Source organism: Aliiroseovarius sp. S2029 (assembly GCF_023195575.1).
GTDB lineage: Bacteria > Pseudomonadota > Alphaproteobacteria > Rhodobacterales > Rhodobacteraceae > Aliiroseovarius > Aliiroseovarius zhejiangensis.
Genome location: NZ_JALPQE010000001.1, coordinates 849,462 through 904,288 on the forward strand (window position 1 = coordinate 849,462; position 54,827 = coordinate 904,288).

Here is a 54,827-nt window from a genome sequence, read left to right on the forward strand (position 1 = left end):
GCGCGGTTTTCAGGATCTCGCGGATCATCCCGGGTGCGAATTTGATGGTCCATCGTGCCGGGTCAAGTTGCGTGACCTCTCCCCCGGCGCGACGAAACATCTCGACCGTGTCCGGGTCATCGCGAAACTCGATCCCGATCTCGGCCATGATGCGGTCAGCGGTGGCGTCGATCCTGTCCAGCGCCTCGTCCCCCAGAATGTCATATGTGGGAATGGCGCGCGTGATGTACGGGCGTTCAAGGTGCGGGTTTTGCCCCGGCGAGCCGTCCCGCGCCTGACGCCTGCCGCGCCCGCGCCGGAGGGCCGGTCCTGTATCGCTCATCGCATCCTCCCAGTTACGAGTCGCTTTTGACATAGATGTCAGCACATTTGACAGTTGTGTCAAGTTTATTAGAATGGCCGTATGAATGAAATGACGCCCCCCCGCCCCCGTGCCTCGGAACAGATGTGGCTGGATGAGGCCATGGCATTGCTGATCGAAGCAGGTGTGGATGCCGTGAAAGTCATGCCGCTGGCCAAACGACTTGGCCTGACACGCACCGGGTTCTATCACCATTTTCGTGACCGGGACGCGTTGCTCAGCGCGATGATCGCGCGGTGGGAAGACAAGAACACCGGCAATCTGGTGGCGCGTTGCGAAGCCTATGCCGAAACCATCTGCGAAGCGATGTTCAACCTGCAGGATTGCTGGTTCAACCCGTCGCTGTTTGATGCGCCGCTTGACAATGCGATCCGCCATTGGGCGCGGCAGGATCCGGCGTTGAAGCAGCGACTTGATGATGCGGATGCGCGACGCAAACAGGCCGTGTCGGACATGTTCCGCCGTTTCGACTATGCCGAGGATGACGCCGAGGTCCGGACCATGGCGATCCTTTACACGCAGGTCGGCTATATTTCGATGAAGATCGAGGAAGACCCCGTGGCTCGGATCGAACGTGTGCCGGCCTATGTGGCGCTGTTTACGGGCCAGTCCCCGACGGCGGCCGAGATCGAAAGGTTCCGCGCCAGAAACGGATATTGAATCCAATATGGGCTGGCGCCGTCTTTCCGTCCATGCTCAAGTGATTCCATTGCGAACAGAACGATGTGGCAGGGGAACGCGGGCATGGTGCCAAACATCCTTTTCATCATGTATGATCAGTTGCGGTTCGATTACCTCAGCTGTGCCGGGCACCCGACCCTCGACACCCCAAATTTCGACCGTGTGGCTGCGCGCGGCGTTCGGTTTGACCGCGCCTATTGCCAGTCGCCTGTCTGCGGCGCCAGCCGGATGAGCACCTATACCGGGCGCTATGTCTCGTCGCATGGGGCATCGTTCAATAATTTCCCGCTGAAAGTCGGCGAAATGACCATGGGCGACCATCTGCGCAAGGCGGGGATGGATTGTTGGCTGATCGGCAAGACCCATATGAAGGCCGATGCCGAAGGGATGGCGCGGCTGGGCCTGTCACCGGACAGCGTGATCGGCGCACGTGTTGAAGAATGCGGATTTGATGTCTGGGTCCGTGACGATGGGCTGTGGGCTGAAGGACCGGATGGGTTTTATGACCGGAAGCGTTCGCCCTATAACGAATACCTGAAATCCAGGGGCTATCCGTCTGACAACCCGTGGCATGACAATGCCAATGCGGGCGTCACGGATGCGGGCGACATCGCCTCCGGCTTTCTGATGATGCACGCGGACAAGCCCGCCAATATCCGCGAAGAAGACAGCGAGACCCCCTGGCTGACGCGGCACACGATTGATTTCATCGAGGCGCAGAAATGCAAGGGGCCGTGGTGCGCCCATGTCAGTTTCATCAAGCCGCATTGGCCCTATATCGTGCCCGCGCCGTATCACGATATGTATGGCGTGGATGACATCAAACCCGTGATCCGATCCAACGCCGAACGCCGCGACCCGCACCCGGTTTACGGTGCTTACATGGATGGCGGCATTGGCACGGCCTTTTCGCGCGACGAAGTGCGCGAGACCGTGATCCCCGCCTATATGGGGCTGATCAAGCAATGTGACGACCAGTTGGGGCGGCTTCTGGATTACCTTGAGGACAGCGGGCAAGCCGACAACACGGTGATCGTTCTGACCTCAGACCACGGTGACTATCTGGGCGACCATTGGATGGGCGAAAAGGACCTGTTCCACGATCCGTCGGTGCGGGTGCCGCTGATCATCGCCGACCCGCGCCCGACCGCCGATGCCACGCGCGGCACGGTCTGCGACAAGCTGGTGGAACAGATCGACCTGGCCGCCACCTTTGTCGATATGGCCGGGGGCGAGGTGCCACGACACATTCTGGAAGGCCGGTCACTGGTGCCTGTTCTGGAAGGGAAAGACACCGCGTGGCGCGAGTTTGCGATCAGCGAATATGACTATTCGACCTCGGGGGCGGCGATCCGGTTGGGGCTGGACCCAAAGGATTGCCGCCTTTTCATGGTCGTGACCGATCGCTGGAAGATGATGCATGCCGAAGGCGGCTTCCGACCGATGCTGTTTGACTTGCAAAACGACGCCGACGAGCTGGTCGATCTGGGCGCATCGGACGATCATGCCGACATCATCGCGGCGCTATATGACAAGCTGTTTGAATGGGCGCGGCGGCAATCCCAGCGCACCACGATATCGGACGCGCAGATCAAAGCACGGCGCCAGGGCGGGGCGGGACGTGTCGGGGTATTGCTGGGGCTTTACGGGGACGAGGATATCCCACCAGAGTATCTGACCGCCTATTCCGGCAAAGCCACGCCCGCGGACACGGGTTGAGCGTGCGGCTGTTTTCCACCAGGAACCGCCCGGTGCATCTGGGGCCTTATCCGCTTGAATGGTTGACGCGCCAAACCGTGGCTCAGGATTTGAACGACCTGCCTCCGTTGACCCCGGTGCGTTTTGACCGTGCCGAACAACCGGACAGCATCGTGAATGCAATGGCCCCGTATCAGGCGGCCCTGGACGCGATACGGGACGGCGAGGTGAACCCGGCGCGGGCCACCATCCCCGATGATCCCACCGCACGCGCCGAGCATCTGAAAGCGTTTGGTTATTTCTCGGACGCGTCCATGGTGGGCATCGCGGATCTGCAGGCCGGTGATTTTCTCGGCGAGCCTATCGTGAACCCGGACACTGAGGCGCTTGTCACATCGCTCCACAACCGCGAAGTGCGCACTTTGGCGGCGGGGATTGACGCGTTGATGGCAGAGTTGCGTGACAGCCTTGGGGCATCGCCGCGTAAGATCGGCAGCCACCGGCACGCTTTGGTATTTCTCTATGAGCATCACCGTGACCCCAGACCGGATGAGCCGGGGGCTACTTGGATCATGAAGGCGCAGGCACAGCGGGCCTGCCTACTGGCGGCCGAGACGGCCATCGTCATCGCCAACTACCTGCGCCTTCTGGGGTTCGACGCCAAGGCGCATACCGGGGCGGCGACGGATGTTGATTTGAACCGTCTGGCGGTGACGACCGGGCTGGCAACTGTCGAGGGCGGCGAACTGGCTGCGCCGTGGATCGGCCCACGGTTTGGGTTGGCCGCCGTGACGACGGACATGGAGTTGACGCCCGACAAGCCCCTTGCCCCCCTTTCAAAACAACCATGGCACCAGATCAACGGTCCGGCGTGGTGGTTGGGAACAAAGTCGGCGAAATCGACGCTGAACCGCGATCCTTATGCCAAACGCGACTATGCGATGGGCGCTCATCCGTTCGAGCGTCTGAGGCGGGTCGAGACCCCGACAACCTATATCGACGAACCCAATGTCGCCCGCGTGCCAAAACGTGCAGACATGTTCGCCCGCGCGCAGTTCGGTGACATGGGCCAACACCTTCAGGACTGTTCGACCGGCGGCATGTATGTGCGCAAAGCAGCCCCCAGCTATGCCCAGCGCCGCGCATTGGGGGTGTTGACCCCGTTACAGGACGGCCCCGTCGCGGATCAGGCCAACCGCCCTGACGACCCGATTGAAAACGCCAGCGCCTTGAAAGCGGCCAGTTATTTCCTTGGCATCGACGCGGTGGGCACCAGTCGCTGCCCCGCGTGGACGTGGTACAGCCACGACGCCACGGGGGCTGAAATCGTCCCGCCCCATGATCAGGCGATCTCGATGATCGTCGATCAGGGGTATGAGACGATGGAAGGCGCGTCGGGCGATGACTGGATCGCGGTCAGCCAGTCGATGCGCGCCTATCTGCGGTTTTCCCTGATCGGTGGCGTGATCGCGCAACACATTCGCAACCTTGGCTATTCCGCCAAGGCGCACACCGTGATGGACGGGACCGTGCTGCAACCTCCCTTATTGCTGCTGGCGGGCCTGGGCGAGGTCAGCCGGATCGGCGAGGTCATCCTGAACCCCTATCTTGGCCCGCGCCTGAAGTCGGGCGTGGTGACGACCGACATGCCCATTGCGCATGACAAACCCATCGACTTCGGCCTGCAACGGTTTTGCGAAGCCTGCAACAAATGCGCGCGGGAATGCCCGTCGGGCGCGATCACAGCCGGGCCGAAACTGATGTTCAACGGGTACGAGATCTGGAAGTCCGACAGCCAGAAATGCACAACCTATCGCGTGGCCCAACCCGGCGGGGCAATGTGCGGACGTTGCATGAAAACCTGCCCCTGGAACCTTGAGGGTCTGTTTGCGCAGGCTCCGTTCCGCTGGGCAGCGTCGAACCTGCCGGGTGCGGCCCCGGTCTTGGCCCGGCTGGATGACGCGGTCGGCAACGGGGGTCTGAACGACACCAAGAAATGGTGGTGGGATCTGAAGCTTGGAGAGGATGGCGGCTATCACCCGACCGACGACCCGGTGAACCGTCGCGGCCTCAGCCGTGATCTGGATTTGCGCTACGAGGATCAGACGCTGGCGGTGTATCCGGCCCCTCTTGCGCCACCACCTTATCCCTATCCGTTCCCGATGGACCGCGAAGCGGGCATCGCTGCCTATCAGGCGATGATCTCGGCCAGCGAGTATCGGGCGCGGCTGGCGTCCGGGGATATGACGATGATCCACCGCTATACCGTTCCCGACGACGCCCCGGTGCTGCAACTGGTGGTGAACCGTGTCGAACCGATGGCAGAGGGCGTCACAAAGTATGAGCTTGCATCGCTTGACGGTACGCCGCTGCCGGAATGGACGGCGGGCGCGCATCTGGATGTGCTGGTTTCGCCCGAATACCTGCGCCAATATTCGCTGTCCGGCGACCCGGCGGACCGCATGACGTATCAGATCGGCGTGTTGCGCGAACCGGACGGGCGTGGCGGGTCGGCTTTGCTGCATCGGATATTTGCCGAAGGGCGCAAGGTCTTTGTCGCAAAGCCAATCAACCACTTTGAACTGGACGAAAGTGCCACCAAGACCTTCCTGATGGGCGGGGGGATCGGCATCACGCCCATGATTGCCTTTGCCCACCGCCTGCATGCCATCGGTGCCGATTTCGCGCTGCACTATTCGGTCAGCCGCCGTTCGGCCGCAGGGTTTCTGGATGACCTTGCCGCGATGCCATGGGCGGATCGTGTGCGCCTGCATATCTCGGACGAAGGCACAAGGGCGGATTTCGACGCGATCCTGTCAGATGCTCCCGACGGCACTCACGTCTATTGCTGCGGCGCCGAACGATACATGAGCGCAGTGATGGACGCCGCCGAGCGTCAGGGCATTCCCGAACCCGCCCGGCATCTTGAATACTTCACCCCGCCTGAACAGCCGGAGTATGAAAACCATCCGTTTACCCTCAAACTGAAAGATGGGCGCCGGATCGAGGTCCCTGAGGACCAAACTGCCGCCGAGGCGCTGAACGCAACGGGCATTCATGTGGACGTGAAATGCTCTGACGGGATCTGTGGCGTCTGCAAATGCGGCGTGATCGCAGGCAAAGTGGAGCATCGCGACTTTGTCCTGTCCAACGCCCAGCGCGCGGGCAGCATGATCCTGTGCCAAAGTCGCGCCGCCGATCCGGGTGGCGAGATCGAAATCGACCTATAGACCTATAGAAAGACACGAACCAGAAGGGGATATGCGGTGGAAACACGACGGGCGGTGATGGAAGATGCGGCAGACATCAGCATCTTCCTGAAAGAACTGGCAGACCTTGGGAAACGAAGCCGACCGTGGGACGAAGCGTTCGTTCGTGATTACTACATCAACAATCCCGATGGCATTCGATGCAGCGTGGCAGTGGACGACGATGGTACGATCCTTGGGATGCAGGCCCTGTCGCTTGCGGTGCCTGACAACATCTATGGGGTGACGCCCGGTTGGGGCATCATCGGCACGCATGTCAATCCAAGTGCTGCCCGGCGAGGTGTCGGAAAAGCCCTGCTCGCCGCGACAATCAAGGCGGCTCGGGATGCAGGCCTCATGCATATCGACGCGACCATCGGGGCCACAAATGCCGAAGGGCTGGGGTATTATGAGGCGATGGGGTTTCGCACTTACAGGACGAAGGACGGTGCAGTCTGCAAAAGGTTTCGTGTCCCTCAGGGCGCTGACTGATCCAGCCCGGCGCTAATCGGCATGGGCGACTTCTTTCGGCAAAGTCAGAAGGAACGTGGTGCCGTCAGGGCCGGTCTTCTCCAACGCCAATGTGCCCCCGTGTCCGCGCGCCAGTTCGGCGGCGATGGCAAGACCAAGGCCTGATCCGCCACGGCGGTTGGTGCCGGCAAAGGGTTGGAACAGATGGTCCTGCGTGGGCTTGGGCAGGCCCGGCCCGGTATCGGCAACCCGGATTTTCCAGTCGACATCCGTTTCGGTCGCCTGCACAGCAATCTCGCCGGGCCGTCCGGTGGCAACAATGGCCTGACGCGCGTTGCGTACAAGGTTAGACAGGATCCGGTAAAGCTGTTCAGAGTCGGCGCGCAGGGTCATGCCGGTCGGTATATCCTCGGCAAATGACACGTCATGATCGCCCGCCGCCAGACGTTCGCTGTCAAAGATGTCGCCTGCAAGATCCGCCAGAACCACCCATCCCAGCGATGGCGCAGGCTCTTCCGCCTTGCCGAAGGTCAGGGTGTTTTCACAGAGGCTGACTGCGCGGTGGATCGAGTTCACGAGCTTCGGCCCCACCCGTTTCACCATCGGATCCTTGCTGCTTTCCATGCGGTCCGCAAACAGTTGGGCGGTGGTCAGGATGTTGCGCAAATCGTGACTGATCCGGGCAACCGCCCCGCCAAGCTGCGCCAGCCGTTCCTTTTGCTTCAGCGCCCCGGTCAGGTCGGTTTGCAGGCTTTTCAGGGCCAACTCGGCTTCGCGCAGCTCGGTCACACTGGTGCTGGGCTGAATGATCCGGCGCGCGTCTTCGGGGTCGATGGCATAGTCCTTCATGTTCCCCACAACGCGTTTGATCGGCCGCACCATCAGCGAACGCACCGCGACAAACAACAGCCCCGCCGTGATCACCGAAATGACCGCCGACAGATAGAAGATGTTCAGGCCATACTCCAGCATCGCGCTGCGCAGCTTGCCTGTCATCATCGTGATCTCGATCACCAAGCCGCCTTCGCGCACCGGGTCGCCGATCACGCGGATCACCTCGGGTTCCGGGGTGAACATGCGCGCCATGGCGTCTCGGATCAGGGAAAAGGGTGTCGACTGGCGCAGATCAAAACTTTTGTCGACCGGTTGCGGCATGGGCGAGGCCAACATCAACTCGCGCACCTCATCGCGGCGCAGAACGACGTTGTAGACCTCGGCGTTTTCCAAGAGCTCGGCCTCCAACTCGGGGGCGATCATGTCATCGGCCAACAGCACAAGCGATGCGATCTGCGCGCGCTCCAGCCGGGTGCGCAGGTAGTCTTCGCGAAACCGCGCCACCGACGGCACGAAGATCAGCACTTCGGCCAGCATGACGAACAGGGTCGTCAAGATCAGGAAACGGCCAGACAGGGTGTTGAACACGACGTGCGCTCCGCTGTTTTCACATCACGGTACGACCCATTGCACCAGACCGACAATCCGCTTGATCCAAGGGTTATCAAACAGTCGCGGCGAGAAATAGGCCCCCGCTGCACGTTTGCTGACTTCCGCCATCGTGGGATAGGGCGCAACCATGGCGGCGATCTGGCTCATTTTCAGGTTATTCGCCAGCGCCAGCGCCCAAAGATTGATCATCTCGCCTGCGTCCGGCCCGACGATGGATACGCCCACCGGGCGGCCCTTGACCACCATCACCTTGATCAGACCGTTGGTTTGCTGGGTCGCAATGGCGCGATCATTGCCTGTGAAATCGAACCGGGCGACCTCAACCTTGTCGTCATGTTTTTCGCGCGCTTCGGCTTCGGTCAGACCGATTTGCGCCAGTTCGGGTGATGTGTACGTCGCCCACGGGATGTGGTCCGTGCGTTGCTTGGATGGCAGCCCGAACAGCATCGACCGGATGATGACCCCCGCGTGATATCCCGCCACATGGGTGAATTGCAGCCCGCCCGCCACATCGCCGATGGCATAGATCTTGCGATTGCTTGTGCGAAGACTGTCATCCACCTTGATACCAGCGCGCGTGGGTTCAACACCTGCGGCTGCTAGGTTCAGCTTGTCGGTGTTGGCTTTTCGCCCCACCGCCACCAGAAGGTGCGAGCCTTTGAAGACGCGACCGTCCTCCACCTCGACCTCGATCGCGCCAGCCTTGCCGCGAACTTCGGCGGCCATCGCCTCTTCCTCGATGGCGATGCCCTCATCTCGCAGGGCATCCAACACCTGTGCAGCCATTTCCGGGTCGTCTTTGCCCAGCGCCGTCGCGCCTTCGATCACCGTCACGTCACAGCCCAGCCTCCGATGGGCCTGCGCCATTTCAAGCCCTATGGGCCCGCCGCCGATGATCAGCAGGTGTTTGGGCTGTTCCTTAAGGTCAAAAAGCGTTTCGTTGGTCAGATATGGCACCTTGTCCAGCCCCGGAATCGGCGGCACCAAAGGCGATGATCCGGTGGCGATCACGAAGCGGCGTGCTTCGATGATGTGGTCGCCTGCCTCGACCTCGGTTTCTGATGTAAACCGCCCGTACTCCTGAATGACACGCACACCCAGCCCTTCGAACCTCTCGACCGAATCGTGCGGCTCGATGGTGGCGATGGTTCGGCGCACATGGGCGTGGGCATCGTCCCACCCCATCCCGACCTTTGCCGCGTGCAGCAGTGCCTTTGACGGCACACAGCCATAGTTCAGGCAGTCCCCGCCCATCTTGTGGCCTTCCAGAAGCACCACCGACGCCCCCATCTGAACCGCGCCAGAGGCCACCGACAATCCGCCAGACCCGCCGCCGATGACACAAACATCTGTTTTGATCCGTTCTGCCATGTCAGGTTCCCTTCCGGAATTGCTTCAGCACCATGGGCAGCGCAGCCAGTGCCGCCAGACCCAGCATGGGCAACAGAATGTGAGGTTCAAAGATGATGCCCAGGTCGGGCGTTTCTCCTCGGGCGAACACCTCACTCAGACCTGCGCCGACCGAGGTATAGACCAAGCCACCGGGGATGATGCCCAGAAAGGTCGAAATCACGAAACGATGCAGCGGCACGCCGACGAGAGCCGGGATCAGATTGGCCACGAAAAAGGGAACTGCCGGGACCAGCCGGATCAGGAACAGAACGGACCACTGGTTCTCGTCGATGCCATCCTTGATTGCTTTCACCTTCCCTTCGCTGGTCTCCATCCGCGCAGCGAGTTTTTCGCCCAGTCCCCAACGAGCCGCCAGAAAGATGATCGTGGCCCCGATCGTGGCAGCCGTAACGTTGAACAGGACGCCGGGAAAGGTCGCGAAAAGGAAGCCGCCGGTCAGCGTGGCAATGGTTGCGCCGGGCAGCGAGAAGCCGACGATCACGACGTAAGCCAGGATAAAGACAAGCACCGTCATCAGGTAATTGGAATCCCGAAACGCCAGCAGCGCCTCGCGGTTTTGAGCCAGAGTCTCAAAGCTCAGGTAGTCGCGCAGAGTGAATGCCCCGACAAGCGCCACGATGGCGATGGCGATCAGCGGCAGGCGGCGCAGCATGGGATGCTGGGCCTGTTTCCGCGTGTGGGAGTTCGGTTGGGTCATCATCATATGCGTTTCCGCGGCAAGGGCGGCAAGACGCCGCGTTGATCTGATCAGAGGATGGGGGGAAAGCCGCCCCTTGCCCACCCCCATCACGCGTGGTTGAACGGGGCTGACAAAATCGTTCCCGCCTGTAACAAAGGCTGAAAATTTCTGTCATCTGGCATTTGACTTGCCCGTCAATGCCCCCTATAGACCGGACTTCGAATGACACACGCTCCGAATCCACCGGGATTGGGGGCATATGACGGAGACGGGCGATGAAACGCACCTACCAACCTTCGAACCTGGTTCGCAAACGCCGCCACGGCTTCCGTGCGCGTATGGCAACGAAAGCCGGTCGCAAGATTCTGAACGCACGTCGCGCACGTGGCCGGAAGTCGCTGAGCGCATAAGCGCTCGGGCCGCAGGCATGTCTGCGCCCAAAGCTGACACAACGAAGACCGCCGAGGCCGAAGGGCCTGCGGCGGTTTCCGTTTGTGCGGACGGTCCGGATCTGGTCACCCTGACCCAGCGGCGCGACTTTCTGGCCGCCGCGCGGGCCAGACGGGCACCCGCCCCCGCCTTTCTGCTGCAAGCCCGCAAGCGCCGGGACACGGAGCCCGTGCCGCCTGCGCAAATCCGCGTTGGCTTCACCTGTTCAAAAAAAGTCGGCAATGCCGTTGCCCGGAACCGCGCCAAGCGCCGTTTGCGCGCCATTGCCCGCGACATTCTACCGACACACGGTCAGCCCGGATGGGATTACGTGCTGATCGGTCGCGCTGAAAAAACGGCCAGTCGTGATTATACTGATCTGAAAGCTGACCTCGTCCGCGCCATCAACCAGATCCACGCTCCGCGCCCGAAATCATGACCCCTGCCGCTTATCTTCTGTCCCTGCCCATCCGAGCCTATCGTCTGGTGCTGAGCCCATGGATCGGCTGGAGCTGTCGCTATCAACCCACTTGCAGCGCCTATGCGCTTGAGGCGCTGCAAAGGCACGGCGCGATAAAGGGGGGCTGGATGGCCGCCAAACGGATCGCACGCTGCAATCCGTGGGGGTCGTGCGGTTATGACCCGGTGCCGGGCACGGATTGCGATCACAACCGACCCGACTGAACAGGATGTTGCCGGATCGCCACAGGCTGCGGCTTTGTGAACACAGTTCTTGAAGTCTACGGTCACGGCACTAAAACGACACCACCTGAAACGCTCGCAACAGAAGGAGGCGTTACATGACCAGCACCAGCGCACGTCCTTTCGCCTGCCGCGTTACGGGTCTGTGGGGCATATCCGCCTCGTAATCCCCGGATTGCGCGCCTAACGGCCCCGCAAAACCGCCCGAACGGGCTTGCCGACATTTCTGACACCCGACCTGACCCGACGCCCTGGCTGTGTCCGCGGCAGGCTGCGGTATCGGCGTGTCCTTCCAACCATAATTCCAAACACGAGGGCCGGTATGCCTACCGGTAACCAACCCATGATGGACTCCAACTTCCAATCCGAGCCTTTGCGGCTCAACGATCTGATCGACGACCTGGTCGCGCGGCATGGCATGTGGCGTGTCGTCCGCGTCCTGATTGCACGACTTGCAAGCCCGCGCGCCCGGCGACCGCTGACGGACAGCCTGTCCGATCACCTGCGGCGGGACATCGGGCTTCCGCCCAGCCACCCTCCGCCAAGGGTGCCTGACCCGCGATTCTGATCAATCAGCCCCGCAGTTCCGGCTGCGGGGCAGCGTTGAGAAAATACTTGATCTCAAGTCAGCTTGAGGTCTGACAAGACATAAACATCGCAACAGGAGATCGAAAATGACCGACACATTGTCCCTACCGCCCCGCCCTCGAAAAACATCTTTTCGGCTTGAGGCGACACTGGTCGGCCTGATCCGCAGGCATGGCCGGTGGCGGGTGATCCGAGCTGCCCTGTTCGCCCGGCCTCGCCGGTCGCTGTTTCTGGATGATCTGCCTCCCGGCTTGCGCCGCGACATGGGGCTTCCCGCGGACGGACGCGCCAAGGCTCATCCCTGGCTTGACCTGCGCTAGGCAGCGCGCTTCGGCGCGCAGCCAAACGTCTGAACGCTTGCCAGAGGCCCCCAAAATGCTTAGACGCCCGCTCATGACCGATCTCATGCAAGACCAATTGGACGACATTCATCCGCTGTTTCACGGCGCGCCTTCGACCACCGAGTTCAAGAAGTTACGCAAGCGTATCATACGCAATGTGCGCGAGGCGCTGGACCAATACGGGATGGTCGAGCGCGGGGCGAAATGGCTGGTCTGTCTGTCTGGTGGCAAGGACAGCTACACGATGCTGGCCGCCCTGCATGAGCTGCAATGGCGCGGTGTCTTGCCGGTCGAGTTGTTGGCCTGCAATCTCGATCAGGGCCAACCGGGCTTTCCCGCGACCGTCCTGCCCGAGTTTCTGGAAAGGATGCAGGTGCCACACCGGATCGAATACGAAGACACCTATTCCATCGTGATGGATAAAATACCGCAAGGCCGCACCTTCTGTTCGCTCTGCTCGCGTCTGCGCCGGGGAAACCTTTATCGGATCGCGCGTGAAGAAGGCTGTTCCGCCGTGGTGTTGGGCCATCACCGCGATGATATTCTGGAGACTTTCTTCATGAACCTGTTTCACGGCGGACGGCTGGCTACAATGCCGCCGAAACTCGTGAACGAAGAAGGCGACCTGTTCGTCTATCGCCCCCTTGCCCATGTGGCCGAGGAGGATTGCGAAAGATTCGCGACCCAGATGAACTATCCCATCATTCCCTGCGACCTGTGCGGCTCACAGGACGGATTGCAGCGTCAGCAGGTGAAAAAGATCCTCGACGGGTGGGAGGCCAACTTTCCCGGTCGTCGCCAGATCATGTTCAAGGCCCTGATGAACACGCGCCCCAGCCACCTTCTTGATCCGCAACTGTTTGATTTCAAAGACCTGACGCTGGCGACAGCGCAGGATGCGGACAGCGATACAAACAATTCGCGGTAATATTCCGTCGTTCATTAACCTCTGATTGACCACACGTTCCTACTTTGTCCCAAGGCAAGGGGTGCCGACGCGTTGCCGCCTTGCACGTATGACGCGCGACAAAAGGAACCTGTCATGGCGATCGTTCAGGGTGCTGAGCAAGTAAAAACAAGTATTCGCGCGGTGTTGAAGGCTCCGCATCTGGCGGCATTCCTGCCCGCCACGATGATCTTTGCATACTGGTATGGTGGCGAATCCCTGATGGTGTTGGTCGCCATCCTGTTCCCGGGGCTTTTGGCCATTGGCGGCGCGGTGACCCGGCCAGCGACCGCTTCGCCGCGAAAGATCGACACGGTCACAGGGCTGCCCAAACGGGACAAACTTCTGGAACATCTGGATCGCGGGTTTGCACCTGAGGCGGCATTCGAAAAATCCTGTCTGGTTCTGGAAATTGATGATTTCGAGAAGCTGTCGCAGCAGCTCGGGCGTGCGGGAATCGAACATATCTGCCGCGCTGTCTCAGACCGGCTGCGGTCCGCGCTGCGCGAATCCGACCTGATCTGTTCGCTTGGGGCAGGCAGGTTTGGCCTGTCGATCGACAAACGCCAACGCGCGGATCTGGAAGCCACGTTGCAACTGGCCGCCCGCCTTCAAGCCACGGTCAGCGAACCGATTTCGCTGGACCAGACGCGCGTCCTGCTGTCGTCCTGCATCGGCTTTGCATTGCCCGGACGCGCACCCGAGGCAAGCGGCGATGCGCTTCTGGCCGCTGCCGAAAGCGCGCTGTCTGTCGCAACGCAGGCCGGGCCAGGATCGATTCGCGCCTATTCCAACGGCATGGTGCCACGTGTCGGGCGCGTCGAACACAATCGCGAAGCGTTGCTTCGCGCTTTGGATGAAGGTCAGATAGCACCCTGGTTTCAGCCCCAGGTCTGCGTGAAGACCGGTCGCCTTACCGGGTGCGAAGCGCTGGCTCGCTGGCAGCACCCGACCATGGGATTGATCGCCCCCGGTGCATTTCTGCCAGCGATCGCCAAGGCGGGTCTTTTGGAGCGACTGGGTGAAGTCGTACTGTACGGCGCGCTGTCCGCCCTGCGCGACTGGGATCGTGAAGGGTTGACCGTTCCAACCGTGGCAATCAATGTCTCGGCCGAAGAACTGAACAATCCCTGCCTGAGCGACAAGATCAGGTGGGAACTTGATCGATTCGACATCGCCCCATCGCGACTGGTGGTCGAGATTCTCGAGGATGTGATTACCCAAACCAAAGACGATATCGCCATCCACAACGTCAACGCCCTGGCCGAGATTGGATGCAAGATTGACCTCGACGATTTTGGCACCGGCAACGCCGCCATCGCCAGCATCGCCCGATTCAACGTGCACCGGATCAAGGTCGACCGTTCGTTCGTGACCCATATCGACAGCGATGCTGACCAGCAGAACATGTTTTCGGCCATCCTGACCATTGCGAACCAATTGAAAGTCGGCACGGTGGCCGAAGGCGTCGAAACACATGCCGAGCACGCGATGTTGGTCAAATTGGGGTGCGATCACGCGCAGGGTTATTCGATTGCCAAGCCGATGCCGGCCGCTGCCATTCCGGATTGGGCACTTGGAAGGGACCAAAACCAGGCGACAAGACAGGACATCTCCAAACTTGCCTGAGGCAGCGATCCTCAAGATTGCGCGCGCCCTGCGCCCTAAAACTGCTTGACCTTTTGCGCCCTGCCCTGTTGAACCACTCTGACCGAAATTGATGAGTGGTAGGCCCCGATGGACGACCAGAACAAGAACCTGATCCTCGCAACAGTGCTGAGTTTTCTCGTCATCACTGGATGGATGATCATGTTTCCCCCGGCGGATCCCATCGAAAGCCCTGCACCGACCGAACAAACATCCGCCGAAGGTCAGGTCGTCCCGACACTGCCCGACAGCGACGGCGCATCCACCCCGGCGGCAACCACCGCTGATGTTTCTGCCGAACAGGCCAATGTCGGTCGTGTCGAGATTGACACGCCCGAACTGTCCGGGTCGATTTCGCTTCTGGGGGGGCGACTGGATGATCTGAAGCTGAAAGATTACCACGTCGAACTGTCGAAAGAGAGCGATATCGTCAAACTGCTGCGCCCCACCGGCGAGGCGGAAGCCTATTATGCACTTTATGGCTGGACGCCCGGCGGACAGACCGCTTTGGAAGACGTGCCGGGTCCGACGACCGTCTGGTCGGTTGAAACCGGCAAAACGCTGACCCCCGAAACGCCGGTGACCCTGCGCTGGGACAATGGAAAAGGTCTGATCTTCCGCCGCACCATCTCGGTTGACGAGAGCTTCATGTTCACCATCAACCAGTCAGTCGAAAATACAAGCTCCACCCCCCACCGCATGGCCCCTTATGGCGTGCTTGCGCGTCATGGCGAACCCTCGAACCTCAAGGGGTTCTTCATCCTGCACGAAGGCGTGATACGCCAGGTCGACAAAGAGCTTGAGGAAACCGACTATTCCGACGTCGCCGACCTGTCCTTCGACGAGCGCGAAGGCGCAAAAGCCGATGTGGCACAGGTGGAGGAAAACGGCTGGATCGGGTTTACCGACCATTACTGGATGACCACGCTGATCCCCGAACCCGGCCAAGGGTTCACATCGGTCGTGCGCTATGCCGAGAAATCGGACATCTATCAGACCCAGATCAGGATGCCGACACAGGATGTTGCCCCCGGCGCCACAGCCAGCGTCGAAACCCGGCTGTTTGCCGGTGCCAAGGAATGGGAAACCATTCGCGCCTATCAGAACGAGGATGGCATCCATCGCTTCATCGACTCGATCGACTGGGGCTGGTTCTTCTTCCTGACCAAACCGATTTTCGCGGTGCTGCATTGGCTGAACGCCGTGATCGGCAACATGGGCTGGGCCATCATCGGCCTGACCCTCGTGATCAAGGCGATCCTGTTCCCGCTGGCTTACAAATCCTATGTCTCGATGGCGAAGATGAAAGAACTTCAGCCCGAGATGGAAAAACTGAAGGAACGTGCCGGTGACGACCGCGCCAAGCTTCAGCAGGAAATGATGGAGCTTTACAAGAAGGAAAAGGTCAACCCGGCCTCGGGCTGTCTGCCGATCCTGCTGCAAATCCCGATCTTCTTCTCGCTCTACAAAGTTATTTTTGTCACGCTGGAACTGCGGCACGCACCCTGGATCGGCTGGATCAAGGATTTGTCGGCGCCCGATCCAAGCTCGATCCTGAACCTGTTCGGCCTGTTGCCCTATGCCGCGCCCAGCCCCGACAGCCTGCTGGCCATCGTGTCACTGGGTGTGTTGCCGATCATCCTGGGTATCTCGATGTGGCTGCAACAGAAGCTGAACCCGGCGCCCACCGATCCGACGCAGGCGATGATCTTTGCATGGATGCCATGGGTGTTCATGTTCATGCTGGGCCAGTTTGCCTCGGGTCTGGTGATCTACTGGATTGCGAACAACACGATCACCTTCGTGCAGCAATACACGATCATGCGCAGCCACGGTCACAAACCCGATGTGCTGGGCAATGTGCTGAAAACCTTCAAGCGCAAGCCGAAGGACGCAGGCTAATGGCGCATGTCGCCGAAATCTGGCGGCATCCGATCAAGTCGCACGGGCGTGAGGCGCTGTTGAATGTGACCCTAAGGGCAGGCGAATGCCTGCCCTTTGATCGTCACTGGGCTGTCGCCCATGATGCCGCACGGATCGAAGACCCCGACCAATGGGCACCCTGTTCAAATTTCTCGCGCGGTGCAAAAGCACCGTTGCTGATGGCACTTGACGCACAGTTTGACCGCGCCAGCAACACGATCACGCTGACCCACCCGGCCAAACCGGGCATCACCTTCAACCCAGACCGCTTGGAAGACCACCCGCGCTTTATCGAGTGGATCACACCGCTTTGTCCGTCAAATCGCGCCGCACCCGCGCGCATCGTTAAGGCCGACCGGGGGATGACGGATACCGATTTTCCGTCGGTATCGTTGATCAATCTGGCCTCGCACGCTGCCGTTGAGGCCCAGATTGGGCAATCATTGTCGCCGCTGCGTTGGCGCGGAAACCTGTTTCTTTCCGGGTTGAGCGCATGGGACGAGAAAGGCTGGATCGGCAAACGCATCCGCGTGGGCGACACCGAAATGGACATCCGCGAGGAAATCACCCGCTGTCTTGCCACCACCACCAATCCGAACACCGGGGCGCGTGATGCTGATACACTGGGTGCGCTCAAACAAGGCTGGGGCCACCAGGAGTTTGGCGTTTACGGTTACGTGACCAAGCCGGGTGCCATTCACATCGACAGCCCGGTTGAGGTTATCACATGAACCAACTTCCCTTTCCCCTTGCAGAAGAACCTGATCCGCAGGAACGCGAGGCCGGGCGCCTGCTGTTCGCCGCGGAAACCGATTTTCTGAAAGGCGTCGTGGCGATGGATGGGTTGCCCGCGCCCGACCGGGTCGAGGTTTGCTTTGCTGGTCGGTCAAATGTCGGTAAATCCAGTTTGATCAATGCCTTGACCGGGCGAAAAGGGTTGGCGCGCGCGTCCAACACCCCGGGCCGCACGCAAGAGATCAACTTTTTCACCACCACCAACGGACCCTATCTTGTGGACCTTCCGGGCTATGGCTATGCCAACGCGCCAGTGAAGGTGGTCGAGAAGTGGCAGCGGCTTCTGAAATCCTATCTGTCCGGTCGCCAGAACCTGCGCCGCGCCTTCGTTCTGATCGACGCGCGGCATGGCGTCAAAGCCGTGGACGAAGACATCATGACCCTGCTGGACAAGTCCGCCGTGACCTTCCAGGCGGTGCTGACCAAGGCAGACAAGGTGAAAGAGAAAGACCGCGAAAAGGTGCTGGCGCAGGTGCGCAAGGCCTTGTCGAAGCACCCGGCCGCCTTTCCCGAACTTGTGCTGACCTCGTCTGAAAAAGGCGATGGGATCGAAACCTTGCGGGCGATTATCGCAACGCTGGACTGACGCGAAGGTCAGACGTGTTGCGCGCCGTTCACCTCGATCTCGGCGCCCGAAATATACGAGCTTTCCGGAGAGCACAGGAAATAGATCGCGGCGGCAACCTCTTCCGGTTGGCCAAGGCGCTGCAGCGGCAGTTTGCGCACAATTTTATCGGTGCCGGGTGACAGGATCGAGGTTTCGACTTCACCGGGCGCAATCGCGTTCACCCGCACGCCCATTGGGCCGAAATCATGCGCCATCTCGCGGGTCAGGGCCGCCAGCGCCGCTTTGGATGTGGCATAGGCCGCGCCGGCAAAAGGGTGCACCCGCGACCCCGCGATCGAGGTGACATTGACCACCGCCCCTTTCGCCGCCGCCAGTTCGTCTTTCAGGCCCCGGGCCAACACGACCGAGGCGAAGAAATTCACATGGAAGACTTTGCCCCAATCCATCAGGTCGGTGTTCAACGTGTTCAGACGTGATCCGTTCGGCCCTTTGGGGGACACACCCGCATTGTTGACCAGCGCATCCAGCTTTCCATCCAGCTTTTCTTGAATGACCCCAACCGCGTTGATCGTATCGGCAGGGTCGGACAGGTCCAGCTGCACATGATCCTTGCCGGTTCCGCCCCAGGGGCATTCTTCGGGGATGGCATGGCGTGAACAGGTGATGACCCGCCAACCTTCGCGGTTGAACCGGCGCACAGTGGCGTGGCCGATGCCCCGGCTGGCCCCGGTCAGCAAAAGGGTTTTTTGTCGCTCGGCCATGGTGGGTATCCCGTTGATTGGTTTCGCCGCAACCCTATCAGCCCACGGGCAGCGTGCAATGGGCCTTGGCATGGGATGGGCAACACTCTAACACGGTGGGGCACGAGGAACTTGGAATGAAGACCCAGAACATGAACCGCGATTGGATCGCCACCGCCCGCACTCTGTCCCAGGCTCTGCCCTATTTGCAGCGCTATACAGGCGCGACCGTTGTCATCAAGTTCGGCGGCAATGCCATGGGTGATGACGAAGAGATGGCCAGTTTCGCCCGCGACATCGTGCTGATGCGACAGGTGGGTGTGAAGCCCGTGGTGGTGCATGGCGGCGGGCCGATGATCAACAAGATGCTGGATCGTCTGCAGATCAAAAGCGAGTTCGTGAACGGCAAGCGCGTGACGGATGCAGCCACTGTCGAAGTGGTTGAAATGGTCCTGTCCGGTGCCGTCAACAAGCGGATCGTCCAGGCCATCAATGCTGAGGGCGGCAAGGCCGTTGGTCTGTCCGGCAAAGACGCCCGGCTAGTCACATGCGACCAGACTAACCCAGACCTCGGGTTCGTCGGAACCCCTGCCGAGGTCGACGTATCCATTCTGCATGACCTGGCGGCGACGGAAACCATCCCGGTGATCGCCCCCTTGGGTGTGGGCCGCAACGGCGAGACCTATAACATCAACGGCGACACAATGGCGGGCGCCATCGCCGCTGGCCTGAAGGCGGATCGCCTGCTTCTGCTGACGGATGTCGAAGGGGTGAAAAACGCCGATGGTGCGGTTTTGACCCAGCTCACACCGACGCAAATTCGCGAGATGACCGCTTCGGGCGTGATCGCGGGCGGGATGATCCCGAAAACCGAGACCGCTCTGGCAGCGATCGAGGGCGGCGTGCGCGCCGTGGTCATTCTGGACGGGCGCGCACCCAATGCCTGTTTGCTGGAGCTTTACACAGATCACGGTGCCGGATCGTTGATCCGCGCCTGAACGCGGATCCGTGGCGTGGGGCCATGTCGCGCGAATGTGTCTTGCGCTTGGCCGGACAGACCATAAATTCACCGCATGGAATACGAACTTCTTCTTCGACTGGGCAGTTTTCTGGGCCTGTTTGCCCTGTTCGCAATCATCGAGGCCAAAGCGCCCCGTCGCGCCCGCACCCAGCCCCGCCAGACCCGCTGGTTCACCAACCTGTCGATCATCGTGATCGACAGCCTGACCCTGCGCCTGATGGCGCTGGTGATGCCGCTGCTGGCCGTTGGCGCCGCACTGGACGCCGAGGCGCAGGGTTGGGGCTGGTTCAACAATGTTGACCTGCCCGTCTGGGTCGAGGTGGTCGCCGCCATCCTGATCCTTGATCTGGCGATCTGGGCGCAGCATGTGATGTTTCACAAGGTGCCCATCCTGTGGCGCCTGCACCGGGTGCATCATGCTGACCGTGATTTCGACGTGACCACCGCGCTCAGGTTTCACCCGGTCGAGATCGCAGCCTCGATGATCATCAAGATTGGCATGGTCTATCTGCTGGGCGCGCCTGCGCTGGGGGTGATCCTGTTCGAAGTGATCCTGAACGGTTCAGCCATGTTCAACCATGCCAATATGCGTTTGCCGCTGGGATTGGACAAATGGCTTCGTCTTGTGTTGGTCACGCCCGACATGCACCGGGTGCACCATTCCATTCACAGAGATGAAACAGACAGCAACTATGGCTTCTGCTTGTCGATCTGGGATCGTATGTTCAGAACCTATACGGCACAACCCCGCGACGGGCATGACGACATGGTGATCGGGCTGCAATGGCAAGACGACAATCCATCGAAACTGGGCTGGAGCCTGATGCTGCCGTTTCGACGGAAATGACCCTTACGCACCTGACACAAGAGGCACGGGCACGCCAGTTGGACGTGTTCGGCGCTTTGCATGACGGGCAAGATACGGTGATCCTTCTTGGGCCGTTTGAACCGGGGTTCTGGGCACGATTCACCGATAGTGCAGAATTTGGCGACGGATTGCCGGACCCGATGGATCGCTGGTCAAAATCCGTGATCTCGGATCTTGCCAGCCGTTGGGGGGGGCACCCGGTCTTTCCCTCGGACGGGCCGCCTTATCCTCCGTTCTTCGATTGGGCCTTGCGGTCAGGTCGCGCGTGGCGATCACCGGTGACATTGCTGGTTCACGACACCGCCGGTCTGTGGGTCAGCTTTCGTGGCGCTGTGCGCCTGCCGGGGCGGCTGGCCCTGCCCCCCGCGCCGAACTGCCCCTGCGACACTTGCGATGCCCCCTGCAAAACCGCCTGCCCCGTCGATGCTCTGAGCGACGTTGGCTATGACACGGGCAAATGCATCGACCATTTGAACGGGGCGGACCACGCCGGTTGCATGGGGTCGGGTTGTGCAGCGCGTCGCGCTTGCCCCATCAGCCAAAACTATGGCAGGTTGGCCGCTCAGTCTGCATTTCACATGAAAGCGTTTAACCCAAGATGACACTGACCCTGATCCTGACCCGACATGCCAAATCCAGCTGGGGGGATGCCGATCTGGATGACCACGCCCGGCCGCTGAACAAGCGCGGGCGCGCCTCGGCGAAGGCGATCGGGCGCTGGTTGGCCGAGCGTGGATATGTGCCCGACACCATTCTGTGTTCGGACGCAGAACGCACCCGCGAAACCTGGGCGTTGATCGCGGACAAGTTCGTGAAGGCGCCGAAGGCCGCATACTCGCGCGCACTGTATCTAGCCAACCCCGATACGATGCTGGCGGCGTTGAAAACGGCTGAAACCGAGACTGTGATGATGGTCGCCCACAACCCCGGTTCGGCCTTTCTGGCCCGGCGGTTGGCGGCAGAACCCCATCCGCACCCAAGGTTCAACCATTACCCGACCGCAGCAACCAGTGTCATCAGGTTCGAGGCTGACCGCTGGTCAGATGTGGATTGGGGCACCGGACAGGTCATTGATTTCGTCGTTCCGCGCGAACTGATCTGAGCGCAGAGAAGAAGGGGCCAGCCCCTCGCGGCATAGCCGCTCACCCCGGGATATTTTTTAGCCAGAAGAAACACGGGAAATGCAAAACCCCGCACGTGCCGGTGCGGGGTTCTGGTCGTGGTGTACAGGCAGATCAAAGGATCTGGCTGAGGAACAGCTTGGTGCGTTCGTTCTGAGGGTTGTTGAAAAACTCTTCCGGTTCGTTCTGTTCCACGATCTGGCCGGCATCCATGAAGATCACACGGTTGGCGACCTCTTTCGCGAAGCCCATTTCGTGGGTCACGCAAAGCATGGTCATGCCTTCTTCGGCCAGTTCCACCATGGTTTCCAGCACTTCCTTGATCATTTCGGGATCAAGCGCGGAGGTGGGTTCGTCAAACAGCATGATGCGCGGACGCATGCACAGCGAACGCGCGATGGCCACACGCTGTTGCTGACCACCCGACAACATGCCCGGATACTTGTGAGCCTGCTCGGGGATCTTGACCTTTTCAAGGAAGTGCATCGCAATCTCTTCCGCCTCTTTTCGGGGCGTTTTGCGCACCCAGATGGGGGCGAGCGTGCAGTTTTCCAGGATGGTCAAGTGCGGGAAGAGGTTGAAGTGCTGAAACACCATCCCCACTTCGGAACGCACCTTGTCGACGTTTTTCAGGTCCGAGGTCAGTTCGGTTCCGTCAACGATGATCTGGCCTTCCTGGTGCTCCTCAAGCCGGTTGATGCAGCGGATCAGGGTGGATTTGCCCGAGCCCGACGGCCCCGCGATCACGATCCGTTCGCCTTGATAGACGGTCAGGTCGATGTCGCGGAGCACGTGGAAGGCCCCGTACCATTTGTTCATGCCCCGAATTTCGATGGCAATCTCGTCCGACACTTCCATTTTCGAGCGGTCGGCGTGGGTTTCGAGAGTAATAGACGACATAGGTCTCTCCTTTAACGGTGGTCCGTGCGAAGCCGGCGTTCGAGATACATCGAATAGCGCGACATCGAGAAACAGAAGACGAAGAACAACAGCGCGATGAAGCCGTAAAGCTCCCACACGACACCGTTCCACGCCTGGTCTGCACGGATGGCATTTGAAAGACCCAGAGGGTCCAGAAGTCCGATGATCGACACCAGCACCGTGTCCTTGAACACGCCGATGAAGGTCGACACGATGCCCGGAATCGAGATTTTCAGGGCTTGCGGCATGATGATCAGGCGTTGAGCTTTCCAGTAGTCCAGCCCAAGCGCATCGGCCGCTTCATACTGGCCACGCGGCAAGGCGGCCAGACCGCCCCGGATCACCTCGGCCATATAGGCTGCGGCAAACAGCGTCACCATGATCAGCACCCGAAGGATGATGTCAAAGTTCGTCCCCGGCGGCATGAAAATGTTCAGAAGCGTCGAGGCCACGAACAGAAGCGTGATCAGCGGCACGCCGCGGATGAACTCGATGAAGCCGACGCACAACGCCTTGACGATCAAGAGGTCCGACTGGCGGCCCAGCGCGAGCACGATGCCGATGGGCAACGAACAGGCGATGGCGACGACACCGATGGTGATCGACAGCATGAAGCCCCCGAAATCGCGGCTTTCGACGGGTTCAAGACCGATGGGAATGATGCTTTGCATGAGGTCTGCAAAGCCGACCGTCAACAGCAGCCACCAGACCAGCGCCACAAGAACCGCGACGATCATTCCCGCAAGGCTTCCGACGATCGAAGCCAAAAGGCGGTAGACAAAATAACCGATGACGAATCCCAGCGCTGCCCCTATGGGCAACCACAGCGTACCACCCCACAAGAGCCAAGGGGCGATGAACGGGTAGATCGCCGAGAAGATCAGCGGGTTTGGCAGGCGTTTTGCCCCGGCTTCAATCTCGGCTGCACGCGCGGTTTTATCCGCTGTAAAGGCTTTATAACCGATCGCCGCACCGGCGGCGATCAGGGCCAAGCCGACAACGATCCCCAAGGCACCACCAAGATACAGGCTGGTCAGCCCCAGAACGGCACACAACAGGACCCAGTTCATCCGGCGCGATATCATGTTGAACAGCACCGGTGTCACTGCCACGAAAAGCAGCAGAAAGGCCAGAATTGGGCGCCAGCGCAGGTCCGAGGTGCCTTCTTCCGACCCATTGGGGTAGAAGCCGAACAGAAGCTGCTGCCAGCGGTCGTTGATAACCCCCCAGCATGCGGCGTGGTGGCCGCTTTCAGCACCGAAGATCTCGCGGCATTCACTGAGTGACGCGCTGTTCCATGTGGGCGAGAACGCCCAGGACAGCAGGAACGATACGACATACCAGATGAAAATCAGCGACAGCACTGTCAGGATCGAGTTTCCGACCCCGTTGAACAGGTTTTGACGCGCCCAGCCGACGAACCCGACCTGCGATGCAGGTGGTGCTCGTTCAGGCAGCATTTCGGCGCGGACATAGGACAGATCGGACATATCAGCGCTCCTTCAGCTTCACGGATTCGTTGTACCAGTTCATCACCGCCGAGATGGTCAGCGAGATGGTCAGGTAGACCAGCATCAAGAGCAGAACCGTTTCAAGCTCGCGCCCGGTCTGGTTCATGGTGATGCCACCCAAGGTGCCCGTGATGTCCATGTAGCCCACGGCAATGGCCAACGAGCTGTTCTTGGTCAGGTTCAGATAATTCGAAATCAGCGGCGGAATGATGACCCGCAATGCCTGTGGCAGGATCACAAGGCTCATCGTGCGTTTGGGGCGCAGACCCAGGGCGCTTGCCGCCTCGGTCTGGCCTTTTGACACGGCCAGGATGCCGGCGCGGACGATTTCGGCGATGAAAGCCCCGGTATAGAGCGACAGGGCAAGCCACAGGGCGATCAGCGAATTCCGCAGGTGAATGCCGTTTCGGAAGTTGAAGCCCTTCAGTTCGGGATAGCCCAGATGGAAGCCGAGGATGGCAAGCACCAGAACAAAGGGCACCAGAATGACCCCCAGGCGCAAATGCCATGTGCGCGGGCGCACGCCTGTGGCCTCTTGCAAAATGTCGGCGCGGCGCTTGATCAGCACCGAGGTCAGGATGCCCCCGATCAACACCGCCAGAAGCACCAGAAGGTCAAGGCTGACATCAAAGCGAAGGCTGGAGTTGCCAAGAAGATGAATGTCTCCAAGGCTGCGTGAAAACAGCGGTTCGGGAATATAGATCCCGCGGTTTGTGACGGCCACACTGTCCCAGAGGGACATGCTGGCCTCGCCTTTTCGAAAGGCGCTTGGCTGCGGAAGGGTCTCGATCAGGACCGCCATTGTGAACACGATCCACAACAGGACCGGAACGTTGCGGAAGCCTTCGACATAAACGGCAGACAGGCGCGATATGATCCAGTTGGGCGACAGGCGCAAAACGCCGATGATTACGCCAAGCACTGTGGCGGTGATACAGCCCATGACCGCAACAAGCAGGGTGTTCAGAAGCCCCATTAACGATGCGCGCAGGTGGGTATCTTGCGAATTGTAGTCAAGAAGGCGCTGGTTGATGTCGTATCCCGCCGGCTCCATCATGAAGCTGAAACTGGGTTCTTTTCCCAGCTCCGCGAGGTTCTGGGCGGTGTTTGACAGAAGCCAGCCGAGAAGCATCAGAAAGCCGATCAACGCGACAATCTGAATGGTCATCGAGCGGTACCGGCTGTCATAGAGCAGCATGGATAGCCGGAACTGGCCCTGATGAGGGTCGGTTATAGTTGTCATTGATGACGTCCCCGTTGCCCTTGGCTTTGTTTGTTAGTTGCGGATCGTGCCGCGGTGCCAAGGTGCGTTCTGATAGAAACGAAAAGGGCGTGGCAGCACCACGCCCTTTCCAAAGATATGTTTACCGGAACGGTGGCGAATAGATCAGACCGCCATCTTTCCACTGAGCGTTCAGGCCACGGGCCAGAGCGATCGGTGTGCTTTCACCAATATTCTTGGCGAACACTTCACCATAGTTTCCGCCCGCCATGATGGCGCGCTTGGCCCAGTCGGCATCAAGGCCGAGCATTTCGCCCAGATTGCCCTCGGTGCCCAGCAACCGGTTGATTTCCGGGTTGTCGCCAGGTGCGGCCGACAGTTCGCCGATATTGGTCGACGTGATGCCCAGCTCTTCTGCCGAAATCAGGGCATTCAGCGTCCAGCGGACGATGTCAGCCCACTCGTTGTCGCCGTGACGGACCAGCGGTCCCAGCGGCTCTTTCGAGATGATTTCCGGCAGAACGACGTGATCCTGCGGGTTCTCAAAGGTGGCGCGCGTTGCGGCCAGACCCGAAGCGTCGGTGGTATAGGTATCGCACGCACCGGCAAGATACTGCTGTTGACCTTCGGCGTTGGTTTCGATCGGCACCGGTTCATAGCTGATGTTGTTTGCGCGGAAGAAATCCGCCAGGTTCAGCTCGGTGGTGGTGCCGGTCTGGATGCAGACGGTTGCGCCGTCCAGATCCTTGGCCGAGCTTACACCCATCTCTTTCGAGACAAGGAAACCCTGACCGTCATAATAGTTCACGCCGACGAAGTCGAACTTCAGGTCGACATCGCGCGACAGTGTCCATGTGGTGTTCCGTGCCAGCATATCAACTTCGCCCGACGCAAGGGCGGTGAAGCGTGTTTTGCCTGTGGTCGGAACGAATTCGACCGCGTTGGCATCGCCCAAGACGGCAGCGGCCACAGCACGGCAAAAGTCGACGTCGAAACCTTCCCACTTGCCGTTTGCGTCCGGCGCGGCAAAGCCGACAAGACCGGTGGTCACACCGCAGTTCAGCTTGCCGCGGGCCTTGACGTCATCAAGGGTCGCAGCCGCCGAAGCGCCAGCAGCCAAGCCGGCGACAGTCAGTGCGCCAAGAAAAACGGTTTTTTTCATGTTTACCTCTTCCTGAATAGTTGCCCGTAGTTTCGGGCTATTTCGCAGCCCTATCGGCCACAACCATGTTTGCGAAAGGAATGACCCCTCTCAACATGGGTGAGAGTTTGAAAGAATTGATCAGTTATCGTCAAGGGCAACATCGCCATTTGCGATGCTTAACCTAGGGGAAAGCAAGAATATTACCGTGGCTAACGCATTGGTTGCATTATGTTTCGTGGCGGCTTGCGTGAAAGAACCAGGCGGCGTTCACAATGTCGATACGTTTTTTCTCTGCAAGTTCCGAGGCTTCTTCGTCAATGCCCCATTGCTCTTCCTGCCAGGTCTCGTCGACGCGCGACAAGGCCCAGGCCTCGTCCACAGATATCCTTTCGACGGTAACGGCAAGTGCCAGAACCAGCGATCCGCTGATCGCAACCAGATCGTGAAAGCCGGCAAGTTCGAAATCTGACATCCCGTGCACCCGTTCCGACAGCAGGGCAAGCGCCGCACCATCCTGCGGTTGATGCATGATTCCCGACACCGGGCGCAAACGCGCACCCAGCTCGTCGGCGGCCCACTCCAACAGCGGATCCCACAGCCCGGATTGCCGTGCGACCAGTTCTTGCGGGTGTGTCGCGCGATAGCACAACAGATCGCTGTCGCCATACGCCGCCAGCATATCCGCCACCTCGGTGAACTGGTGTGCGACCTTGTCCAGGGCAGAGTTCGCAGTGCGGGTGACAGGCATGGTCGAGGGGTCGATCTTGTCGGCCTGCGCGTCCCATTCCCCGGCAATCGCTTTGGCAAGCGCGAGGGTCGGAACGCACAGCAGCGTCTTGGCCGGGGTCTTGATCGGACGGCCGTCAAGCTGGACCGTATATCCGCCATTGCAGGCTACAGCACGGGCCTCTTTCCAGAACCGCTTTGCCACCCAATCGCTCATGCCGTCCTCCATAAATCGTCCAACGCGGGGATCACATCGGCAAAGGAGTCAATCAACAAATCTGCCCCGGCGGCAATCAGGCTGTCGCGCGGGTGATACCCCCAGGTCACGCCGATGGTGCGAAAGCCCGCCGCGCGCCCCATTTCCATATCAAAACTCGTATCCCCGATCATGACCGCCTGCGCAGCCTCCGCACCCGTTTCCGCCAAAGCGGCCTGCAACATCGAAGGATGCGGCTTCGACGGATGGTTGTCCGCCGTCTGACTGGTGACAAAGAAATGGCGCAGGTCGTGCGCGTCATAGGCGTGGTCCAGTCCGCGCCGCGCCTTGCCGGTAGCGACGCCCAGCAACACCTCGTCTTGGGTGTGCAGATGCTCAAGTGCCGCGCGTGCACCGGGATAAAGTGGTGCGGTCGCCTCGCCGCCCTTTTCCGCCCGCAGCTTAATGAACATGTCCTTGTATTTTTCCGATGCCTCGGCGACCTCGGACCCGCTCAGCGTCGGCACCAGACGCCCGATCGCGTCGTGCAGCGACAAACCGACGATCGACAAAACCTCGTCGCGGCTCGGCAGCGTCACGCCCATCGCCCCGAAAGCACGGTTCATCGCTTCGACGATGAAATCCTGGCTGTCGATCAGAGTGCCATCCACATCGAAAACGGCAAGGCGCAGACCCGTCATTGCAACGCCTCGAACGGATCATCGGCGGCCAAATCCTCGGTCCAGCCGAAGGTCTTGAACGTATCGGCCATATGTTCTGACAGCGGGGCGGTGACGGTCACGGGCTTCCGTGTCACCGGGTGCAGGAAGGTCATCGAACGGGCATGCAGATGCAGCTTGCGCGACACCTCGCCGCCAATCATGGCACCCCAGCCATCGCCCATGTTTTCCTGACCAGACCCGCCATATTTGCCGTCACCGATGATCGGGTGACCGATTTCGGCCATATGGGCACGCAATTGGTGGGTGCGTCCGGTAATCGGCTCCATCGCGACCCACGCAGCGCGCGAGGCCACGCGATACAAGGTGGCGTAAAGCGTGTGGGCGCGTTTCGCGCCGGGGGTCTGGTTCATCTCGCGCGGGTGCACGCAGATCATCTTTTCGCCAGCTCCTTTGCCGCCGCCTTGCGCCTTGACAAGACCGAAACGAATTTCCCCAAGATAGGGCGTCGGCACACCGGCCACCACGGCCCAGTAAATCTTGCGCGTTTCCCTATGACGGATCGCCGCCGTCAGCGCCGAAGCCACCGCCTGCGTCCGCGCCAGAAGCAACACGCCCGACGTGTCCTTGTCCAGCCGATGCACCAACCGGGGCTTCTCATCGCGGTCGAACTTCAATGCCTCGGCCAGTCCGTCAACGTGACGCGTCTGCTTCGATCCGCCCTGCGTCGGCAGGCCCGGGGGCTTGTTCAGGGCAATGATGTGATCGTCCTGATAGATGATGCACGATTTGATCAGTTTCGCATCCGCATCCGACACGCGCGGCTGCGGCTTGGGCCGATCCTGCCCCTGATCCGGCACCGGAAGCGGTGGCACGCGCACCTCGTCCCCCGGCCCCACCCGGGTCGAGGTTTTGACCTTCGCGCCATTCACCCGAAACTCGCCCTTGCGGCAGCCTTTCTCGATCCGGCCCTGCCCGACATGCGGGAAATGGCGCTTGACCCAGCGGTCAAGCCGTTGCTCGGCCTCGTCCGGGCCGATGGTGATGACCTGAACGCCGCTCATGCCAGCACCATACGGGTCAGCATGACCCCTGCAATCAGGGCCAGGATTGACAGGACCACCGTCCCGATAACATAGAGTGCCGCAGACCCCATCTGACCGCGCTCAAAAAGCGTATACGCTTCCAGCGAATAGGCCGAGAAAGTCGTAAATCCGCCCAAAAAGCCGGTCATAAGCAACGGCGACATATGGGTGAGTTCCTTGCGCGCCAGAAACACCACAACGATACCGATAAGGAATGAGCCAAGCACGTTTACGATCATCGTGCCCGCAGGGAATCCTGTGCCAAACGCCCGTATGTAAGCGTTCACGCTCAGATAGCGGGCCGAGGCGCCGATCGCGCCCCCAAGGGCAACTTGCAAAAGGGGTGTCATCATGCGGCCTGACTGCGGCCACAGGCGGCGCTTGTCAAGCGTCGGGATCGTCTTTGCAGTCCACCGATCGAAAAGGTCACCTTATTCGACCCGCTTGGAGCGCAGCCGCGCGAAATAGTCGACCCGCTTTTTCAACTCGCGTTCAAAGCCACGTTCGACCGGAACATAAAAGACACCGCGCTTGACCCCGTCGGGAAAATAGTTCTGTCCCGAAAACCCATCGGGTGCGTCATGATCATAGGCATAGCCGTCGCCATAGCCCTGATCTTTCATCAGGCTCGTCGGTGCGTTCAGGATGTGTTTGGGCGGCGGTTCCGACCCGGTTTTCTTTGCCGCCGACATCGCTGCCTTATAGGCCACATAGGCCGCGTTGGATTTCGGCGCCAGCGCCAGATAGGTTACGGCCTGTGCCAGTGCCAGCTCGCCTTCCGGGCTGCCCAGACGCTCATATGTTTCCCACGCGTCCAGACAGACGCGGTGGGCCTGTGGATCGGCCAGCCCGATATCCTCGACCGCCATGCGCGTGATGCGGCGGGCCAGATACCGCGGGTCTTCCCCACCGGTCAGCATCCGCGCCAGCCAGTAAAGCGCCGCATCAGGGTCCGAGCCGCGCACCGATTTGTGCAGGGCGGAAATCAGGTTGTAATGCTCGTCCCCCGACTTGTCATAGATCACGGCGCGTTTCATCAGTCGGGTGGACAAACCGTCGACATCCAGCTTGCCATCAACCTTCCAGGCGAACACCTGTTCGATCAGGTTCAGAAGCGCCCGCCCGTCGCCATCTGCCATCTCCAGCAACGCATCGCGGGCGTCGCCGGTCAGGGGCAAGGGGCGGTCCAGTTCTTTCTCGGCTCTCTGGGCCAGCCGCTCCAGATCAGCGAGTGACAGGCGGGTCAAGACCAACACCTGCGAGCGCGACAGCACAGCGGCGTTCAGCTCGAACGACGGATTTTCAGTGGTCGCCCCGACCAGAAGGATGGTGCCGTCTTCCATATGCGGCAAAAACCCGTCCTGCTGGGCCTTGTTGAAGCGATGGATTTCGTCCACGAACAACAACGTTCCCTGCCCGTTCGACCGCCGATGCCGCGCGGCCTCGAACACTTTGCGCAGTTCGGGCACGCCGGTGAAGATCGCACTGATCTGGACGAAATGCAGGTCGGTTTCCCGTGCCAAAAGGCGCGCGATGGTGGTTTTGCCGACGCCCGGCGGCCCCCAGAAGATCAGCGAGCCCAGGCTGCCTGCTGCAAGCATCGTGCCAAGCGGTGCGTCCGGGCCAAGCACCTGCTCCTGCCCGATCACCTCGGACAGGGACTGCGGCCTGAGCCGATCGGCCAAGGGGCGCGGCGCATCTTTCCCGCCATCAAATGACTTGGACGCAGGATCATTATCGAACAGGTCTGCCATGATCCAAATCTAGGACTGCGGCCCGTCAGTTGAAAGGCGAAAACGGCCTGTCTGGGCGGGTTACAGAAGGTTATATTCCTGCGCGCGCTGGATCGCTTCGGCAGTCGTCCGCACAAACAGGCGCTCGCGCGCACTGCGCAACCGGGCCTTCAACGCACTTTCCGAAATACCAAGAAGCGCCGCGGCTTCGGCGTGACGACTGCCCTTGGCAATCAACCGCAAGGCCATGCGCTGCGCCGACGTCAGTTGCTCGGGCGGGGTCGATTTCTCATGCAGTTCAACCACCAACGCATGGATTTCCGCAATCTCATCATCTGCAAACTCGCGATCTTCCCGCGCAAAACCGCCGATGGTGCGCGATGCGGTCGACCCGTGTGACACAGCCACACCGTATTTCAGGCCAAACCCGCCAGCCTGTGACAGGATCCCGTGCGGGTCGGGCAGATTCAGATCGCTCCACCGGATGGTGCCTTCGTTACCGAACCCCCAGAACACCATCGGATCCGCCAGCATGTAACCTTTTTCGGTGTAAATCTGGCTCCAGCGTGGGTCGTAAGTCTGGATCATGATATGCGCCGAAGCATAGCGAATATGCAGCCCCAGCGCGTATCCTTTCGGCGCCAGGTCCGACAACTTGGCCAGCCCTTGATCAAGGCCAAAATCTTCAACCATGGTTTTCATCCCCAATCCCCGCACCTATCCTTTTAGTCAGTCGCGCCGAAGTCAAACAACCATGAATTGTTTAGACTGTTTTTTTGTAACTTCGGGGATATTTCTTGTAAAAAAGAGGTGACCCGGAACGAAAAACCCCGCGCATGATGCACGGGGTTTCTGTTTTCCCGGAATGGGAAGGGTCATTATTCGTCGGCAGCGTCAGCAGCTTCTTCTGCTTCCAGACGGGCACGATCTGCCGCGCCTTTGGCATCGGCGTCGCGGTCGACAAATTCGATGATGGCCATAGGGGCCATGTCACCATAGCGGAAGCCGGCTTTCAGAACGCGCACGTAACCACCCTGGCGTTCGGCAAAACGGGGGCCAAGCACGTCAAACAGCTTGGCGACATGTTGGTCCTGCTTCAGTCGCGCAGCGGCCTGGCGACGGGCGTGAATGTCGCCGCGTTTGGCCAGCGTGATCATCTTTTCGATGATCGGACGCAGTTCCTTGGCTTTCGGCAGGGTCGTTTTGATCTGTTCGTGTTCGATCAGCGAACCAGCCATGTTGGCGAACATCGCCTTACGGTGTTCGTGTGTGCGATTCAGGCGGCGGTAACCACGAGCGTGACGCATTTTCTTAATCCTTCTTTGGTGCTCTTGAGTGAGCGGTGCTTTGTCTGTGAACCGATGCGTGTCGGTCCCTCTCCTTGGGGCAGGATTGCCCAGCTGTTCCCCGCATCAGGCGGGCATTAAGGGGCCACCGAAGCAGCCCCTGAATACTTTAGAACTGGTCTTCGAATTTCTTCGCCAGCTCTTCGATGTTCTCAGGCGGCCATTCCTCGACATCCATGCCAAGGTGCAGACCCATACCCGAAAGCACTTCCTTGATCTCGTTCAGCGACTTGCGGCCGAAGTTCGGCGTGCGCAGCATCTCGGCTTCGGTCTTCTGAATCAGGTCGCCGATATAGACGATGTTGTCGTTCTTCAGGCAGTTTGCCGAACGGACAGACAGTTCCAGCTCGTCGACTTTCTTCAAAAGAAGCGGGTTGAACTCAAGACCATCGTCTTCGTCCTGGCGACCAGCCGCTTCCGGCTCGTCGAAGTTCACGAAGATCGACAGTTGATCCTGCACGATGCGCGCGGCGAATGCCACGGCATCTTCCGGCGTGACGGAACCATCGGTTTCCAGCTTCAACGTCAGCTTGTCATAGTCCAGAACCTGACCTTCACGGGTCGGCTGAACGTCATAGCTGACCTTCTTGACCGGCGAATAGATCGCATCGACCGGGATCAGGCCGATCGGCGCATCTTCCGGCTTATTCTTGTCCGACGCGACATAGCCCTTGCCGGTGTTGACGGTCAGTTCCATGAACAAATCGGCACCATCGTCCAGGTGGCAGATCACGTGATCCTTGTTCAGGATCTCGATACCCGCGGTTTCGGTGATGTCACCGGCAGTCACGACCATCGGCCCTTTGGCCGAAATCGACAGGCGCTTGGGGCCTTCGACTTCCATGCTGATCGCCACGCCCTTCAGGTTCAGAACGATATCAGTGACGTCTTCACGCACACCCGCGACCGAGCTGAATTCATGCAGCACGTTGTCGATCTGCACCGACGTGATGGCCGCGCCTTGCAGGCTGCTCATCAGCACGCGGCGCAGGGCGTTGCCCAAGGTCAGACCAAAGCCGCGTTCCAGCGGCTCGGCCACGACGGTTGCCTGACGTGCGGGGTCGTTGCCCGGCTTGACGTCCAACTGTGTCGGCTTGATCAGTTCGGCCCAATTTTTGTGGATCATGCGTCCCTCCATACCAGTCCTGTCCCCATGTCCAAAGGGCAGGACGCCCGAGGTTAAAATGACGGAAACCGGGCCGCGACAACCGCAGCCCGGCGAAATAATACTGCTTAGACGCGGCGGCGTTTCGGCGGGCGGCAGCCGTTGTGGGCGATCGGGGTCACATCACGGATCGAGGTGATGTTGAAACCGACAGCAGCCAGAGCGCGCAGAGCCGATTCACGACCCGAACCGGGGCCTTGCACTTCGACTTCCAGCGTTTTCACGCCGTGCTCTTGCGCTTTTTTGCCAGCATCTTCTGCCGCCATCTGAGCCGCATAGGGTGTCGACTTGCGCGACCCTTTGAAGCCCATGGTGCCAGCCGACGACCATGAAATGGCGTTGCCTTGAACGTCCGAAATCAGGATCTTGGTGTTGTTGAACGAAGAGTTCACATGAGCAACACCGGAGGCGATGTTCTTGCGCTCTTTACGCTTAGTACGAGTCTTATCGCGTGCCATTGATCAAACCCTCCCTTATTTCTTCTTACCGGCAATGGCCTTTGCGGGGCCTTTGCGAGTACGAGCGTTGGTGTGGGTACGCTGACCGCGAACGGGCAGGTTACGGCGATGGCGCAGGCCGCGATAAGCGCCCAGATCCATCAGACGCTTGATGTTCATTTGAACTTCACGACGCAGGTCACCTTCAACGGTGTAGGTCGCGTCGATGTGTTCGCGGATGGCCAGAACTTCAGCATCCGAAAGCTCGTTCACACGACGTGTTTCGTCGATGTTCACGGCTTCGCAGATAGCTTTGGCCGAAGTATGACCAATTCCGGTGATATATGTCAGGGCGATCGGGACCCGCTTGTGGGTCGGGATGTTTACGCCAGCAATACGTGCCACGTAGTCTTTCCTTTCGTTGCGGTTCCGTAATGCCGGAACCTTTTTTCACAACGGAAGCCCGCCGGATTTTTCCTGCGGGCCGCGCTGAATTCTATGATCTGATGCAGCAAAGGAGCGACCTTGTTTGCATCGTGATTCCCGTCAGGGATGGGGTGACTTAGATGGGATTGCCACAGGCGTCAACCCGTCTTTGTCCATATGTCTGGATTTCCGAACCAATCGCTTCATCATGCACCGATTTAAAGGCTCAGGCGTCCAGAATACCCGCGATCTCGGCCTGCACTTCGTCTATCGTGCCAAGCCCGTTTACCGACCGCAGATCACCCTTGGCATAGTAGTAACCAATCAAGGGCGAGGTCTTCTTGTAGTATTCCATCAGGCGAATTTTCAGGCTTTCCTCATTGTCGTCGGCGCGTACGGGTTGGCCCGCCTTGCGCGCCTCCTCTGCTCGACCGACGATGCGGCCAACCAGCACCTCGTCATTGACCTGCATCTCGATCACCGCATCCAGAGACTGGCCGTGTTTCTCAAGCAATGCGCCCAGGGCATCGGCCTGTGCCAGCGTCCGGGGGAAGCCATCAAAGATAAACCCACCGCCGTTATCGCCTTCCAGCTTTTCTTCGATCAGGCCGATGACGATCTCGTCAGTGACAAGCTCGCCCGCATCCATGATCGCGGCAACCTTCTTGCCCATCTCGCTGCCCGAGGCTTTCGCCTCGCGCAGCATGTCGCCGGTGGACAGTTGGATCATGCCACGTGCTTCAACGAGCTTCGCGGCCTGCGTGCCTTTGCCTGCGCCGGGCGGTCCAAGCAGAATGATGTTCATCGACGCGACGGAGCCTTCTTCGAACGCTTCTTGCCGCGCAACTGCGACTTCTCGATCAGGCCTTCATACTGGTGAGCCAGAAGATGCGACTGAACCTGTTGAATCGTGTCCATCGTCACCGACACAACGATCAGAACCGAGGTGCCGCCGAAATAGAACGGGATCGCCAACTGGCTGCGCAGGATTTCCGGCAGCAGACAGACCGCGGCCAGATAGGCCGAACCAAGGACCAGCAGGCGGGTGACCACGTAATCCAGATACTCGGCGGTTTTCTTGCCGGGACGAATGCCGGGCACAAAGCCGTTCTGGTTTTTCAGATTGTCGGCGACTTCATCCGTCTTGAACGCCACTTCTTTCGTATAGAAGAAGGTGAAGAACACGATCATCGCCGTGAAGAACAGCAGGTAAAGCGGTTGACCCGGCCCGAAATAGGCGAGAATGACCGACATCACCGGCCCCGCCTGCCCCGAAGAGAAGGTCGAGATCGTGGTTGGCAACAGCAGAAGCGCCGAGGCAAAGATCGCCGGGATCACGCCCGCAGGGTTCACCTTGACCGGCAGGTGCGACGACCCGCCGTCATAGACCTTCATTCCCACCTGACGACGAGGGTATTGGATGTGGATCTTGCGCAGCGCGCGTTCCATGAACACCACGAAGGCGATCACGGCAACCACCATCACCAGCACCCCGATGATCACAGCAGGGCTGATCGCGCCCGACCGACCCGAGGCCAGGAATTGTGCCAAGGCAGCGGGGATTTCCGCCACGATGCCGACGAAAATGATCAGCGAAATGCCGTTGCCGATGCCGCGTGCGGTGATCTGTTCACCCAGCCACATCAGGAACATGGTGCCACCGACAAGAGTGATCACACAGGCGGCGATGAAGAACATCGACCCTAGGTCTTGCTGAACCAGGTCGCCGGCAAGAAGCGAATTTGCCAGCGCGAAAGCCTGCCCGGTGGCCAGCAGAACGGTGCCATAGCGGGTGTATTGGTTGATCTTCTTGCGACCCTGCTCACCCTCTTTCTTCAGCTGCTTCAACGGCTCCCACATGGAAGACAGAAGCTGCACGATGATCGAGGCCGAGATATAGGGCATAATGCCCAACGCAAAAACGCCCATACGGCTCAGCGCGCCGCCGGTGAACATGCCCAGCACACCCGCGATGCCGGATTGCGCCTGATCCATGAACTCGCGCAGGGCGGTGCCGTCAATTCCCGGAATGGGAATATAGGTGCCAAGGCGATAGATGATCAGAAGCCCGATCGTGAAGAAAATCCGCTGACGCAGCTCGGTCGCCTTACCAAAGGCGCCCCAGCTCATGTTCGCGGCCATTTGTTCTGCTGCAGATGCCATAAGGCCCCCTCGATCCATGTAAAACACCGCCGGACCGTTCCCGGCTCCGGCGGCGCTTGAAAACGTGAGTAGACATGTAAGGGGCGGCGGCGCCCCTCACAAGGTCTTATTCAGCCGCAGCCGGAGCAGCGACGGTCAGTTTGCCGCCCGCTTTTTCGACAGCTTCAACAGCCGATTTCGACGCGCCGGTCACGGTGATGTTGGCTTTGGCGGTCAGTTCGCCTTTGCCCAGCACACGGACACCGTCCAGCTTGCGGCGCACCAGACCCGAGGCAACCAGCGTGTCCTCGGTGATCTCTTTGGCGTCCAGCTTCTTCTCGTCGATGAATTTCTGGATCAGGCCCAGGTTGATAACAGCGAACTTTTTCCGGTTCGGCTTGTTGAATCCACGCTTGGGAAGGCGCTGATAGATGGGCATTTGCCCGCCTTCAAATCCCTTGATGGCAACGCCCGAGCGTGATTTCTGACCTTTGATACCACGACCACCGGTCTTGCCCATGCCGGAACCGGGACCACGGCCAACGCGTTTGCGGGGTTTGGTTGCGCCTGGATTGTCGCGCAGTTCATTCAATTTCATGTCGCTTCTCCTTGCCGGAACTGACCCACGAAGCGGAAGGGGCCAAACACGGCTTTTCTTGGTTTTGATTCTGTGGCGCAAGACGCCACCGGGGGCGTATAGACCCTTGCCGCGCTTCGCGCAAGTCTGGCGTCCATCGCGATGCGCTGTTGGCGAACGTTACTTGTTGCAGCCGCGCAAATACTCGGTCCAGGTCGGAACGCGGTCCGAGGTCAGGAAACGATGTGTAGCCGATTGGATGGAGGTGATCACCTCGGCAATGGCATTGGCCAGCGGGGCGACGGGAGTAACAAGGGCGTTCATGGTATTGGTCCTAAACGGGAATGATATGTTCGCGCCCTAATAGGAGGGGCGCGCGGAGAGGACCACAGTTGAATCCGAATTGCCGGGTTGCGGGGCGTGCATGGGTTGGGGGTGAAAGAGTCCACCCCTTACGCGCATGTACTAGATGGCGAAACTAACGGTTTCTGCACTACCAACTACAGGCGTCCCTCAAGGGCTTGACGGCCTCCGCCAGCCCTTCAATCCTAAACTCGGCAGTGACTGGGCTCTCGTTGAATGGCGTAAACCGGACCAGTAGAGTATCGTGACCAAGAAGCTTCTTGATCGCAGGAATTGCCTGTGAACCTCGCCACAAGCCAAGCGACCGGTTGTTGGTGCTTTCATTCATTCGATAGTCGTATGACTTCTCATCATCAACTCTGAAATCGACCCTTCCGTATCCACCAAATCCACTAGCTAAATGGCACTGCCCGGTCGCGATGATAAGTGATGTGGTGTTCTCCTGACATCGCGCATAGAGGACTATTTTCTCCGGACCCGCGAACCCTCCACAATTGACAGGTTGAGTGGAGGCGACAGACAGAAAGACATCTGTTGTATCCTCAAACTTGGATTTCTCTATTCTGGTATCCCATGCCCCCGTAGGCATTGAAGATTCAATAGACTCCGAAGTCGGCGTGCGGCCAGATACTTTATCGTAACACGCCAATCGATCCAAGTCGGTATCAATCTTTGCGCAGCGATCCAGCTTGACCTCGGCAAATGACGGAGCTGCCAGAATTATCAAAATTGAGAACACGGTGGGGCGTAGCATGTACTTGACCTCCAAGACTACTATTCGGTGCTACGATCATCTGGCAAACAATTATGGCGCGATTATGGAAATAAAAAATTGATAACCGTAAACAAAAAAACACCCCGGCCATTTCTGACCGGGGTGCTTTCAAATCTTCAAGAACTGGTCCAAGCCGAAGCTCAGCCTTTTTCTTCGATGATCTCCACCATATGCGGGATCGACGCGACCATGCCGCGGATGGCAGGTGTGTCTTCCAGCTCACGGGTCTTGTGCATCTTGTTCAGGCCCAGCCCGATCAGCGTCTGGCGCTGCTTGGCGGGGCGGCGGATCGGGGAACCGATCTGCTTGACGACGATGGTTTTAGCCATGGATCAGTCTCCTTACGCGTCTGCGGCTTCGGCATCTGCCGGAGCTTCAGATTTGGCGCCCAGAATGTCGGCGACTTTCTTGCCGCGACGTTGGGCGATCATGCGGGGGCTGGCTTCTTTTTGCAGCCCGTCGATGGTTGCACGGATCATGTTATAGGGGTTTTGCGACCCGATCGACTTCGACACCACGTCCTTGATGCCCAGCATCTCGAACACGGCACGCATCGGACCACCGGCAATAATACCGGTACCTTCCGGAGCGGTCCGCATCACAACCTTACCGGCACCGTGACGACCTTCGATGTCGTGGTGCAGGGTGCGGCCTTCGCGCAGCGGCACGCGGATCATCTGGCGCTTGGCTTGCTCGGTGGCTTTGCGAATGGCCTCGGGGACCTCTTTCGCTTTACCTTTACCAAAGCCGACGCGGCCCTTCTGGTCGCCGACAACCACGAGAGCTGCAAAGCCAAAGCGCTTACCACCCTTCACGGTTTTCGACACACGGTTGATCGCAACCAGGCGATCTGCAAATTCCGGGGTTTCGTCGCGGTCGCGACGGTTCCGGCGGTTCTCACGTTCTGCCATCAGAACATCCTTTCATGGTGGCGCGCTTGGTCTGCGCCGTTCAACTCGATCCCAGTGGGCAGGTTGCCCCCGGATCATCGGAGGGGCGTTGCCGCCCCCCACAGGTTTCTTAGAACTTCAGCCCGCCTTCACGCGCGGCGTCGGCCAGAGCCTTCACCTTGCCGTGATACAGGAAGCCGCCGCGGTCGAAATAGCATTCTTCCACACCGGCCTTCTTGGCGCGTTCCGCGATAGCGGCCCCCACCTTGGCGGCTGCGTCGATGTTGTTCTTGCCAACCACGCCCAGATCCTTCTCGAGCGAAGAAGCCGAAGCCAGGGTGACGCCATTCACATCGTCGATCAGCTGTGCGCTGATGTTCTTGTTCGAGCGGTGCACCGACAGGCGCATCTTGCCCACGTTGTGCTTGCGCAGGCTGTTCCGGACGCGCAGGCGGCGCTTGAGGAACAGGGTCCGTTTGCTGTTTGCCATCTGTCTGGTCCTTACTTCTTCTTACCTTCCTTGCGGAAGATGTACTCGTCTTTGTATTTGATACCTTTGCCTTTATAGGGCTCGGGCTTACGCCATGCGCGAATGTTGGCCGCGACCTGGCCGACGAGTTGTGGGTCGATGCCTTCGACAACGATTTCGGTCTGCTTCGGCGCCGTCACGGTGACACCCTCGGGTGCAACGTAATCGACGTCGTGCGACAGGCCGAGGTTCAGCTTCAGGACATTGCCCTGCATCTGAGCACGATAACCAACACCGTTGATTTCCAGCTCTTTCTTGAAGCCGTCGGTGACGCCCGTGACCATGTTGGCAACCATCGTGCGGCTCATGCCCCACTGCTGACGGGCACGCTTGGACTTGCCGCGCGGCTCGACATTGATCTGGCTGTCCTCGACGGTGATGGTGACATCGTCGGTGGCGGTGAAGCTCAATGTGCCTTTCGGCCCTTTCACTTCAACGGTCTGACCCGACTGCGTCACAGAAACGCCGCTGGGCAGTTCGACCGGTTTTTTCCCAATACGAGACATTCAAAGGCCTCCTTAGAAGACGGTGCAAAGCACTTCGCCACCAACATTCTGGTTGCGAGCGTTTGCATCGGACATGACGCCTTTGGGGGTCGAGACAATCGAAACGCCAAGGCCCTGACGGACCTGCGGGATGTCTTTCACGCCCATATAGACGCGACGGCCGGGGGTCGAAACCCGTTTCAGTTCGCGGATGACCGGAACGCCGTCAAAGTATTTCAGGCTGATTTCAAGGGTGGGGTGCCCACGCTCGTCAGTGCCTTTTTCGTAGCCGCGGATGTAGCCTTCGTCAGCCAAAACATCCAGAACCCAAGCACGCAGCTTCGACGCCGGGGTCGAAACAACCGACTTGCCGCGCAGTTGCGAGTTGCGGATACGGGTGAGCATATCGCCGATAGGATCGTTCATATCTGTCTCTCCCTTACCAGCTTGATTTCACCAGGCCGGGGATCTGGCCGTTCGAGCCAAGTTCCCGCAGCGCGATCCGCGATACTTTGAGCTTACGATAGTAAGCGTGCGGACGACCGGTCAGCTGGCAACGGTTGTGCAGCCGGGTCGCCGAGCTGTTGCGCGGCAGTTTTGCAAGTTTCAGGCGCGCCTTGAAACGCTCTTCCATCGACTTGCTTTCGTCGTTTGCGATCTCTTTCAGCGCGGCACGTTTGGCGGCGTATTTTTCCACCAGACGCTGACGCTTCTTCTCGCGTTCGATCATTGCTTTTTTAGCCATGTCTATTCCTTCCCGCGGATCAGCTGTTGAAGGGCATGTTGAAATGCTTCAGCATGCTCTTTGCTTCCGCGTCGGTTTTCGCGGTGGTGGCAATCACGATGTCCATGCCCCAGTTTTCATCAACTTTGTCGAAGTCGATTTCCGGAAACACGATGTGCTCTTTCAGGCCCATGGCATAGTTGCCACGACCGTCGAAAGAGGTGCCCGGAACGCCGCGGAAGTCGCGGATACGGGGCATCGCAATGGTGATCAGACGGTCCAGGAATTCATACATCCGGTCGCCGCGCAGGGTCACTTTCGCACCCAGCGGCATGTCCTCGCGGACACGGAAACCAGCGATGGATTTCTTGGCTTTCGTCGTCAAAGCCTGTTGACCTGCGATGATCGTCAGGTCAGCAACCGCCGACTTGGCTTTCTTCGAGTCCTTCACGGCTTCGGCGCCACAACCAATGTTCAGAACGATTTTTTCCAGACGCGGGATCTGCATGTCGTTCTTGTAGCCGAATTCCTCTTTCAGGGCGGCACGGATGCTGTCCTTGTAAAGGGCTTTCAGACGGGGGGTGTAGTTTGCGGTATCAAGCATCAGACAGTCTCCCCGGTGGTTTTGGCGTACCGCACTTTCTTGCCGTCTTCCTCGCGGAAACCGACGCGCGTTGCTTTGCCGTTCTTGTCCAGCAGGGCCAGGTTCGACAGCTGGATCGGCATCGCTTGCGGGATGCGGCCACCTTGGCTGTTCTGGCTTTGGCGGGTGTGGCGGATGGCGATGTTCACGCCGTCAACGACGGCTTTGCCGGCCTTCGGGTCAACGCTGGTGATTTCACCTTGCTTGCCCTTGTCCTTGCCGGCCAGAACGACGACCTTGTCGCCTTTTCTCAACTTGGCAGCCATCTTACAGCACCTCCGGAGCCAGCGAGATGATCTTCATGAAGTTCTTCGCGCGCAGTTCGCGAACAACCGGTCCAAAGATACGGGTGCCGATCGGCTCGTTGTTGTTGTTCAGAATAACGGCCGCGTTGCGGTCGAAGCGGATGGCGGTGCCGTCTTCACGACGGACCTCTTTGGCGGTGCGCACGACGACGGCCTTGCGGACGTCCCCTTTCTTTACGCGACCGCGCGGGATGGCTTCCTTGACCGAGACGACAATGATGTCGCCAACGGATGCGTATTTACGCTTGGAACCACCCAGAACCTTGATGCACTGAACTCGGCGAGCGCCTGAGTTGTCAGCAACATCCAGATTTGTTTGCATCTGGATCATGTGGTTTCTCCCGACCTTCTGGGCGCCGATGCGTGGCGAAAATCCCAGGGTTTCGACTTGTTAAGTCGTCCGGGAAGGCAAAACTCAGCCTTCCAGAACTTCCCAACGCTTGGTTTTCGACTTCGGCGCGCATTCGATGATGCGGACGGTGTCGCCTGCCTTGTAGGCATTCTTTTCGTCGTGAGCGCGATATTTCTTCGACTTACGAACGGTTTTCTGAAGCAGCGGGTGCTTGAAGCGGCGTTCAACCGAAACCGTGACGGTTTGTTCGTTGGCGGCCGAGGTGACAACACCTTTCAGGATACGTTTGGGCATTCGTCTGGCTCCTCTTACTCAGCCGCAGCGCGGGCTTGTTCGTTCAGAATGGTTTTCACGCGAGCCGCATCGCGGCGCACTTTACGCATCTGAGCGGTGTTTTCGAGGGCGCCGGTGGCCTGCTGAAAACGCAGGTTGAAGGCCTCTTTCTTCAGTTCTGCCAGCTTTTCACGCAGCTGGTCAGGAGACTGATCACGCAGTTCCTTGGCGTTCATTCGCCTGTTCCTTTCCTTGCACCAGAGAGCTCTACCCGTCTTTGCTGGCAGGTCACCCTTTGTCTGGTGGGTTATATGCAATACACACGAATCCCGTTGCCGGGAATCCGCGAGATGTGCGTCTATAGGGGGGTTAGGCCATTATGGCAACAGCAAAGCGCGTGTTTTATTCAGATAGCGCCTATGCCTCTTCCTCAACGCCGCCGCTGACGAATTTCGAAGCATAACGTTGCTCGCCGATCCGTTCGATCAAATTCAACTGAAGCTCAAGCCATCCACGGTGTCCGACTTCGTCAATCGCGATCTCTTCAAACAGGGCTTTGGTCGCGAGGTCATCTGCGTCATAGGCAGCCTTGGAGGCTTGTGTGTAAAAAGCGATGGCCTCTTTCTCGTCGTTCAAATCGGATTCGAACATGTCCTTTAACGTCTTGGCCGTTTTCGGGGTGGCGGCAAAGGCGATCTCAGGTTCACCACCCAGTTCCAGTATGCGTGTCATGAAACGGTTGGAATGCTCCAGTTCTTCCTTGAATTCGCCGCGCATGCTCTCGGCCAACTTGTCCAGCCCCCAATCATCCAGCACATGTGCATGTAGTTGATACTGATGTGCTGCGGTCATTTCCATTTGAAGCGCTGTATTCAGGTGTTTGCAAATCGTTTCGTTAGACATGTCCCAACTCCTTTTCTTCCGTGTTCGTCCTCAACGTAAGCATCTGCAAAATGCCTTCAACCAGCGTGCAAATATGTCGCATTAAGGCTCGCCCCTTTTTTGCAAGTGTTCTACAACGTCCCCATGCCCAACATATCCTCCCTCTTCGTGACCCGCCTATACCACGCTCAACTGTCCGAGTTTGACCCGAAGGTCAGCCAGGACGAGCTTTATGACAGCTGCTATTCCATCGCCGAGGATGACGAGGCCGGGCAGGAATGGTGCGAGGCCGAGGGCTATCCCGGCTACACCTCTTACGCCTCCCTGACCGACCTGCCGTGGAGGTTCCCGATCTTCAAGGATCTGGTCGACGCGCTGGACAAGCATGTCGCCGCCTTTGCCGAGGATCTGGAGTTCAATCTGGATGGGCGCGAATTGGTGCTGGAAGACATCTGGATCAACATCCTGCCCCCCGGCGGCTATCACTCGGCCCATATCCATCCGCATTCGGTGATTTCCGGCACCACCTATCTGGCCCTGCCTGAAGGCGCCGGCGCACTGCGTTACGAAGATCCGCGCCACGCCCGTATGATGGCCGCCCCGCCCCGCCGCAAGAATGCCCGGGAAGAACTGCAAGGTTTCATCACCAAACGCCCAGCCGAGGGCGATGTGCTGCTCTGGGAAAGCTGGCTGCGGCATGAGGTGATGCAAAACACCGGTGAGGAAGAGCGGCTGTCGGTCAGCTTCAACTACAAATGGGGCGAATAGACTCGCCCATCGGTGCGTCTCCGCCTGATGCAGACGACAACCGGGCGAAAAGCCGCGAAGCCAGCGGCAATCCAAGCGTGTGATATTGTATATCAACCCTGCTCCCGGCAGTTTCGCTTCGATTGGAACCCAGACGTTCGCAGGCCGTTTACATGAAACGCCAAACGAACAACGGATGGAGTGATTGATGAAAACTGCAACCAATACCGCCCTGGCGCTCGTGCTGATACCGCTGCTCGCAACCGCCGGTTTTGCCGGAAACGGCAATGGCAAGGCGAAGGGGCACGGTCAGGCAAAGCGGATGCACGGTGGCGCGATTGTCCAGAACTGCCCGCCCGGACTGGCCAAGAAAAACCCACCCTGCGTCCCACCCGGCCTCGCGAAACCACGGGTTGGCGACCATCTGGATGACTACGATTATTATCGCTTCACTGACTATGACCGCTATCGGCTTGATCCGAACTATCGCTACTACCGCGTCGGGGAAATGATCTATCGCGCCGACCCGACCACCTTCAAGGTGCTTGAGGTGATCGGATTGATGGACGAGCTGTTGCGCTAAATCGCTTTCGGGACTGCAAACCGGCGACTCCACATGTCGAGAAGCAGATATTGGGCTGGGCGAGTCTCGGCCCGTGCCGAACCTCGCGCTAGTCGTCGTAGACACCGTTGAACAACGATGGTCGGACTGGCGGCACCGACAAGAGATGTGTGTGGCTGGCGAGGGGCAGCATGATATGGGGCGTCAAATAACCATAATTCGCCCTGAGCGCCGTATTGAAGACATCGCCCAAACTGTCCGTTCTATAGGTTGAAATCACAAGGCGCGGCTCTGCACGTTGCAGCGCACCGTAAAGAACCGATTGCCGCCCTTCTTCAACGGTTTTTTCTACGGCTTGTGCGTCCAACCAAAGGCGCGGCTCCATGCGGCGGCTGGGGATCATACCGATACCATCGAAATATGTATCCTCGTCTGCAAGCAGCACTTCCGCCCGCTGGATAACCGCCAACTGATGGCGGTTATCATGCCCCAGGTATTGAGCATTGCGTACAAAGCTCTGAACAGCGACGACAACCAGAATCACAGTCGCAATTGTGGACGATCTTGTCGACTGCCGCTTCAAAGACGTAAGCGCGATGGCACCGTAGACTGATAAAAAAGGCAGCGCCATTGTGAACACATATGGCCAAGTTTGATTGTGCAGGAAGACGAAGGCGGAAAGCGAAACGGTGAAGACCAGAAAGATCCGCGCAGTGCTTTCAAGTCTATGGAAGCGCAGGGCGGACAGCAGAAGCCCGACGACAACCAACCCATATGCAAGCGGATTGCGCTGAAGCGTTTGCCATACATATAGGTCCAACTGGTCATAATAGCTGCCGCCGTGCAGAGCAACTTCGGTAGGGCCGAGGAACAGAAGCTTCAACACCTGCGGCATCGCGGCGCCACCCAGAAGGGCGCCATAGATTGCAATCGCTCCAGCCCAGCCAATTATGAGCAACCCTCCACGCCAAAGCGCGCGAGAGGCAGATAGCATGAAAGCCGCATCCACCACCAACGCAACCCCAAGGGAGAAGTTGAAATAGACCGACTTCTGCGTCGTCACGAAGGCCAGCCCACTCAGCAGGCCCGCGACAAGAAGAGTTCGGGCGCGGTCGGCTTCGTATCGAATGACGACCAACATGGCCATGGCCGCGAACAGGATCGCAAGGGGTTCCGAGCGCAGCCGAAACCCACGCTCAATGAAGTTGCTGAAGCTCAACAGCAATGCCACGGCAAGAATGGACGTCAGGCGGTCGTGGCCCAGAGCGCGAGCGCATTTGAAAACGCAGAATGCCACTCCAATTGCAAGAAATGCTGTGGTCAGTCGACCCGCCATCAGCATCGACGTTGCGTCCCATCCGATCAGATGGGAAAGCTCGTAGAAAAGGACGTAACCAACCGCTTTCTTAGGCCAGATCGTCGAGAATATCCCGTCGAAAAGATAGACCGGTTGGCTAAAGTGCCAAAACTCGTCCATCACGAAACGAGTGTTGACCGCCAACACCAGCAACATGGCGATTTTCATCAGGATGAACAGCCGCATCGCAGTTGATAGCATCCGCTCTCGGTTGTCAGAAAGTGGTTGAATGCTCGAGATGTCCGTCATGCCAAATGCCCTATTTGACGATCTTGAAGGCATGGTTCTGTGACCAGGGCTTGATCGACTGCTCTGCCACAATTGCATCTTGCCCGAACACGGAAGTGATCAAGTCCCTCTGATCTTGCAAGGGCATGTAAGCCACGTTCTTGTCGCCGCCGATGTGAACATCCGCAAAATAGCAGGCGGCATGGATCGGCGTCTTTCGTTTCAGCCAGTCCTTGAACACAAGTACGCCACCTGGAACAAGCAGCTGCTGCGCAGCTTTCAGAATGTCCACACGAAGGGCGCCCGGAACGTGATGCATAACGTCATTGATCACAATCAGATCAAACTTCCCCGCCGCCTCTTTCGCCAGATCCTGAGCGTCAATCTGACGAAACTCGGCCCGTTCATCTTCGAACATGCGTCCCAGATGCGGAATAATGTCGATGCCAAGATAAGACGCATCGGGAAAATCCCGGCACAGGCGTTCTGCCAAAGCACCCTCTCCGCAGCCGATTTCGCAGATGGCCGTCGGTTCGGTCCAGCCACGGATGCAATCGGAAAGATCTTCCAAGTCAATAAAGATGCGCCGGTACAATTCCGAGACGTGTCTTTCGTAAGGACCAAAGGCGCGCCTTACAGTTGCTCCGATCGAACCCATTTCATGTTCCTCGTTTTAGTGCCAGCTTAAGCCGGGGTGCCAATCTGTTCTTGATTTGGGTGCTGATGAAAAACCTGCGCCACTCGAGTGGTCCAAGCATAAGAAAGCTGCTAAGGGCTCGACCGACACCATGTATGCTTCGATGGTGGAGACCTGCCAAACAGACATTGAGCGCATTCGACGCTTGAGCAAGTCTGCGCAGACGCGTCGCCAGCCGTTCTGGAAGATTGGGCAGATGGCGGTCAAGCGGTACATCCAACTGATGCCTAAAAGCGTGAAGATCCCGCGAACCCGTCATGGTCAACGACGAGGCATGAATGCGAAACGCAGCGGCACACGCTGGATCCCAGACCAGACCGTTTTCGGCAAGATCCAGCCAAAGGTCCCAGTCCGCGGTGTACCAAAGCTCTTCGTCCAGCCCTCCCTTGTGTAGCGCAACATCACGCCGAAACATGACAGACGGCAGCGCGATGGTATTCTGTACGATCAGGTGGGAAAGCGCTTGCTCGCAGTGCAGGGCGCGGCGCGCATTTCCGAAGGGTGGACCCATTTGACCGATGGTTCTTCCTTGTTCGTCAATCAGGGCCGCACCATGCACCCAGATGTCGACATCTTGATGCCGGTTGCTCATGTCTTTCAGAAGCGCTGCGCGCCCATTCGCCCAGATATCATCTTGGTGCAACATAGTGACGAGCGGCGCGCTGGCTGCTCGCAAACCGATATTCGTATTCTCGGTCCAGGACTTGCCTTCGGGATTGTCGATAATGCGGATTGGAAGCGAAGTCTGCGCCGCTTGAAGAACATCCCGACTGCCATCTGTTGAACCCTGATCGACAGCAATGATCTCGATCCCGTCACATTGATCTGCGAGGGATGACAAGGCGTCGTTTAGCGTTGCCCGACCGTTGAACACGGGCATGATGACGGATAGCCAGGGCAGCCTCACGCCGCACCCCGATTCTGCGATTGAAAACCTGCAAGAAGAAACGGAGCGGCCAGAAAAAATCCAAGTGTCGAGATGACGCGCAACGCCAACGCGGCCTCAACCGCTTGATCGAAGGGCAAGCCTTCCTTCGCCAGCACACCAGCCCATGTCACTTCCACCACTCCCAGCCCGCCCGGAAAAACGGGAAGCGACATCAGAAACAGCACCAGCGGATAGGCGATAAGAAGCGGGAGGATGTCCACATCCGCGATGAAGCTGAGCAGCAGAACATTCAGCGCGGTCAACAACACATACCCTAACAGGCTCAGAGTGGTGATTGTCGTCAGGATGCGATCTGGCAGTCGTGCCGTCCGCTCAAGACCGTGACGCACACTTGTAGCCATCGTTGAAAGAAATGACGTTCCTTGATCCGCAAGGCGTGACAAGATTTTCGACAGCAGCTGGATGGCAAATCTCACAAAGACAACCATCAGGAGCAGGGCGAGGATCGCGAGGATCATATCGAACCTCCAGTCAAGCGCGGGTACCAGGAACAGGAAACTAAGAACGGCTGCACTAACCAACACCAAAAGCTGAAAAGTCTGTTCTAAGGCGGACGTCCCTACGGATCGTAAAAGCGGGATGTTGAACCGTCTTGCGAACCACGCGCGAATGATCGGAGTGCACAGTTGGATCGGCAGAAACTGCCCGGCAATAGCCGCCGTCGCCGTCGCCGCCGTAGCATGTCGAAGAGAAAGGGTTTCACCATCTGGGAACACCGCTTTCAATAGCACGATCCATCGCACCGCCGCCAACACAACGATAGCAGCCTGGACAAGAGCGATAACGCTATAGGCCCAAAGCGGTACACGAGCGCACAAGGCCAGAAAATCCGCTGTCGACGCTCCGCTGCCCTGAAACAGAATGACCAAGCCCAGGATGGCGGCAGCGGCAATCGTCAACGCAATCCACAGTCTGCTTCGTTCAGCTTCAATGCTGCCTATGATCCTTTTCCCTCTCATCATGCTTGCTGACCGTGCGGCTCAGGCCCGGATGGCGAGCTGATGCCTAGAACGGTTTCCCGACACCACTGACATGAGGAACCCGGAAAAGAACACCTGTGCGCCAATCACGCACATCGTTCCTGCGGCGATCATCGACCGCATTGCACTCAAGCCCGCATAGTCCGACGCGATCCAGCCAAAGGTGATCGTGCTGATCCACGTGATCCCACCTGCAATCAAAAGGAGGCCCGCCAGCAGCCAATACTCAAGCCGCGACGCATTCAGGAATGCACGCACGCGTTTGCCAGGTTGCCGGATACGTTCCCGGTAGTTGTAAAGCTGGGCGAACAAGCCTATCGCGATTGTCTGAACCGAAATAATCATTGCAGCACTGGCCAGGACTGCCCAATGGCTGCCAAAGAAGAGGTTCCCGATCTGAACCAGTTCATCACCACCGACCGCGAGCAACGCAGTCATCATCACCAATCCAAATAGCCCAAGCGCCAAACCCGGAACCATGAACAGCCAGCTTGGGCTGAGCAGAAGCATATAAATCAAGTGGCGCATGCCGTCGCGCCACGGGTTCAGATGAGGGGGGCGACCACGTTCGTCAGGGGACAAAGTGACCGGAACTTCTTCGATCTTGTAATCCAGCAAGACCGATTTCAGAAGCATTTCCGAAGCAAATTCCATCCCCGTCGAGGACAGGTTCAGACGCTCCAACGCAGGAGTCGTCAATGCACGCAGCCCGCAATGAGCATCGCCGATCCTGGTCTTGAACAAAAAGCGCAGAATACCAGAAAGCGCGGGATTGCCGATATATCGGTTCTTCCACGGCATGGCGCCGGGCTTGATGCCGCCACGAAACCGATTGCCCATACACAAATCGGCGCCATTCAACAGCTTCTCGATCATCGGGACCGCTTCGACAAAATCATAGGAACAGTCACTGTCGCCCATCACAAGGTACTGCGACTTCGCGGCGCGAAAACCAGCGATCAAGGCTGCGCCATATCCGCGCTCCGCCACATCAACAACACGCGCTCCCGCGCTCCTGGCGATTTCCTGACTGCCATCGGTGCTGCCATTGTCCGCAACAACAACTTCCCCAGAAAGGCCGAACCTCCCCTGAATTTCGACCAATGCCTCCTTTGCCCTGCGCACACATTTTTCCAGCGTTGCCGCCTCATTCAAACATGGCAAAACAAATGCAACAGAGATGGCTTCTTCCTTCATGGACTTCCCTCTCGACCAAACCAACTTAGAAACAATTCGTTTCCGATACTGCGTTTTTTTTGTCGAGATTTGGGCGGGCTTCGTTCGAATTGAAGATTTAGCAGCGAACGCGGCACCGAATTGAAACGAATGCCAAGGATTTGCGCAGCTGGTTAGTGTCCAGATGCCTGTTCAAATGCAAGTTTCACCTTGCCGCCCCTTCCACAACGCCATCAATGCCGGACATTTGACGGTCGATCACCGGCTCACCACATCGTCGACTTGGCGCGCGCAGGCCAGTCCCTGTCGTAAGCCGCGCCGTCGAATGCGCCCGAAGTCAGGTCGGTCATCATCTGACCGATTGTCGGCAACCCGGCACTGTCATCCCCGCCGGACCATAGATTTGATCGCACGATCGCGCGCGCGCACTGGGGATAGACCTCGTGAATACGGATCACGATCACAACGCGGGGCTGCTTGCCGCCCTTGTCGAACCTCGCCCGCAGGTCGGCATCAGTTGTCAGGCGTGCCTGTCCATTCACGCGCATCACATTCTTTGACCCCGGCACCATGAACATCAGCGACACGCGCGGGTCGCGGACGATGTTGCGAAGGCTGTCGATCCGTTCGTTTCCACGCCAATCCGGCAGGGCGAGCGTCCGCGGATCAAGCACTGTCACCACAGACCCGTCATCCCCGCGCGGGCTGCCATCGGTGCCTTCCGGTCCCACTGTGGTCAACACGCAAAATCGCGAGGCTTCGATCCAGGTCCGATACGCCGATGTCAGGTGATCCGTTACTTTCCGGACCGCCATCTCGACCGGGGTGCCATACAGCGCCTCAAGCTCTTCAACCGTCTCCAGGTAATCCATCATACACCCACTTTCATCCCTGCTTCCCGCATCAGCGCATTTGATCCGGTCTCGATCGTGTCTTCGAGCTGTTTCATGAAATCATTCAACTCAAGCCCCGGCTCGATGCGGGGATGGAACTCCACCACAGCAAGGCCGGGATGGCGCATGATGCCGTGGCGCTTCCAGAACACGCCCACATTGGTCGCAGCCGGCACGCAGGGTTGCCCGGTTTCGCGATACAGAACACCAGTGCCGATCTTGTAGGGCTTGGTCTCGCCCGCCCCGACGCGCGTGCCTTGCGGAAAAATGATCAATTGCCCCGGCAGAGCAGCCCCCGATTTCACGTCTGCCAGCATCTGTTTGATCGCGGCCCCGCGTTTGCCCCGGTCAACGGCAACGCAGCCGATACGATAGGCATAGTAGCCGAGGATCGGGGCCCATTTCAGTTGTTTCTTCATGATGAACTTCGGGCGCGGCACGGCCGAGGTGATCATGATGATGTCCAGAAAACTCTGGTGCTTGGATGCAATCACCACCTCATCCGTCGGCGCCTCGCCACGAATTTCGGTCTTCAAACCCACCATCCAGCCTGCTGTCCAACGAACCCAGCGGCAATAGGTGTGGATCGCCGAAAACGCATAGTCACGCTTCAGGATCGCCAGCGGTGTGAAAAACACGGCCAGCACCGCCATCATCAGATACATCTGCACAATGAACACAAGTGACCGCAGCCATTGGAATGCGTGGCGCATCAGCGTTTCTCCTGCAACACGGTCCGGGCAGTCTGCCGCGTGGCGGCAAATGCCACAAGGGCAGCAAGTGGCGGGATCAGCAACGGCCACAACCACTGCCAGCCTTCAAACCCCAGATCAGTCAGGAAATTTCCCTGCTCGCCCGACGAGGGCATCAGAAACACGGCCAACGCCCCCAGAACCGTCCCGACAGACGCGCCACCCAGCGCGCGCAGGGTGTAGCGACGCACGAACGCATTTGCGATATAGTTGTCCTGCGCCCCCACAAGGCGCAACACACGGATCACCTGCTCATTGGCGGCCAGCGCCGCCGACGCCGCCAGCGTGATCACCACGCCTGCCAGGGCGCCAATCAGGACGATGGACACAAAGCCCAGCGCGCGCAGGCGCTTGGCGGCCCTGACCAGCGGTTCACGCCAACGGGTGTGATCGTCCAGGATCGCCCCGGGCGCCTCGCCCGCCAATCGGGCGCGCAGCCCTTCGGCATCGAATCCATCGCCCTCCTCGATCACTTCGATCAGCCGGGGAATGGGCAACTGATCCAGTGGCAGATCAGGACCGAACCACGGGGCAAGCAGGGCGCGCTGCTCGTCATCGCTCAGGGGGCGGGCATTCCCGATCCCCGGTGTGGTGGCCAGGATGTCCATCACGGTCAGAACCTGCGCGTCCATCTGGTCAACCGGCGCGTTTATGCGGATGGTCGAGCTTTTGGCCAGCGCCTCGCCCCATCGATCCGCCACCCGGCCCGTCGCGAGCGATAAGGCCAGTGCGAAGACGGCCAGAAACGCCATCGACGCGGCGGCGAACACCGTCAGGCGGGCGGTATAGCCGGTCGGGGGCACAAGCCGGTCTGCCTGCGCGTCCCCGGCAAGAAAATGCAGGAAGGTCTCCAGTCGCGCGTTCATAGATCCGCCCCCGCCTGATGAAGCTGCTTGTTCGATATGCGCAGCACCCGGGCTTGTATCTGCGCCTTGGCAGATCGGATCAGGTTCATGTCATGGGTGGCAATCAGCACCGTCTTGCCCATCTTGTTCAACTCGACCAGCAGGCGCAGAAGGCGCAGCGACATATCCCAATCGACGTTTCCGGTGGGCTCATCGGCCAGGATGACATCGGGCGACATCACCACCGCACGGGCAAGCGCCGCCCTTTGCCGTTCGCCACCCGACAACTCCGGCGGTTTCGCATCGCGCTGCGGGGTCAATCCGACCCAGGCCAGCAGGTCGTCCAGTTCGGACGGGTGTTCAAGGCTTCGCCCGGACACAGTCAGCGGAAGAGAGACGTTTTCGGCGACGTTCAGATGATCCAGAAACTGGCAATCCTGATGCACCACACCGATCCGCCGTCGCGCCCTGGCAACATCGTCGCGCGACATCTGTTGCGTATCCTGATCAAACAGCGACACCCGCCCCCGTGTGGCAGTCAGTTCGGCATAGCACAGCTTGATCAGAGTCGTTTTCCCGGCCCCTGACGGACCTGTCAGAAAGTGGAACGACCCCGGTGCAAGTTTCATGGAAATGTCGGATAAAAGAGTGCTGCCCCCATATCCGTAGGACACTTGTTCCAGTTCGATCACACGATGCCCTCACCTCTGTTTGGCGACAGTTTTGCCTCAGCCATGCGTTTGTTTCAATGCACTGCTTGCAATGATTTGATTTTCGCCGGGAAACTGGCATATTGAGGTCGAAGTGGCAGGAAAAACCCGGGTCGAATGCCGGGGATCGAGGAAAGCATATGCGTCTGGTTTGCCCAAGTTGCGGCGCGCAGTACGAAGTAGATGACCGTGTGATGCCCGAAACCGGGCGCGACGTTCAATGTTCAAATTGCGGACATGGTTGGTTTCAGTTGCCGCCCAGCGCAGAAAAAGCGGCTGCGGAAAAGGCCAGCGCGCCTTCCCCATTCGACGACATCGACGAACTGGATGACGTGGCGGAAGAAACGCCAACCGCACCCATCAGCGAAGTCGAGGATGCGCCCGTGGATGCACCCGACGAGGATGCGCCCCCGGCAGACACAGCGGACGCGTCCAAGGACATTCCGTCCGAAGGCAGCGTCGCGGATACCCCGCCTGCACGGCAGCTGGACGACGACGTCCGCTCGATCCTGCAAGAAGAGGCCGAGCGCGAACGCAAGGCCCGCGAAAGCGAACGCGAGGGTCTGGAAACCCAGCCCGACCTGGGGCTGGACGACGCCCCGGCGACCACCTCCGACAACATCGACAAGATGATGGCGGATGAACAAGCAGCGATCGAGGACGACGCTGCAACGACATCCGACGACATCAAGGCCCGCAACGTCCTTCCGGATATCGAGGAAATCAACTCGACCCTGGATGCCCCTGCGGACGAACCGTCCGAGGTCGCCACGCCCCCCGCAGACGGGGCCGAAGCGGCAACCGGCGGGTTCCGTCGCGGCTTTATCCTTGTCGTTGCCCTGGCCTGTCTGCTGGCCATCCTTTACATCTTTGCGCCGGTCATCGGGGAGCGTATTCCCGCCATCCGGCCCGCGATGGATCAGTTCGTCGCCCTCGCGGACACGGTGCGCATGGGATTGGAAGAACTCATGCGCTCGGCGATTGGCAAGATGCAGGGCCTGATCGACAAACCTGAAGCCAGCTGAGCTGACCGCATCGGAAATGTTGCATTCACGCGGCGCGTCAGGTGCCTCCAAAGTCAGTTGCTACGGAAAATTCGTGATTCCCCGATCATCTCTTCAAGGGCCGTGATCCGGTCCGTGCTGTCGCTGCGGCTTTGGATTTCGGCCACCAATGCCTCGATCAGGAAGTTGATGGCCAGCGTCGAATCCCAGCTTGACGGGACCTCGACCATGCTGCGGAAACAGAAAGTGGCATAGCGTTCGATCGGGGATCCCCACTGATCGGTGAACAACACCACATTCGCCCCCTGGTCGACCACCAGCTTTGCCAGACGTTCCAACTCTTTTTCATAGCGGCGAATGTCGAACACGATCAGCGTTGCGTTTTCGTCCATATCCAGCAGCGATTGCGGCCAGACGCTGGGCGAAAAATCCAACTGCGCGACACCGGGGCGAATGATCTGAAGGTGGTTGAAGAAATAATGCGCGTTTGACCGGGTGATCCGCCCCCCCAGCAAATAGAGTCGCCGGTTTGGGTCAGACAAAAGTGCCGCCGCCTTGTCAAATTCGTCCAGATCCAGCCTTTCGAGGCTGCGATTGATATTGCGGGAAACGGCTTCGGCAAAGCGGCTGACGATATGGTCCTTGCCCGCCGACAGTTCCGCGGTTTCCAGCTTGGCCAGCGGCTCTTTCATCCGGGCTGCTATTTCTT

The 54,827-nt window shown here is 59.1% G+C and carries 66 protein-coding genes and 1 pseudogene (2 of these 67 cut by a window edge); 21 read left to right on the forward strand and 46 right to left on the reverse strand.

Annotation, left to right across the window (positions count from 1 at the left end; genetic code table 11):
- On the reverse strand, positions 1-322 hold the 5' portion of the coding sequence (locus MUY21_RS04195) for a trimethylamine methyltransferase family protein (protein ID WP_248409100.1). 1,238 nt of this gene lie to the left of the window's left edge; only the first 322 of its 1,560 coding nucleotides appear in the window; its start codon is at positions 320-322; its stop codon lies beyond the left edge, outside the window.
- A gap of 81 nt (positions 323-403) precedes the next feature.
- Between MUY21_RS04195 and MUY21_RS04200 the strand changes: the two genes are divergently transcribed.
- The 4 genes and pseudogenes from MUY21_RS04200 to MUY21_RS04215 form a co-directional block, all read left to right on the forward strand.
- Positions 404-1,021, forward strand: a complete 618-nt coding sequence (locus MUY21_RS04200; RefSeq protein WP_248409101.1) for a TetR/AcrR family transcriptional regulator — start codon at positions 404-406, stop codon at positions 1,019-1,021.
- Between the two features lie 84 nt (positions 1,022-1,105).
- Positions 1,106-2,761, forward strand: coding sequence for a sulfatase-like hydrolase/transferase (locus tag MUY21_RS04205; protein ID WP_248409102.1), 1,656 nt, complete (start codon positions 1,106-1,108; stop codon positions 2,759-2,761).
- Complete coding sequence (locus tag MUY21_RS04210; protein ID WP_248409103.1) at positions 2,758-5,970, forward strand: reductive dehalogenase; 3,213 nt, start codon at positions 2,758-2,760, stop codon at positions 5,968-5,970. Before MUY21_RS04205 ends, MUY21_RS04210 begins: the two co-directional genes overlap by 4 nt.
- A gap of 33 nt (positions 5,971-6,003) precedes the next feature.
- Positions 6,004-6,480: pseudogene (locus MUY21_RS04215) on the forward strand (GNAT family N-acetyltransferase); the annotation flags it as partial.
- 12 nt (positions 6,481-6,492) lie between these two features.
- Here MUY21_RS04215 and MUY21_RS04220 read toward each other — a convergent pair.
- Genes MUY21_RS04220 through MUY21_RS04230 form a run of 3 tightly spaced genes read right to left on the reverse strand, consistent with a single transcriptional unit; the run spans position 6,493 to position 10,018 of the window.
- Entirely contained in the window at positions 6,493-7,881 is a 1,389-nt protein-coding gene (locus tag MUY21_RS04220) for a HAMP domain-containing sensor histidine kinase (RefSeq protein WP_248409105.1), read from the reverse strand.
- A 24-nt stretch (positions 7,882-7,905) separates the two neighbouring features.
- A complete protein-coding gene (locus MUY21_RS04225) occupies positions 7,906-9,276 on the reverse strand; it encodes an FAD-dependent oxidoreductase (protein WP_248409106.1) in 1,371 nt (456 codons plus the stop codon).
- Between the two features lies 1 nt (position 9,277).
- Entirely contained in the window at positions 9,278-10,018 is a 741-nt protein-coding gene (locus MUY21_RS04230) for a TVP38/TMEM64 family protein (protein ID WP_248409190.1), read from the reverse strand.
- 254 nt (positions 10,019-10,272) lie between these two features.
- Here MUY21_RS04230 and rpmH point away from each other — a divergent pair, with 254 nt between their 5' ends.
- The 10 genes from rpmH to yihA all read left to right on the forward strand — a co-directional run bounded on the left by rpmH (position 10,273) and on the right by yihA (position 17,954).
- Positions 10,273-10,407 carry a 50S ribosomal protein L34 gene (gene rpmH, locus MUY21_RS04235; protein WP_005980833.1) on the forward strand — a complete coding sequence of 45 codons (135 nt, stop codon included), beginning with the start codon at positions 10,273-10,275 and terminating at the stop codon, positions 10,405-10,407.
- Positions 10,408-10,424: 17 nt separating this feature from the next.
- Positions 10,425-10,865: a ribonuclease P protein component gene (gene rnpA / locus MUY21_RS04240; protein WP_248409107.1), complete on the forward strand. Its 441-nt coding sequence runs from the start codon at positions 10,425-10,427 to the stop codon at positions 10,863-10,865.
- Entirely contained in the window at positions 10,862-11,110 is a 249-nt protein-coding gene (gene yidD, locus MUY21_RS04245; protein WP_248409108.1) for a membrane protein insertion efficiency factor YidD, read from the forward strand. Before rnpA ends, yidD begins: the two co-directional genes overlap by 4 nt.
- Before the next feature lie 361 nt (positions 11,111-11,471).
- Positions 11,472-11,696, forward strand: coding sequence for a hypothetical protein (locus MUY21_RS04250; RefSeq protein ID WP_248409109.1), 225 nt, complete (start codon positions 11,472-11,474; stop codon positions 11,694-11,696).
- A gap of 106 nt (positions 11,697-11,802) precedes the next feature.
- A complete protein-coding gene (locus MUY21_RS04255; RefSeq protein ID WP_248409110.1) occupies positions 11,803-12,036 on the forward strand; it encodes a hypothetical protein in 234 nt (77 codons plus the stop codon).
- Between the two features lie 85 nt (positions 12,037-12,121).
- Positions 12,122-12,985, forward strand: a complete 864-nt coding sequence (ttcA, locus tag MUY21_RS04260) for a tRNA 2-thiocytidine(32) synthetase TtcA (RefSeq protein ID WP_248409191.1) — start codon at positions 12,122-12,124, stop codon at positions 12,983-12,985.
- A gap of 114 nt (positions 12,986-13,099) precedes the next feature.
- Positions 13,100-14,632 (forward strand): GGDEF domain-containing phosphodiesterase, encoded by a 1,533-nt coding sequence (locus tag MUY21_RS04265; protein ID WP_248409111.1) that lies wholly within the window; start codon positions 13,100-13,102, stop codon positions 14,630-14,632.
- 108 nt (positions 14,633-14,740) lie between these two features.
- A complete protein-coding gene (gene yidC / locus MUY21_RS04270) occupies positions 14,741-16,552 on the forward strand; it encodes a membrane protein insertase YidC (protein WP_248409112.1) in 1,812 nt (603 codons plus the stop codon).
- On the forward strand, positions 16,552-17,304 hold the full coding sequence (locus MUY21_RS04275) for an MOSC domain-containing protein (protein ID WP_248409113.1): 753 nt from the start codon (positions 16,552-16,554) through the stop codon (positions 17,302-17,304). Before yidC ends, MUY21_RS04275 begins: the two co-directional genes overlap by 1 nt.
- Complete coding sequence (gene yihA, locus MUY21_RS04280) at positions 17,301-17,954, forward strand: ribosome biogenesis GTP-binding protein YihA/YsxC (RefSeq protein ID WP_248409114.1); 654 nt, start codon at positions 17,301-17,303, stop codon at positions 17,952-17,954. The genes MUY21_RS04275 and yihA overlap by 4 nt, the downstream gene beginning before the upstream one ends.
- A gap of 8 nt (positions 17,955-17,962) precedes the next feature.
- Here yihA and MUY21_RS04285 read toward each other — a convergent pair whose 3' ends face one another.
- Positions 17,963-18,697, reverse strand: a complete 735-nt coding sequence (locus MUY21_RS04285; protein ID WP_191286597.1) for an SDR family oxidoreductase — start codon at positions 18,695-18,697, stop codon at positions 17,963-17,965.
- 116 nt (positions 18,698-18,813) lie between these two features.
- Between MUY21_RS04285 and argB the strand changes: the two genes are divergently transcribed.
- From argB to MUY21_RS04305, 4 genes are all read left to right on the forward strand, one after another.
- Positions 18,814-19,674, forward strand: a complete 861-nt coding sequence (gene argB, locus MUY21_RS04290) for an acetylglutamate kinase (RefSeq protein WP_248409115.1) — start codon at positions 18,814-18,816, stop codon at positions 19,672-19,674.
- Positions 19,675-19,749: 75 nt separating this feature from the next.
- Complete coding sequence (locus MUY21_RS04295; RefSeq protein ID WP_248409116.1) at positions 19,750-20,544, forward strand: sterol desaturase family protein; 795 nt, start codon at positions 19,750-19,752, stop codon at positions 20,542-20,544.
- Entirely contained in the window at positions 20,541-21,167 is a 627-nt protein-coding gene (locus tag MUY21_RS04300; RefSeq protein WP_248409117.1) for a ferredoxin, read from the forward strand. The genes MUY21_RS04295 and MUY21_RS04300 overlap by 4 nt, the downstream gene beginning before the upstream one ends.
- The gene (locus MUY21_RS04305; RefSeq protein ID WP_248409118.1) at positions 21,164-21,667 is read left to right on the forward strand and encodes a histidine phosphatase family protein; all 504 of its coding nucleotides are present in this window, start codon (positions 21,164-21,166) and stop codon (positions 21,665-21,667) included. Before MUY21_RS04300 ends, MUY21_RS04305 begins: the two co-directional genes overlap by 4 nt.
- A gap of 133 nt (positions 21,668-21,800) precedes the next feature.
- On the opposite strand, the gene MUY21_RS04310 is transcribed toward MUY21_RS04305, so the two are convergent.
- The 31 genes from MUY21_RS04310 to MUY21_RS04460 all read right to left on the reverse strand — a co-directional run bounded on the left by MUY21_RS04310 (position 21,801) and on the right by MUY21_RS04460 (position 43,239).
- A complete protein-coding gene (locus tag MUY21_RS04310; RefSeq protein ID WP_282568916.1) occupies positions 21,801-22,586 on the reverse strand; it encodes an amino acid ABC transporter ATP-binding protein in 786 nt (261 codons plus the stop codon).
- Between the two features lie 11 nt (positions 22,587-22,597).
- Positions 22,598-24,097 carry an amino acid ABC transporter permease gene (locus MUY21_RS04315; RefSeq protein WP_248409119.1) on the reverse strand — a complete coding sequence of 500 codons (1,500 nt, stop codon included), beginning with the start codon at positions 24,095-24,097 and terminating at the stop codon, positions 22,598-22,600.
- A 1-nt stretch (position 24,098) separates the two neighbouring features.
- On the reverse strand, positions 24,099-25,361 hold the full coding sequence (locus MUY21_RS04320; RefSeq protein ID WP_248409120.1) for an ABC transporter permease subunit: 1,263 nt from the start codon (positions 25,359-25,361) through the stop codon (positions 24,099-24,101).
- A gap of 121 nt (positions 25,362-25,482) precedes the next feature.
- Positions 25,483-26,502 carry an amino acid ABC transporter substrate-binding protein gene (locus MUY21_RS04325; RefSeq protein WP_248409121.1) on the reverse strand — a complete coding sequence of 340 codons (1,020 nt, stop codon included), beginning with the start codon at positions 26,500-26,502 and terminating at the stop codon, positions 25,483-25,485.
- Between the two features lie 208 nt (positions 26,503-26,710).
- Positions 26,711-27,427, reverse strand: a complete 717-nt coding sequence (locus MUY21_RS04330; RefSeq protein ID WP_248409122.1) for an ATP12 family protein — start codon at positions 27,425-27,427, stop codon at positions 26,711-26,713.
- Positions 27,424-28,107, reverse strand: a complete 684-nt coding sequence (locus MUY21_RS04335) for an HAD-IA family hydrolase (RefSeq protein WP_248409123.1) — start codon at positions 28,105-28,107, stop codon at positions 27,424-27,426. The genes MUY21_RS04330 and MUY21_RS04335 overlap by 4 nt, the downstream gene beginning before the upstream one ends.
- Entirely contained in the window at positions 28,104-29,150 is a 1,047-nt protein-coding gene (locus tag MUY21_RS04340; protein WP_248409124.1) for an RluA family pseudouridine synthase, read from the reverse strand. Before MUY21_RS04340 ends, MUY21_RS04335 begins: the two co-directional genes overlap by 4 nt.
- Positions 29,147-29,524, reverse strand: coding sequence for a fluoride efflux transporter CrcB (gene crcB / locus MUY21_RS04345; RefSeq protein ID WP_248409125.1), 378 nt, complete (start codon positions 29,522-29,524; stop codon positions 29,147-29,149). The genes MUY21_RS04340 and crcB overlap by 4 nt, the downstream gene beginning before the upstream one ends.
- Before the next feature lie 78 nt (positions 29,525-29,602).
- Positions 29,603-30,925, reverse strand: a complete 1,323-nt coding sequence (locus tag MUY21_RS04350) for a replication-associated recombination protein A (protein WP_248409126.1) — start codon at positions 30,923-30,925, stop codon at positions 29,603-29,605.
- Between the two features lie 60 nt (positions 30,926-30,985).
- Positions 30,986-31,597: an autoinducer binding domain-containing protein gene (locus MUY21_RS04355; protein ID WP_191286674.1), complete on the reverse strand. Its 612-nt coding sequence runs from the start codon at positions 31,595-31,597 to the stop codon at positions 30,986-30,988.
- A 185-nt stretch (positions 31,598-31,782) separates the two neighbouring features.
- Complete coding sequence (gene rplQ, locus MUY21_RS04360) at positions 31,783-32,211, reverse strand: 50S ribosomal protein L17 (RefSeq protein WP_248409127.1); 429 nt, start codon at positions 32,209-32,211, stop codon at positions 31,783-31,785.
- Between the two features lie 148 nt (positions 32,212-32,359).
- Positions 32,360-33,376, reverse strand: a complete 1,017-nt coding sequence (locus tag MUY21_RS04365; protein WP_248409128.1) for a DNA-directed RNA polymerase subunit alpha — start codon at positions 33,374-33,376, stop codon at positions 32,360-32,362.
- A gap of 107 nt (positions 33,377-33,483) precedes the next feature.
- Positions 33,484-33,873, reverse strand: coding sequence for a 30S ribosomal protein S11 (gene rpsK, locus MUY21_RS04370; RefSeq protein WP_014875982.1), 390 nt, complete (start codon positions 33,871-33,873; stop codon positions 33,484-33,486).
- 15 nt (positions 33,874-33,888) lie between these two features.
- Positions 33,889-34,257 carry a 30S ribosomal protein S13 gene (gene rpsM / locus MUY21_RS04375; protein ID WP_248409129.1) on the reverse strand — a complete coding sequence of 123 codons (369 nt, stop codon included), beginning with the start codon at positions 34,255-34,257 and terminating at the stop codon, positions 33,889-33,891.
- Positions 34,258-34,504: 247 nt separating this feature from the next.
- Positions 34,505-35,083 carry an adenylate kinase gene (locus tag MUY21_RS04380; protein WP_248409130.1) on the reverse strand — a complete coding sequence of 193 codons (579 nt, stop codon included), beginning with the start codon at positions 35,081-35,083 and terminating at the stop codon, positions 34,505-34,507.
- Positions 35,080-36,441 (reverse strand): preprotein translocase subunit SecY, encoded by a 1,362-nt coding sequence (gene secY / locus MUY21_RS04385; protein WP_248409131.1) that lies wholly within the window; start codon positions 36,439-36,441, stop codon positions 35,080-35,082. Before secY ends, MUY21_RS04380 begins: the two co-directional genes overlap by 4 nt.
- Before the next feature lie 106 nt (positions 36,442-36,547).
- Complete coding sequence (rplO, locus tag MUY21_RS04390) at positions 36,548-37,018, reverse strand: 50S ribosomal protein L15 (RefSeq protein WP_248409132.1); 471 nt, start codon at positions 37,016-37,018, stop codon at positions 36,548-36,550.
- A 159-nt stretch (positions 37,019-37,177) separates the two neighbouring features.
- Positions 37,178-37,321 carry a hypothetical protein gene (locus MUY21_RS04395; protein ID WP_248409133.1) on the reverse strand — a complete coding sequence of 48 codons (144 nt, stop codon included), beginning with the start codon at positions 37,319-37,321 and terminating at the stop codon, positions 37,178-37,180.
- A gap of 169 nt (positions 37,322-37,490) precedes the next feature.
- Positions 37,491-38,114, reverse strand: coding sequence for a type VI secretion system-associated protein TagO (locus MUY21_RS04400; RefSeq protein WP_248409134.1), 624 nt, complete (start codon positions 38,112-38,114; stop codon positions 37,491-37,493).
- A gap of 161 nt (positions 38,115-38,275) precedes the next feature.
- Positions 38,276-38,464: a 50S ribosomal protein L30 gene (gene rpmD, locus MUY21_RS04405; RefSeq protein ID WP_248409135.1), complete on the reverse strand. Its 189-nt coding sequence runs from the start codon at positions 38,462-38,464 to the stop codon at positions 38,276-38,278.
- Positions 38,465-38,476: 12 nt separating this feature from the next.
- Positions 38,477-39,046, reverse strand: a complete 570-nt coding sequence (gene rpsE, locus MUY21_RS04410; RefSeq protein WP_091428170.1) for a 30S ribosomal protein S5 — start codon at positions 39,044-39,046, stop codon at positions 38,477-38,479.
- A 109-nt stretch (positions 39,047-39,155) separates the two neighbouring features.
- Positions 39,156-39,515: a 50S ribosomal protein L18 gene (gene rplR / locus MUY21_RS04415; RefSeq protein ID WP_091428169.1), complete on the reverse strand. Its 360-nt coding sequence runs from the start codon at positions 39,513-39,515 to the stop codon at positions 39,156-39,158.
- Positions 39,516-39,526: 11 nt separating this feature from the next.
- Positions 39,527-40,060: a 50S ribosomal protein L6 gene (rplF, locus tag MUY21_RS04420; protein WP_191286623.1), complete on the reverse strand. Its 534-nt coding sequence runs from the start codon at positions 40,058-40,060 to the stop codon at positions 39,527-39,529.
- A 12-nt stretch (positions 40,061-40,072) separates the two neighbouring features.
- Entirely contained in the window at positions 40,073-40,465 is a 393-nt protein-coding gene (rpsH, locus tag MUY21_RS04425) for a 30S ribosomal protein S8 (protein ID WP_248409136.1), read from the reverse strand.
- A 13-nt stretch (positions 40,466-40,478) separates the two neighbouring features.
- Positions 40,479-40,784, reverse strand: a complete 306-nt coding sequence (gene rpsN, locus MUY21_RS04430) for a 30S ribosomal protein S14 (RefSeq protein ID WP_191286628.1) — start codon at positions 40,782-40,784, stop codon at positions 40,479-40,481.
- A 19-nt stretch (positions 40,785-40,803) separates the two neighbouring features.
- Entirely contained in the window at positions 40,804-41,367 is a 564-nt protein-coding gene (gene rplE, locus MUY21_RS04435) for a 50S ribosomal protein L5 (RefSeq protein WP_248409137.1), read from the reverse strand.
- The gene (rplX, locus tag MUY21_RS04440; RefSeq protein WP_133484945.1) at positions 41,367-41,672 is read right to left on the reverse strand and encodes a 50S ribosomal protein L24; all 306 of its coding nucleotides are present in this window, start codon (positions 41,670-41,672) and stop codon (positions 41,367-41,369) included. The genes rplE and rplX overlap by 1 nt, the downstream gene beginning before the upstream one ends.
- Before the next feature lies 1 nt (position 41,673).
- Positions 41,674-42,042 (reverse strand): 50S ribosomal protein L14, encoded by a 369-nt coding sequence (rplN, locus tag MUY21_RS04445; RefSeq protein ID WP_011567679.1) that lies wholly within the window; start codon positions 42,040-42,042, stop codon positions 41,674-41,676.
- Positions 42,043-42,126: 84 nt separating this feature from the next.
- On the reverse strand, positions 42,127-42,357 hold the full coding sequence (rpsQ, locus tag MUY21_RS04450; protein WP_191286630.1) for a 30S ribosomal protein S17: 231 nt from the start codon (positions 42,355-42,357) through the stop codon (positions 42,127-42,129).
- 14 nt (positions 42,358-42,371) lie between these two features.
- Positions 42,372-42,572 (reverse strand): 50S ribosomal protein L29, encoded by a 201-nt coding sequence (gene rpmC / locus MUY21_RS04455; protein ID WP_191286631.1) that lies wholly within the window; start codon positions 42,570-42,572, stop codon positions 42,372-42,374.
- Between the two features lie 181 nt (positions 42,573-42,753).
- Positions 42,754-43,239 carry a bacterioferritin gene (locus MUY21_RS04460; protein WP_248409138.1) on the reverse strand — a complete coding sequence of 162 codons (486 nt, stop codon included), beginning with the start codon at positions 43,237-43,239 and terminating at the stop codon, positions 42,754-42,756.
- Between the two features lie 123 nt (positions 43,240-43,362).
- On the opposite strand from MUY21_RS04460, the gene MUY21_RS04465 reads away from it, so the two are divergent.
- Together MUY21_RS04465 and MUY21_RS04470 are read left to right on the forward strand one after the other, a co-directional pair.
- A complete protein-coding gene (locus MUY21_RS04465; RefSeq protein ID WP_248409139.1) occupies positions 43,363-43,986 on the forward strand; it encodes a TIGR02466 family protein in 624 nt (207 codons plus the stop codon).
- A gap of 187 nt (positions 43,987-44,173) precedes the next feature.
- Positions 44,174-44,548, forward strand: a complete 375-nt coding sequence (locus tag MUY21_RS04470; protein ID WP_248409140.1) for a hypothetical protein — start codon at positions 44,174-44,176, stop codon at positions 44,546-44,548.
- A gap of 88 nt (positions 44,549-44,636) precedes the next feature.
- Here the strand turns inward: MUY21_RS04470 and MUY21_RS04475 are convergent, their stop codons facing one another.
- The 9 genes from MUY21_RS04475 to MUY21_RS04515 form a co-directional block, all read right to left on the reverse strand.
- A complete protein-coding gene (locus tag MUY21_RS04475; RefSeq protein ID WP_248409141.1) occupies positions 44,637-46,133 on the reverse strand; it encodes a hypothetical protein in 1,497 nt (498 codons plus the stop codon).
- A gap of 10 nt (positions 46,134-46,143) precedes the next feature.
- On the reverse strand, positions 46,144-46,770 hold the full coding sequence (locus tag MUY21_RS04480; protein ID WP_248409142.1) for a class I SAM-dependent methyltransferase: 627 nt from the start codon (positions 46,768-46,770) through the stop codon (positions 46,144-46,146).
- 1 nt (position 46,771) lies between these two features.
- Positions 46,772-47,716 (reverse strand): glycosyltransferase, encoded by a 945-nt coding sequence (locus tag MUY21_RS04485; protein WP_248409143.1) that lies wholly within the window; start codon positions 47,714-47,716, stop codon positions 46,772-46,774.
- Positions 47,713-48,720 (reverse strand): flippase-like domain-containing protein, encoded by a 1,008-nt coding sequence (locus tag MUY21_RS04490; protein ID WP_248409144.1) that lies wholly within the window; start codon positions 48,718-48,720, stop codon positions 47,713-47,715. Before MUY21_RS04490 ends, MUY21_RS04485 begins: the two co-directional genes overlap by 4 nt.
- 18 nt (positions 48,721-48,738) lie before the next feature.
- Positions 48,739-49,935: a glycosyltransferase family 2 protein gene (locus MUY21_RS04495; RefSeq protein WP_282568917.1), complete on the reverse strand. Its 1,197-nt coding sequence runs from the start codon at positions 49,933-49,935 to the stop codon at positions 48,739-48,741.
- A 245-nt stretch (positions 49,936-50,180) separates the two neighbouring features.
- Entirely contained in the window at positions 50,181-50,786 is a 606-nt protein-coding gene (locus tag MUY21_RS04500) for a pyridoxamine 5'-phosphate oxidase family protein (RefSeq protein WP_248409146.1), read from the reverse strand.
- Positions 50,786-51,520, reverse strand: coding sequence for a lysophospholipid acyltransferase family protein (locus tag MUY21_RS04505; protein WP_248409147.1), 735 nt, complete (start codon positions 51,518-51,520; stop codon positions 50,786-50,788). The genes MUY21_RS04500 and MUY21_RS04505 overlap by 1 nt, the downstream gene beginning before the upstream one ends.
- Entirely contained in the window at positions 51,520-52,425 is a 906-nt protein-coding gene (locus MUY21_RS04510; RefSeq protein WP_248409148.1) for an FtsX-like permease family protein, read from the reverse strand. The genes MUY21_RS04505 and MUY21_RS04510 overlap by 1 nt, the downstream gene beginning before the upstream one ends.
- Complete coding sequence (locus tag MUY21_RS04515; protein ID WP_191286637.1) at positions 52,422-53,096, reverse strand: ATP-binding cassette domain-containing protein; 675 nt, start codon at positions 53,094-53,096, stop codon at positions 52,422-52,424. The genes MUY21_RS04510 and MUY21_RS04515 overlap by 4 nt, the downstream gene beginning before the upstream one ends.
- Before the next feature lie 158 nt (positions 53,097-53,254).
- Here MUY21_RS04515 and MUY21_RS04520 point away from each other — a divergent pair, with 158 nt between their 5' ends.
- Entirely contained in the window at positions 53,255-54,139 is an 885-nt protein-coding gene (locus MUY21_RS04520; RefSeq protein ID WP_248409149.1) for a zinc-ribbon domain-containing protein, read from the forward strand.
- A gap of 53 nt (positions 54,140-54,192) precedes the next feature.
- Here the strand turns inward: MUY21_RS04520 and MUY21_RS04525 are convergent, their stop codons facing one another.
- Positions 54,193-54,827 carry the 3' portion of a MurR/RpiR family transcriptional regulator gene (locus MUY21_RS04525; protein ID WP_191286639.1) on the reverse strand. Its footprint extends 226 nt past the window's final position, so only the last 635 of its 861 coding nucleotides appear in the window; its start codon lies off the right edge, out of view; the stop codon is at positions 54,193-54,195.

Coding starts and splice junctions, on each gene's coding strand:
- MUY21_RS04325 (WP_248409121.1), bottom strand. CDS start 26,502: ATGAAAAAAACCGTTTTTCTTGGCGCACTGACTGTCGCCGGCTTGGCT.
- rplN (WP_011567679.1), bottom strand. CDS start 42,042: ATGATCCAGATGCAAACAAATCTGGATGTTGCTGACAACTCAGGCGCT.
- MUY21_RS04320 (WP_248409120.1), bottom strand. CDS start 25,361: ATGACAACTATAACCGACCCTCATCAGGGCCAGTTCCGGCTATCCATG.
- rpsQ (WP_191286630.1), bottom strand. CDS start 42,357: ATGCCCAAACGTATCCTGAAAGGTGTTGTCACCTCGGCCGCCAACGAA.
- MUY21_RS04205 (WP_248409102.1), top strand. CDS start 1,106: ATGGTGCCAAACATCCTTTTCATCATGTATGATCAGTTGCGGTTCGAT.
- MUY21_RS04200 (WP_248409101.1), top strand. CDS start 404: ATGAATGAAATGACGCCCCCCCGCCCCCGTGCCTCGGAACAGATGTGG.
- MUY21_RS04365 (WP_248409128.1), bottom strand. CDS start 33,376: ATGATCCACAAAAATTGGGCCGAACTGATCAAGCCGACACAGTTGGAC.
- ttcA (WP_248409191.1), top strand. CDS start 12,122: ATGCAAGACCAATTGGACGACATTCATCCGCTGTTTCACGGCGCGCCT.
- MUY21_RS04310 (WP_282568916.1), bottom strand. CDS start 22,586: ATGTCGTCTATTACTCTCGAAACCCACGCCGACCGCTCGAAAATGGAA.
- secY (WP_248409131.1), bottom strand. CDS start 36,441: ATGGCATCTGCAGCAGAACAAATGGCCGCGAACATGAGCTGGGGCGCC.
- MUY21_RS04400 (WP_248409134.1), bottom strand. CDS start 38,114: ATGCTACGCCCCACCGTGTTCTCAATTTTGATAATTCTGGCAGCTCCG.
- rpmD (WP_248409135.1), bottom strand. CDS start 38,464: ATGGCTAAAACCATCGTCGTCAAGCAGATCGGTTCCCCGATCCGCCGC.
- MUY21_RS04475 (WP_248409141.1), bottom strand. CDS start 46,133: ATGACGGACATCTCGAGCATTCAACCACTTTCTGACAACCGAGAGCGG.
- MUY21_RS04380 (WP_248409130.1), bottom strand. CDS start 35,083: ATGAACATCATTCTGCTTGGACCGCCCGGCGCAGGCAAAGGCACGCAG.
- MUY21_RS04250 (WP_248409109.1), top strand. CDS start 11,472: ATGATGGACTCCAACTTCCAATCCGAGCCTTTGCGGCTCAACGATCTG.
- rplF (WP_191286623.1), bottom strand. CDS start 40,060: ATGTCTCGTATTGGGAAAAAACCGGTCGAACTGCCCAGCGGCGTTTCT.
- MUY21_RS04470 (WP_248409140.1), top strand. CDS start 44,174: ATGAAAACTGCAACCAATACCGCCCTGGCGCTCGTGCTGATACCGCTG.
- rplX (WP_133484945.1), bottom strand. CDS start 41,672: ATGGCTGCCAAGTTGAGAAAAGGCGACAAGGTCGTCGTTCTGGCCGGC.
- MUY21_RS04340 (WP_248409124.1), bottom strand. CDS start 29,150: ATGAGCGGCGTTCAGGTCATCACCATCGGCCCGGACGAGGCCGAGCAA.
- MUY21_RS04305 (WP_248409118.1), top strand. CDS start 21,164: ATGACACTGACCCTGATCCTGACCCGACATGCCAAATCCAGCTGGGGG.
- MUY21_RS04355 (WP_191286674.1), bottom strand. CDS start 31,597: ATGGTTGAAGATTTTGGCCTTGATCAAGGGCTGGCCAAGTTGTCGGAC.
- MUY21_RS04465 (WP_248409139.1), top strand. CDS start 43,363: ATGCCCAACATATCCTCCCTCTTCGTGACCCGCCTATACCACGCTCAA.
- MUY21_RS04505 (WP_248409147.1), bottom strand. CDS start 51,520: ATGCGCCACGCATTCCAATGGCTGCGGTCACTTGTGTTCATTGTGCAG.
- MUY21_RS04255 (WP_248409110.1), top strand. CDS start 11,803: ATGACCGACACATTGTCCCTACCGCCCCGCCCTCGAAAAACATCTTTT.
- MUY21_RS04495 (WP_282568917.1), bottom strand. CDS start 49,935: ATGAAGGAAGAAGCCATCTCTGTTGCATTTGTTTTGCCATGTTTGAAT.
- rplE (WP_248409137.1), bottom strand. CDS start 41,367: ATGCTTGATACCGCAAACTACACCCCCCGTCTGAAAGCCCTTTACAAG.
- MUY21_RS04395 (WP_248409133.1), bottom strand. CDS start 37,321: ATGAACGCCCTTGTTACTCCCGTCGCCCCGCTGGCCAATGCCATTGCC.
- MUY21_RS04225 (WP_248409106.1), bottom strand. CDS start 9,276: ATGGCAGAACGGATCAAAACAGATGTTTGTGTCATCGGCGGCGGGTCT.
- rpsK (WP_014875982.1), bottom strand. CDS start 33,873: ATGGCACGCGATAAGACTCGTACTAAGCGTAAAGAGCGCAAGAACATC.
- crcB (WP_248409125.1), bottom strand. CDS start 29,524: ATGATGACACCCCTTTTGCAAGTTGCCCTTGGGGGCGCGATCGGCGCC.
- MUY21_RS04285 (WP_191286597.1), bottom strand. CDS start 18,697: ATGGCCGAGCGACAAAAAACCCTTTTGCTGACCGGGGCCAGCCGGGGC.
- MUY21_RS04510 (WP_248409148.1), bottom strand. CDS start 52,425: ATGAACGCGCGACTGGAGACCTTCCTGCATTTTCTTGCCGGGGACGCG.
- MUY21_RS04330 (WP_248409122.1), bottom strand. CDS start 27,427: ATGAGCGATTGGGTGGCAAAGCGGTTCTGGAAAGAGGCCCGTGCTGTA.
- MUY21_RS04490 (WP_248409144.1), bottom strand. CDS start 48,720: ATGATGAGAGGGAAAAGGATCATAGGCAGCATTGAAGCTGAACGAAGC.
- yihA (WP_248409114.1), top strand. CDS start 17,301: ATGAACCAACTTCCCTTTCCCCTTGCAGAAGAACCTGATCCGCAGGAA.
- yidC (WP_248409112.1), top strand. CDS start 14,741: ATGGACGACCAGAACAAGAACCTGATCCTCGCAACAGTGCTGAGTTTT.
- rplQ (WP_248409127.1), bottom strand. CDS start 32,211: ATGCGTCACGCTCGTGGTTACCGCCGCCTGAATCGCACACACGAACAC.
- rplO (WP_248409132.1), bottom strand. CDS start 37,018: ATGAAATTGAATGAACTGCGCGACAATCCAGGCGCAACCAAACCCCGC.
- MUY21_RS04520 (WP_248409149.1), top strand. CDS start 53,255: ATGCGTCTGGTTTGCCCAAGTTGCGGCGCGCAGTACGAAGTAGATGAC.
- MUY21_RS04460 (WP_248409138.1), bottom strand. CDS start 43,239: ATGTCTAACGAAACGATTTGCAAACACCTGAATACAGCGCTTCAAATG.
- rnpA (WP_248409107.1), top strand. CDS start 10,425: ATGTCTGCGCCCAAAGCTGACACAACGAAGACCGCCGAGGCCGAAGGG.
- MUY21_RS04275 (WP_248409113.1), top strand. CDS start 16,552: ATGGCGCATGTCGCCGAAATCTGGCGGCATCCGATCAAGTCGCACGGG.
- rpmH (WP_005980833.1), top strand. CDS start 10,273: ATGAAACGCACCTACCAACCTTCGAACCTGGTTCGCAAACGCCGCCAC.
- MUY21_RS04500 (WP_248409146.1), bottom strand. CDS start 50,786: ATGGATTACCTGGAGACGGTTGAAGAGCTTGAGGCGCTGTATGGCACC.
- MUY21_RS04295 (WP_248409116.1), top strand. CDS start 19,750: ATGGAATACGAACTTCTTCTTCGACTGGGCAGTTTTCTGGGCCTGTTT.
- rpsE (WP_091428170.1), bottom strand. CDS start 39,046: ATGGCAGAACGTGAGAACCGCCGGAACCGTCGCGACCGCGACGAAACC.
- MUY21_RS04230 (WP_248409190.1), bottom strand. CDS start 10,018: ATGATGACCCAACCGAACTCCCACACGCGGAAACAGGCCCAGCATCCC.
- rpmC (WP_191286631.1), bottom strand. CDS start 42,572: ATGAACGCCAAGGAACTGCGTGATCAGTCTCCTGACCAGCTGCGTGAA.
- MUY21_RS04480 (WP_248409142.1), bottom strand. CDS start 46,770: ATGGGTTCGATCGGAGCAACTGTAAGGCGCGCCTTTGGTCCTTACGAA.
- rplR (WP_091428169.1), bottom strand. CDS start 39,515: ATGGCAAACAGCAAACGGACCCTGTTCCTCAAGCGCCGCCTGCGCGTC.
- MUY21_RS04335 (WP_248409123.1), bottom strand. CDS start 28,107: ATGACGGGTCTGCGCCTTGCCGTTTTCGATGTGGATGGCACTCTGATC.
- MUY21_RS04265 (WP_248409111.1), top strand. CDS start 13,100: ATGGCGATCGTTCAGGGTGCTGAGCAAGTAAAAACAAGTATTCGCGCG.
- rpsH (WP_248409136.1), bottom strand. CDS start 40,465: ATGAACGATCCTATCGGCGATATGCTCACCCGTATCCGCAACTCGCAA.
- argB (WP_248409115.1), top strand. CDS start 18,814: ATGAAGACCCAGAACATGAACCGCGATTGGATCGCCACCGCCCGCACT.
- MUY21_RS04315 (WP_248409119.1), bottom strand. CDS start 24,097: ATGTCCGATCTGTCCTATGTCCGCGCCGAAATGCTGCCTGAACGAGCA.
- rpsN (WP_191286628.1), bottom strand. CDS start 40,784: ATGGCTAAAAAAGCAATGATCGAACGCGAGAAGAAGCGTCAGCGTCTG.
- MUY21_RS04350 (WP_248409126.1), bottom strand. CDS start 30,925: ATGGCAGACCTGTTCGATAATGATCCTGCGTCCAAGTCATTTGATGGC.
- MUY21_RS04300 (WP_248409117.1), top strand. CDS start 20,541: ATGACCCTTACGCACCTGACACAAGAGGCACGGGCACGCCAGTTGGAC.
- yidD (WP_248409108.1), top strand. CDS start 10,862: ATGACCCCTGCCGCTTATCTTCTGTCCCTGCCCATCCGAGCCTATCGT.